Origin of the sequence: Nocardia crassostreae, assembly GCF_001613405.1 — a bacterium.
Taxonomy (GTDB): domain Bacteria; phylum Actinomycetota; class Actinomycetes; order Mycobacteriales; family Mycobacteriaceae; genus Nocardia; species Nocardia crassostreae.
Genome location: NZ_BDCH01000003.1, coordinates 112,476 through 168,434 on the forward strand (window position 1 = coordinate 112,476; position 55,959 = coordinate 168,434).

General features: G+C 68.3%; 55 protein-coding genes, 1 tRNA gene, 2 pseudogenes and 1 riboswitch (2 of these 59 running past the window's edge). Of the genes and pseudogenes, 16 read left to right on the plus strand and 42 right to left on the minus strand.

The annotated features are described in order from the left end of the window. The 19 genes and pseudogenes from NC4_RS01795 to ftsH all read right to left on the minus strand — a co-directional run. Positions 1–1,904: the 5' portion of an ATP-dependent Clp protease ATP-binding subunit gene (locus NC4_RS01795; RefSeq protein WP_067531479.1), read on the minus strand. 652 nt of this gene lie to the left of the window's left edge; the window shows 1,904 of its 2,556 coding nt (coding positions 1–1,904); the start codon lies at positions 1,902–1,904; its stop codon lies off the left edge, out of view. Positions 1,905–2,154: 250 nt separating this feature from the next. Further along, a complete protein-coding gene (locus NC4_RS01800) occupies positions 2,155–3,069 on the minus strand; it encodes an esterase/lipase family protein (RefSeq protein WP_439957468.1) in 915 nt (304 codons plus the stop codon). A gap of 152 nt (positions 3,070–3,221) precedes the next feature. Then, positions 3,222–3,827: an anthrone oxygenase family protein gene (locus tag NC4_RS01805; RefSeq protein ID WP_067531483.1), complete on the minus strand. Its 606-nt coding sequence runs from the start codon at positions 3,825–3,827 to the stop codon at positions 3,222–3,224. A 150-nt stretch (positions 3,828–3,977) separates the two neighbouring features. Then, positions 3,978–4,601, minus strand: coding sequence for an FHA domain-containing protein (locus tag NC4_RS01810; RefSeq protein ID WP_067531485.1), 624 nt, complete (start codon positions 4,599–4,601; stop codon positions 3,978–3,980). A gap of 198 nt (positions 4,602–4,799) precedes the next feature. Next, positions 4,800–5,162 carry a histone-like nucleoid-structuring protein Lsr2 gene (locus NC4_RS01815; protein ID WP_067531488.1) on the minus strand — a complete coding sequence of 121 codons (363 nt, stop codon included), beginning with the start codon at positions 5,160–5,162 and terminating at the stop codon, positions 4,800–4,802. 117 nt (positions 5,163–5,279) lie between these two features. Continuing rightward, entirely contained in the window at positions 5,280–6,746 is a 1,467-nt protein-coding gene (gene lysS, locus NC4_RS01820; RefSeq protein ID WP_067531490.1) for a lysine--tRNA ligase, read from the minus strand. Between the two features lie 157 nt (positions 6,747–6,903). Next, positions 6,904–7,326, minus strand: coding sequence for a rhodanese-like domain-containing protein (locus NC4_RS01825; RefSeq protein WP_067531688.1), 423 nt, complete (start codon positions 7,324–7,326; stop codon positions 6,904–6,906). A gap of 5 nt (positions 7,327–7,331) precedes the next feature. Continuing rightward, positions 7,332–7,934 carry a cupin domain-containing protein gene (locus NC4_RS01830; RefSeq protein ID WP_084528354.1) on the minus strand — a complete coding sequence of 201 codons (603 nt, stop codon included), beginning with the start codon at positions 7,932–7,934 and terminating at the stop codon, positions 7,332–7,334. Between the two features lie 185 nt (positions 7,935–8,119). Next, on the minus strand, positions 8,120–8,914 hold the full coding sequence (locus tag NC4_RS01835) for a type III pantothenate kinase (protein WP_067531492.1): 795 nt from the start codon (positions 8,912–8,914) through the stop codon (positions 8,120–8,122). A gap of 84 nt (positions 8,915–8,998) precedes the next feature. Beyond that, positions 8,999–9,421 (minus strand): aspartate 1-decarboxylase, encoded by a 423-nt coding sequence (gene panD / locus NC4_RS01840; RefSeq protein ID WP_067531494.1) that lies wholly within the window; start codon positions 9,419–9,421, stop codon positions 8,999–9,001. Between the two features lie 13 nt (positions 9,422–9,434). Next, a complete protein-coding gene (gene panC, locus NC4_RS01845; protein WP_067531496.1) occupies positions 9,435–10,361 on the minus strand; it encodes a pantoate--beta-alanine ligase in 927 nt (308 codons plus the stop codon). Beyond that, positions 10,361–11,364: pseudogene (locus NC4_RS01850) on the minus strand (Rossmann-like and DUF2520 domain-containing protein). The gene panC and the pseudogene NC4_RS01850 overlap by 1 nt, the downstream one beginning before the upstream one ends. 128 nt (positions 11,365–11,492) lie before the next feature. Continuing rightward, entirely contained in the window at positions 11,493–12,566 is a 1,074-nt protein-coding gene (locus tag NC4_RS01855; protein WP_157554146.1) for a DUF6779 domain-containing protein, read from the minus strand. A 69-nt stretch (positions 12,567–12,635) separates the two neighbouring features. Beyond that, on the minus strand, positions 12,636–13,115 hold the full coding sequence (locus NC4_RS01860; protein WP_067531498.1) for a DUF3180 domain-containing protein: 480 nt from the start codon (positions 13,113–13,115) through the stop codon (positions 12,636–12,638). Continuing rightward, complete coding sequence (gene folK, locus NC4_RS01865; protein ID WP_067531500.1) at positions 13,106–13,636, minus strand: 2-amino-4-hydroxy-6-hydroxymethyldihydropteridine diphosphokinase; 531 nt, start codon at positions 13,634–13,636, stop codon at positions 13,106–13,108. Before folK ends, NC4_RS01860 begins: the two co-directional genes overlap by 10 nt. A gap of 3 nt (positions 13,637–13,639) precedes the next feature. Beyond that, on the minus strand, positions 13,640–14,017 hold the full coding sequence (gene folB, locus NC4_RS01870) for a dihydroneopterin aldolase (RefSeq protein WP_067531502.1): 378 nt from the start codon (positions 14,015–14,017) through the stop codon (positions 13,640–13,642). Further along, the gene (gene folP / locus NC4_RS01875) at positions 14,014–14,865 is read right to left on the minus strand and encodes a dihydropteroate synthase (RefSeq protein ID WP_439957469.1); all 852 of its coding nucleotides are present in this window, start codon (positions 14,863–14,865) and stop codon (positions 14,014–14,016) included. Before folP ends, folB begins: the two co-directional genes overlap by 4 nt. 77 nt (positions 14,866–14,942) lie before the next feature. After that, complete coding sequence (gene folE, locus NC4_RS01880; RefSeq protein ID WP_067531507.1) at positions 14,943–15,563, minus strand: GTP cyclohydrolase I FolE; 621 nt, start codon at positions 15,561–15,563, stop codon at positions 14,943–14,945. 191 nt (positions 15,564–15,754) lie between these two features. Beyond that, on the minus strand, positions 15,755–18,112 hold the full coding sequence (gene ftsH / locus NC4_RS01885; RefSeq protein WP_067531510.1) for an ATP-dependent zinc metalloprotease FtsH: 2,358 nt from the start codon (positions 18,110–18,112) through the stop codon (positions 15,755–15,757). 279 nt (positions 18,113–18,391) lie between these two features. Between ftsH and NC4_RS01890 the strand changes: the two genes are divergently transcribed. Then, complete coding sequence (locus tag NC4_RS01890) at positions 18,392–19,348, plus strand: hypothetical protein (protein WP_245721440.1); 957 nt, start codon at positions 18,392–18,394, stop codon at positions 19,346–19,348. A 1-nt stretch (position 19,349) separates the two neighbouring features. On the opposite strand, the gene NC4_RS01895 is transcribed toward NC4_RS01890, so the two are convergent. Further along, a complete protein-coding gene (locus tag NC4_RS01895; protein WP_067531514.1) occupies positions 19,350–20,177 on the minus strand; it encodes a DUF1266 domain-containing protein in 828 nt (275 codons plus the stop codon). A gap of 148 nt (positions 20,178–20,325) precedes the next feature. Between NC4_RS01895 and NC4_RS01900 the strand changes: the two genes are divergently transcribed. Then, complete coding sequence (locus tag NC4_RS01900; protein ID WP_067531516.1) at positions 20,326–20,586, plus strand: DUF2277 family protein; 261 nt, start codon at positions 20,326–20,328, stop codon at positions 20,584–20,586. A gap of 25 nt (positions 20,587–20,611) precedes the next feature. Here NC4_RS01900 and NC4_RS01905 read toward each other — a convergent pair whose 3' ends face one another. Further along, a complete protein-coding gene (locus NC4_RS01905; RefSeq protein WP_067531518.1) occupies positions 20,612–21,856 on the minus strand; it encodes a PucR family transcriptional regulator in 1,245 nt (414 codons plus the stop codon). A 165-nt stretch (positions 21,857–22,021) separates the two neighbouring features. On the opposite strand from NC4_RS01905, the gene NC4_RS01910 reads away from it, so the two are divergent. From NC4_RS01910 to NC4_RS01920, 3 genes are read left to right on the plus strand one after another with little or no spacing between them, the layout of a single operon-like run. Further along, entirely contained in the window at positions 22,022–23,533 is a 1,512-nt protein-coding gene (locus NC4_RS01910; protein WP_067531692.1) for an aldehyde dehydrogenase family protein, read from the plus strand. Beyond that, the gene (locus tag NC4_RS01915) at positions 23,533–24,363 is read left to right on the plus strand and encodes an SDR family oxidoreductase (RefSeq protein WP_067531520.1); all 831 of its coding nucleotides are present in this window, start codon (positions 23,533–23,535) and stop codon (positions 24,361–24,363) included. The genes NC4_RS01910 and NC4_RS01915 overlap by 1 nt, the downstream gene beginning before the upstream one ends. A 40-nt stretch (positions 24,364–24,403) precedes the next feature. Then, positions 24,404–25,294, plus strand: coding sequence for a PfkB family carbohydrate kinase (locus NC4_RS01920; RefSeq protein WP_067531694.1), 891 nt, complete (start codon positions 24,404–24,406; stop codon positions 25,292–25,294). On the opposite strand, the gene NC4_RS01925 is transcribed toward NC4_RS01920, so the two are convergent. Together NC4_RS01925 and NC4_RS01930 are read right to left on the minus strand one after the other, a co-directional pair. After that, complete coding sequence (locus tag NC4_RS01925; protein ID WP_218020882.1) at positions 25,279–25,962, minus strand: nucleoside/nucleotide kinase family protein; 684 nt, start codon at positions 25,960–25,962, stop codon at positions 25,279–25,281. The genes NC4_RS01920 and NC4_RS01925 overlap by 16 nt on opposite strands. A 51-nt stretch (positions 25,963–26,013) precedes the next feature. Continuing rightward, the gene (locus NC4_RS01930; RefSeq protein WP_067531521.1) at positions 26,014–26,955 is read right to left on the minus strand and encodes a GlxA family transcriptional regulator; all 942 of its coding nucleotides are present in this window, start codon (positions 26,953–26,955) and stop codon (positions 26,014–26,016) included. 110 nt (positions 26,956–27,065) lie between these two features. On the opposite strand from NC4_RS01930, the gene NC4_RS01935 reads away from it, so the two are divergent. Then, the gene (locus NC4_RS01935) at positions 27,066–27,986 is read left to right on the plus strand and encodes an NAD-dependent epimerase/dehydratase family protein (protein WP_067531522.1); all 921 of its coding nucleotides are present in this window, start codon (positions 27,066–27,068) and stop codon (positions 27,984–27,986) included. A 6-nt stretch (positions 27,987–27,992) separates the two neighbouring features. On the opposite strand, the gene NC4_RS01940 is transcribed toward NC4_RS01935, so the two are convergent. Both NC4_RS01940 and NC4_RS01945 read right to left on the minus strand, forming a co-directional pair. Further along, positions 27,993–30,197, minus strand: a complete 2,205-nt coding sequence (locus NC4_RS01940; protein WP_067531524.1) for a protein kinase domain-containing protein — start codon at positions 30,195–30,197, stop codon at positions 27,993–27,995. Continuing rightward, entirely contained in the window at positions 30,194–32,782 is a 2,589-nt protein-coding gene (locus tag NC4_RS01945; protein WP_084528363.1) for a serine/threonine-protein kinase, read from the minus strand. Before NC4_RS01945 ends, NC4_RS01940 begins: the two co-directional genes overlap by 4 nt. 175 nt (positions 32,783–32,957) lie before the next feature. Between NC4_RS01945 and NC4_RS01950 the strand changes: the two genes are divergently transcribed. Beyond that, positions 32,958–34,451: an amidase gene (locus tag NC4_RS01950; protein ID WP_157554149.1), complete on the plus strand. Its 1,494-nt coding sequence runs from the start codon at positions 32,958–32,960 to the stop codon at positions 34,449–34,451. 195 nt (positions 34,452–34,646) lie between these two features. Here the strand turns inward: NC4_RS01950 and NC4_RS01955 are convergent, their stop codons facing one another. The 5 genes from NC4_RS01955 to dacB form a co-directional block, all read right to left on the minus strand. Then, positions 34,647–35,543 carry a LysR family transcriptional regulator gene (locus tag NC4_RS01955; RefSeq protein ID WP_067531528.1) on the minus strand — a complete coding sequence of 299 codons (897 nt, stop codon included), beginning with the start codon at positions 35,541–35,543 and terminating at the stop codon, positions 34,647–34,649. A 365-nt stretch (positions 35,544–35,908) separates the two neighbouring features. Next, entirely contained in the window at positions 35,909–36,466 is a 558-nt protein-coding gene (hpt, locus tag NC4_RS01960; RefSeq protein WP_067531701.1) for a hypoxanthine phosphoribosyltransferase, read from the minus strand. Positions 36,467–36,482: 16 nt separating this feature from the next. Continuing rightward, the gene (gene tilS, locus NC4_RS01965; protein ID WP_067531703.1) at positions 36,483–37,445 is read right to left on the minus strand and encodes a tRNA lysidine(34) synthetase TilS; all 963 of its coding nucleotides are present in this window, start codon (positions 37,443–37,445) and stop codon (positions 36,483–36,485) included. An 87-nt stretch (positions 37,446–37,532) separates the two neighbouring features. Beyond that, positions 37,533–38,666, minus strand: a complete 1,134-nt coding sequence (locus tag NC4_RS01970) for a zinc-dependent metalloprotease (RefSeq protein WP_084528355.1) — start codon at positions 38,664–38,666, stop codon at positions 37,533–37,535. Positions 38,667–38,679: 13 nt separating this feature from the next. Continuing rightward, the gene (dacB, locus tag NC4_RS01975) at positions 38,680–40,137 is read right to left on the minus strand and encodes a D-alanyl-D-alanine carboxypeptidase/D-alanyl-D-alanine endopeptidase (RefSeq protein ID WP_067531530.1); all 1,458 of its coding nucleotides are present in this window, start codon (positions 40,135–40,137) and stop codon (positions 38,680–38,682) included. Positions 40,138–40,293: 156 nt separating this feature from the next. On the opposite strand from dacB, the gene ppa reads away from it, so the two are divergent. After that, positions 40,294–40,785 (plus strand): inorganic diphosphatase, encoded by a 492-nt coding sequence (gene ppa / locus NC4_RS01980; protein ID WP_067531532.1) that lies wholly within the window; start codon positions 40,294–40,296, stop codon positions 40,783–40,785. Between the two features lie 49 nt (positions 40,786–40,834). On the opposite strand, the gene NC4_RS01985 is transcribed toward ppa, so the two are convergent. Both NC4_RS01985 and NC4_RS01990 read right to left on the minus strand, forming a co-directional pair. Then, the gene (locus NC4_RS01985; RefSeq protein WP_067531534.1) at positions 40,835–42,403 is read right to left on the minus strand and encodes an MDR family MFS transporter; all 1,569 of its coding nucleotides are present in this window, start codon (positions 42,401–42,403) and stop codon (positions 40,835–40,837) included. Positions 42,404–42,510: 107 nt separating this feature from the next. Further along, complete coding sequence (locus NC4_RS01990) at positions 42,511–43,332, minus strand: crotonase/enoyl-CoA hydratase family protein (protein ID WP_067531536.1); 822 nt, start codon at positions 43,330–43,332, stop codon at positions 42,511–42,513. Between the two features lie 146 nt (positions 43,333–43,478). Here NC4_RS01990 and NC4_RS01995 point away from each other — a divergent pair, with 146 nt between their 5' ends. The 3 genes and pseudogenes from NC4_RS01995 (at position 43,479) to NC4_RS02005 (ending at position 44,914) form a co-directional block, all read left to right on the plus strand. Continuing rightward, positions 43,479–43,799, plus strand: a complete 321-nt coding sequence (locus NC4_RS01995) for a 2-oxo-4-hydroxy-4-carboxy-5-ureidoimidazoline decarboxylase (RefSeq protein ID WP_067531708.1) — start codon at positions 43,479–43,481, stop codon at positions 43,797–43,799. A 39-nt stretch (positions 43,800–43,838) separates the two neighbouring features. Beyond that, positions 43,839–44,311, plus strand: a pseudogene (locus tag NC4_RS02000) (YbaK/EbsC family protein). 138 nt (positions 44,312–44,449) lie between these two features. Next, on the plus strand, positions 44,450–44,914 hold the full coding sequence (locus NC4_RS02005; protein ID WP_084528364.1) for a flavin reductase family protein: 465 nt from the start codon (positions 44,450–44,452) through the stop codon (positions 44,912–44,914). Position 44,915: 1 nt separating this feature from the next. Here NC4_RS02005 and NC4_RS02010 read toward each other — a convergent pair whose 3' ends face one another. Both NC4_RS02010 and NC4_RS02015 read right to left on the minus strand, forming a co-directional pair. Continuing rightward, the gene (locus NC4_RS02010; protein WP_067531710.1) at positions 44,916–45,548 is read right to left on the minus strand and encodes a LysE family translocator; all 633 of its coding nucleotides are present in this window, start codon (positions 45,546–45,548) and stop codon (positions 44,916–44,918) included. A gap of 40 nt (positions 45,549–45,588) precedes the next feature. After that, positions 45,589–46,269 (minus strand): biliverdin-producing heme oxygenase, encoded by a 681-nt coding sequence (locus NC4_RS02015; protein ID WP_067531540.1) that lies wholly within the window; start codon positions 46,267–46,269, stop codon positions 45,589–45,591. 186 nt (positions 46,270–46,455) lie between these two features. Next, positions 46,456–46,571, plus strand: a riboswitch (SAM riboswitch). Between the two features lie 47 nt (positions 46,572–46,618). Here NC4_RS02015 and NC4_RS02020 point away from each other — a divergent pair. Further along, positions 46,619–47,932, plus strand: a complete 1,314-nt coding sequence (locus tag NC4_RS02020; RefSeq protein WP_067531712.1) for an aminotransferase class V-fold PLP-dependent enzyme — start codon at positions 46,619–46,621, stop codon at positions 47,930–47,932. Between the two features lies 1 nt (position 47,933). Here the strand turns inward: NC4_RS02020 and NC4_RS02025 are convergent, their stop codons facing one another. From NC4_RS02025 to NC4_RS02035, 3 genes are read right to left on the minus strand one after another with little or no spacing between them, the layout of a single operon-like run. Further along, the gene (locus NC4_RS02025) at positions 47,934–48,122 is read right to left on the minus strand and encodes a hypothetical protein (protein ID WP_067531542.1); all 189 of its coding nucleotides are present in this window, start codon (positions 48,120–48,122) and stop codon (positions 47,934–47,936) included. A 15-nt stretch (positions 48,123–48,137) separates the two neighbouring features. Beyond that, a complete protein-coding gene (locus NC4_RS02030; protein ID WP_067531714.1) occupies positions 48,138–48,587 on the minus strand; it encodes a DUF2752 domain-containing protein in 450 nt (149 codons plus the stop codon). A 5-nt stretch (positions 48,588–48,592) separates the two neighbouring features. After that, entirely contained in the window at positions 48,593–49,234 is a 642-nt protein-coding gene (locus tag NC4_RS02035; protein WP_067531544.1) for a TetR/AcrR family transcriptional regulator, read from the minus strand. Positions 49,235–49,341: 107 nt separating this feature from the next. Here NC4_RS02035 and NC4_RS02040 point away from each other — a divergent pair, with 107 nt between their 5' ends. Together NC4_RS02040 and NC4_RS02045 are read left to right on the plus strand one after the other, a co-directional pair. After that, positions 49,342–50,130: an SDR family oxidoreductase gene (locus tag NC4_RS02040; RefSeq protein ID WP_067531546.1), complete on the plus strand. Its 789-nt coding sequence runs from the start codon at positions 49,342–49,344 to the stop codon at positions 50,128–50,130. 25 nt (positions 50,131–50,155) lie between these two features. Next, positions 50,156–51,226 (plus strand): NAD(P)H-dependent amine dehydrogenase family protein, encoded by a 1,071-nt coding sequence (locus NC4_RS02045; protein ID WP_067531548.1) that lies wholly within the window; start codon positions 50,156–50,158, stop codon positions 51,224–51,226. Here NC4_RS02045 and NC4_RS02050 read toward each other — a convergent pair. Then, positions 51,223–51,579 (minus strand): MerR family transcriptional regulator, encoded by a 357-nt coding sequence (locus NC4_RS02050; protein ID WP_067531550.1) that lies wholly within the window; start codon positions 51,577–51,579, stop codon positions 51,223–51,225. The genes NC4_RS02045 and NC4_RS02050 overlap by 4 nt on opposite strands. A 65-nt stretch (positions 51,580–51,644) precedes the next feature. Here NC4_RS02050 and NC4_RS02055 point away from each other — a divergent pair, with 65 nt between their 5' ends. Continuing rightward, positions 51,645–52,763 carry an alkene reductase gene (locus NC4_RS02055; RefSeq protein ID WP_067531552.1) on the plus strand — a complete coding sequence of 373 codons (1,119 nt, stop codon included), beginning with the start codon at positions 51,645–51,647 and terminating at the stop codon, positions 52,761–52,763. On the opposite strand, the gene NC4_RS02060 is transcribed toward NC4_RS02055, so the two are convergent. Both NC4_RS02060 and NC4_RS02065 read right to left on the minus strand, forming a co-directional pair. Beyond that, complete coding sequence (locus NC4_RS02060) at positions 52,749–54,122, minus strand: alpha/beta hydrolase family protein (RefSeq protein ID WP_218020883.1); 1,374 nt, start codon at positions 54,120–54,122, stop codon at positions 52,749–52,751. The genes NC4_RS02055 and NC4_RS02060 overlap by 15 nt on opposite strands. A 9-nt stretch (positions 54,123–54,131) precedes the next feature. After that, complete coding sequence (locus tag NC4_RS02065) at positions 54,132–54,716, minus strand: winged helix-turn-helix domain-containing protein (RefSeq protein ID WP_067531554.1); 585 nt, start codon at positions 54,714–54,716, stop codon at positions 54,132–54,134. A 192-nt stretch (positions 54,717–54,908) separates the two neighbouring features. Between NC4_RS02065 and NC4_RS02070 the strand changes: the two genes are divergently transcribed. Further along, on the plus strand, positions 54,909–55,316 hold the full coding sequence (locus NC4_RS02070) for a hypothetical protein (RefSeq protein ID WP_067531556.1): 408 nt from the start codon (positions 54,909–54,911) through the stop codon (positions 55,314–55,316). 88 nt (positions 55,317–55,404) lie between these two features. Here the strand turns inward: NC4_RS02070 and NC4_RS02075 are convergent. After that, positions 55,405–55,480, minus strand: a tRNA-Thr gene (locus NC4_RS02075). A gap of 78 nt (positions 55,481–55,558) precedes the next feature. Then, on the minus strand, positions 55,559–55,959 hold the final stretch of the coding sequence (locus NC4_RS02080; protein ID WP_067531718.1) for a DNA polymerase III subunit delta'. It continues 817 nt past the right edge of the window; the window shows 401 of its 1,218 coding nt (coding positions 818–1,218); its start codon lies beyond the right edge, outside the window; the stop codon is at positions 55,559–55,561.

The following is a 55,959-nucleotide window of genomic DNA, read 5'->3' on the forward strand; positions in this document are numbered from 1 at the left end:
GTGTTGTAGATCTCCTGGTGGGCCTTCTCGATCTCGTCGAAGAGCACGACCGAGAACGGCTTGCGGCGCACCTTCTCGGTGAGCTGGCCGCCCTCTTCGTAGCCGACGTAGCCCGGAGGGGCGCCGAAGAGCCGCGACGCGGTGAAGCGGTCGTGGAACTCGCCCATATCGATCTGGATGAGCGCGTCGTCATCGCCGAACAGGAAGTTCGCCAGCGCCTTGGACAGCTCGGTCTTACCGACACCGGAGGGACCGGCGAAGATGAACGAGCCCGAGGGACGCTTGGGATCCTTCAGACCGGCGCGGGTGCGGCGGATGGCCTTGGAGACGGCCTTGACCGCGTCCTCCTGGCCGATGATCCGCTTGTGCAGCTCGTCCTCCATACGGAGCAGACGGGTGGTCTCCTCCTCGGTGAGCTTGAACACCGGGATACCGGTCCAGTTGGCGAGGACCTCCGCGATCTGCTCGTCGTCGACCTCGGCCACGACATCCAGATCACCGGAACGCCACTGCTTTTCGCGCTCGGCCCGCTTGGCGACGAGCTGCTTCTCCTTGTCGCGGACACGAGCGGCCTTCTCGAAGTCCTGCGCGTCGATCGCGGACTCCTTCTCCCGGCGCGCATCGGCGATCTTGTCGTCGAATTCGCGCAGGTCCGGCGGCGCGGTCATCCGGCGGATGCGCATGCGCGCGCCCGCCTCGTCGATGAGGTCGATGGCCTTGTCCGGCAGGAAGCGGTCGTTGATGTAGCGATCCGCCAGGGTGGCGGCGGCCACCAGCGCGCCGTCGGTGATGGACACCCGGTGGTGCGCCTCGTAGCGGTCGCGCAGACCCTTGAGGATATTGATGGTGTGCTCGACGGTCGGCTCGCCGACCTGCACGGGCTGGAAGCGACGCTCCAGCGCGGCATCCTTCTCGATGTACTTGCGGTACTCGTCGAGGGTCGTGGCGCCGATGGTCTGCAGCTCACCGCGAGCCAGCTTGGGCTTGAGGATGGAGGCCGCGTCGATGGCGCCCTCGGCCGCGCCCGCACCCACCAGGGTGTGCAGCTCGTCGATGAACAGGATGATGTCGCCGCGGGTGTTGATCTCCTTGAGCACCTTCTTCAGGCGCTCCTCGAAATCACCGCGGTAGCGGCTGCCCGCGACCAGGGAACCCAAGTCGAGGGTGTAGAGCTGCTTGTCCTTGAGCGTCTCGGGGACCTCGCCGTTCACGATGGCCTGGGCCAGGCCCTCGACCACGGCGGTCTTACCGACACCGGGCTCGCCGATGAGGACGGGATTGTTCTTGGTGCGGCGGCTGAGCACCTGCATCACACGCTCGATCTCCTTCGAGCGCCCGATGACCGGGTCCAGCTTGCCTTCGAGGGCGGCCTGGGTCAGGTTGCGGCCGAACTGGTCGAGCACCAGCGAGGTGGACGGGGTGCCCGCCTCGCCGCGGGTACCGGACTCCACGGCCTCCTTGCCGCCCTGGTAGCCGGACAGCAGCTGGATGACCTGCTGGCGCACGCGATTGAGATCGGCGCCCAGCTTGACCAGCACCTGCGCCGCGACGCCCTCTCCCTCGCGGATCAGGCCGAGCAGAATGTGCTCGGTGCCGATGTAGTTGTGGCCGAGCTGCAGCGCCTCGCGCAGCGACAGCTCCAGCACCTTCTTGGCACGCGGGGTGAAGGGGATGTGACCGGACGGCGCCTGCTGGCCCTGCCCGATGATCTCCTCGACCTGGCTGCGCACACCCTCCAGCGAAATGCCCAGGGACTCCAGGGACTTCGCCGCGACACCTTCACCTTCGTGAATCAGACCAAGCAGGATGTGCTCGGTGCCGATGTAGTTGTGGTTGAGCATCCGGGCCTCTTCTTGGGCCAGGACAACGACCCGCCGCGCGCGGTCGGTGAACCTCTCGAACATCGCTCCCTCACTCTCCTGCTCCGCCGTCTACGGCATCCGGCGCTTCAGACCCTGTGCTGCCCTTCTGGTCGCCAGCCTGCCATGAAGCCCTGGGGTTGCATCCCCCACCTCCCACTCTAGTGGTGAGGGGTCACGCCCGTCGTCCGTCCACCCTATTGCGAACCGGCGATAGTACGACTCATTCCCTCATAACGGGGCTGTAGCCGGGAACGTTTCCGTCCCGGCTACGCCGACAGCGAACACGGGCGAACTACCCCGTGAAGGGCGGGATGAACTCGCAGACGACCGGGCGCGGATGCGCGGGATCGAGGGCATTGAGCATGAAGCCCGCGGTGCGCGGACTGCCCGCGATGGCCATGTGTTCGGAGAAGTCGCTCTCGCAGCCGTCCTGCACCACGATGTTCACCGCATTGGGCGCTTCGATCAGACCGACCGTGTACGGGAAGGCGATCTCGTCGTATCTGGTGGCGATATTGGTGTAGGTGACCTGCGGGGCGTAGATCCCGTCGGCATTGAGCGCGTTCATGAAGCTGGATCCGCCCAGCATCTGCGAGCAGACGTGGCAGACGCTGCCGACGAGCATGCTGTCCACGGCGTCGGGCTCGATGCCCAGCTGCCGCCCCATGGTGCGCACCATCTCCATCTGATCGCCCGCGCCGCCGATCCACGGCCCGGCGATGGAAACGAATCGCTCCACCTTGGCCGCGCCGCCGAGCCGCTTCACCACGTACTGGCCGACAATGCTGCCCTGCGAGTGGCTGACGAAATCCACGCGGGCGGCGCCGGTCGCGGCCAGCACCCGATCCACGAAAGCCGAGACCTGCGCGGCGCTTTCGGGAACCGGCCGCAGACCGCCCAGGGTCTTCAAGGGAAAAGGCAGATCGAGATTGCCGTAGGTCAGGGCGTAGACGCAGTAGCCCTCATTGGCCAGCAGCGGGGCGTACGCGCCCCAGTTGGTCTGCGCGCCGCCCGCGGTGCCGTGCAGCAGCACCACCGGATTCGGATGCGCGGCGGTCGGCTTGCACGACCAGTCGTTCGAACCCGGCAGTGAGCCACCGGGATTCGAGAGCTCGTACGGGATGCCCGCGAAAAAGTTGTAGTCGACCGGATATTCGGCGCGAGCGGTGCCGCTCGCCCCCACCCATAACATCGCCAGAACAGCCATGAACAGCATCGATCCCGGCGAACGGCGCGGCAGCGCACGTCGCATGAGCCCCTCCAAAAAATAGAACGCGTTCCGGTAACGTAACCGGAACGCGTTCTAGTCCGAGGGCTTACCGACGGGTAATGTATGAAACCTGTTGCCGCGGGTTGCAGTTACCAGCGCGCGGGGCCGTGGCCCGGCTGCACCGGACCGCCGTAACCGGGCTGCGCCACCCCGCCGCCCGCGACCGCCCCGGCGGGCAGGGCCTCGGACTCGGACTTGCCGTGCTGCTGGCCGGCCACGAACAGCGCGCCGCACAGCACCAGGAACGCCGCCGTGTGCAGCACGCCGCGCAGGATGTTCCAACGGATCCACGGGGATTCGAAGTCCGCGCGCACGGCCGCCAGATCGGCGATCTGCGCCGGATCCCCGGCCGCCTCCAGCGCATTGTTGAGCGGGACGTTCAGTCCGGCGGCCACCGCGAAGGCGATCACATTGATCACCAGGGCCACGGCCAGCCAGATCAGCGTGGTGCGGGCGTCCTTACCGAGGTGCAGCGCCACCGCGAGCACCGTGAATCCGACGGATCCCAGGAAGCTGAACATGAACCACGGGTTGAGGATGACCACGTTGATCTTCTGCATCACGTCGATCATGGTGCGGTCGTCGGACTGGCGAAGGGCCAGCATGACCGAGTTCGCGTAGGCGTAGAACACTCCGGCGACCAGCCCGGTCGACAGCGTTGCCGCCACCAGGGCGGCGATGCTAAGTGCGAACATGAAACTCTCCTGACTGGATCTGCCACCCGCGGAATTCCCGGGCGATCAACGACTTCCAGTCAACCGGGACCGGGAGCGGGTCTCCATGGCTCAGAAGCTCGCACACATGAGCGGGAGTCCACAACACCACGGCGCCCCCAATTCCGGGGGCTACAGATCCCGTTCGGAGATGACGCCGGATTGCAGGGCCAGGTTGGCCAGCCGGACCCGCTTGGCGTTCTGCGGCAGGTCCTCCACGCCGAACTTGGCGAACAGGGCGCGCAGATGGGTCTTGATGGCATCCACGCTGAGGAACAGCTCGGCGGCGATCTGCTGATTGGAGGCCGGTGAGGCGAAACCGTCATTGCCGCGCAGCGGGCGGCACAGGGCGATCAGGACCGCGCGCTGGGTTTCGGTGAGCGAGCGCAGAGTTGGCAGGCCGCCGGTGGAGGTCTGGGTGATATCGCCTGCGGCGCCGCTGAAATCGTGGAAGGTGACGCGCGAGGTGCCCATCCAGATGACATCGCCCGGTTGCAGGCGATGCCTACCGACCAGTCGGTCCCCATTCACGAACGTGCCATTGCGCGAGAGCCCGTCATCGACGATCGTCCAGTGCGCACCCAGGTATTCCGCGGTCGCGTGCAGCCGGGACACCTCGGCGTCCCAGAACAGCGACAGATCGGCCTGCGGTGAGCGGCCGATGGTGATGCGCGGCTGATCAGGAGTCAGCATCAGCTCGTGCTGCTGGCCCTCGTGATCCTTGACTCGCAGGAATGAACCCGGAAATGCGGTCACTGCGCCGATACCTCTTCTCTACATCCAGCCAGTGACATCGTTCGCACAGTTTCAATGGTGCCGTGCCGCCGGGGCGCGAGCAAGATCGTGGCTCGGAGTTGGGCAGGCACTACCCAGGCAAGTTATATGCAAAGCGTATGAATAAACCACTGCCGCCCGGGTTCGCACGAAACACCCGAGCGGCAGTCGCAAAGAGCACTAGTTCTTCGCCGCAGCCTTGTTGTAAGCCTCGGTGATGTCGGCGGAGATACGTCCACGCACCGAAACCTTGTGTCCATTACGGCGAGCCCATTCACGAATCGCGGCACTTTGTTCGCGATCGATCGAGACCCGGCTCTTCGGTCCCGCGGTCGCCGCAGCGGCGGCCTTGGTACGACGCCGACCGCTCACGCGACGAGCGTTGGAAACCCACACTTCCAATCCGTCCCGCAGCTTGGCCGCATTCGCCGTCGACAGGTCGATCTCGTACGAGACGCCATCGATAGCGAACTCGATGGTCTCGTCCGCGATGGACTCACCGTCGACATCGTCGATCAGGCTAACGGTGACCTTCTTCGCCATGAGATGAACGTCCTCTCGAAATCGTGCGACCCGCATAGTTAGGCCGATTACCCGACGCCAGAATACCGCTAATTCCGATAGTCCCAGAACGGGCAGCGACAATGCAATCCAGCGAACTCAACGAGCCGCTGGACGCACAATTGGAAAGAGTATCGTTTCTCGGATTCCCAAGCCAGTCAGGGCCATCAGCAAACGGTCTATCCCCATACCGGTTCCGGTCGCAGGCGGCATACCGTGCTCCATGGCGGCCAGGAAGTCCTCGTCCAGACGCATTGCCTCATCGTCGCCCGCGGCGGCCAAACGCGCCTGATCCATGAACCGTTCGCGCTGGATGACCGGATCGACGAGTTCGGAATAGCCGGTTGCGAGTTCGAAGCCGCGGACATAGAGGTCCCACTTCTCGGTAACTCCGGGCTTGCTGCGATGCTGACGCGTCAGCGGAGAGGTCTCCACGGGGAAGTCGCGAACGAAAGTCGGCGCGTACAGCTTGTCGCCGTACACGTGCTCCCACAGTTCCTCGACCAGTTTGCCGTGACCGTAGCCCTTGTCCGGCGGAATTTCCAGACCCACCCGATCGGCGAGTGCCAGCAATTCCTCGACCGACGTTTCGGGCGTGACCTCCACACCGATCTGCTCGGACAGCGAGGGGTACATCTCCACCGTCGCCCACTCGCCGGACAGATCGTATTCGGTACCGTCCGCGAGGGTGACGACCTGCGTGCCGTACACCTCCTGCGCGACTTCCTGGATCAATTCCCGCATCATCTTCGCGGAATCGTCGTAGGTGCCGTACGCCTCGTAGGCTTCCAGCATTGCGAACTCGGGCGAATGGGTGGAGTCCGCACCCTCGTTGCGGAAGTTCCGGTTGATCTCGAAGACCTTCTCCAGGCCGCCCACAACGCACCGCTTCAGGAACAACTCCGGTGCGATACGCAGGTAGAGCTCCATATCCAGGGCATTGGAGCGGGTCACGAACGGGCGCGCCGCCGCACCGCCGTGGATGGTCTGCAGCATGGGGGTCTCGACCTCGAGGAAACCCCTGCGCTCCAGCGCATTCCGCAGCGCGCGCACCGCGGCCACGCGGGTCCGGGCCATCTCCCGGGCCTCCGGGCGCACGATCAGGTCGACATAGCGCTGCCGGACCCGCGACTCCTCGTTCATCTCCTTGTGCGCCACCGGCATGGGGCGCAGCGACTTGGCCGCCATCTCCCAGGCGTCGGCCATGACGCTCAATTCGCCGGTGCGGGAAGTGATCACCTCACCGTGCACGTACACGAAGTCGCCGAGGTCCACATCGGCCTTCCAGGCCGCCAGCGATTCCGCGCCCACCCCATTGAGGCTGATCATCGCCTGCAGCTTGGTGCCGTCACCCTCTTGCAGGGTCGCGAAGCAGAGCTTGCCGGTATTGCGCACGAAAATGACGCGCCCGGCAATGCCCACCCGCAGGCCGGTTTGCACATCGGCTTCCAGATCCGGATACGCGTCCCGGATTTCGGCGAGCGTGTGCGTGCGGTTCACCACCACGGGATAGGCCTCGCGCCCCTCCTGCAGCAACCGCTCCCGCTTCTCCCGGCGAATCCGCATCTGCTCGGGGACATCGGGTTCGGCAGCGGCGGCCGCGGCACGGGTTTTCCCAGCGGGAGCCGTGGTGCCGGCGGTAGAAGGGGGGTTGGGGGTGCTCACGGGGCTCTAGCCTATCGTGCCCCCGAAATCGTTTTTTCCGCCGCCCGGGCAAACGAAATCAGACCCAGGCGAGGGTGGCGACCTCACGTTCGAAATGCGGAGCGGTGGCGGCCACCATGAGCAGTCCGGCGGCTTTCAGCGCCTGGTATCCGCCCACCAGATCGGTGGCGCGGCGCAGGCCCAGTTGCTGCAGCGACGAGGCCGCCAGGCTCGAGGTGTAGCCCTCCGAGCAGACGACGATCCATTCCACGTCATGGTCGGTGGCCAGGGCCAAACGCGCGTCGCTGGAGGGATCCAAACGCCATTCCAGGACATTTCGCTCGATGACGAGCGCGCCCGGCAGGGTGCCTTCGCGCAGGCGCTGCGCTTGCGGGCGAATATCGACCGGAATCGCGCCGCGCGCGATGGCCTGCGGCAATTCCACCGGATACATCCGGCGCAACCGCTCGCGCGCCTGGGCGAGCATGCCGTCGATGGTCATGTGGGTCATTCGAGTTCACCTTCGGGCTGGTCGGTGAGAACGGAACGGGTGCGGCGAAGCGTGCCGTGACCGGTGACCTCGTAATAGGACATGGCGGTCAAAGGCGGGGAATAGGCGTGCACGCTCAGGGTGGGGTCGAGCGGACCGGAAATTCCGGCCTCGGCATCGGGGGCGCGCACCACGTCGTGCACCCAGCCGAGCGGGAAAGAGGCCTGATCACCGGCGGTGAGCGTGCGGCGGCGCAGATCCCGGCCATTCCACCGGAATTCCGAGAGCGCGCCGGAGAGCACCGTCAGCGCGCCCAGCGAACCGGCGTGATCGTGCAGTTCGGTGTGTTTGTCCGCGACCCAGCTGATCAACCACAGGTCGATCTCTTCATCGGCGATAAGCCTTGTGGCCCAGCGCTTCTCGGTGGGCCACAGGCCGCCTTCCGGCAGCAGGTGATCGTAGCGTCCGGCCAGCACGTCCTCGGCGCCCTCATCGGTCAGGCGCAGCAGATCGGCCGGGCGCAGCCGGGTGGGCAGAGCGGAGGCGGTGGCGCGTTCGGTGACCTCGGGCAGCAGACGGGAAACACCGGCGACAGGCAGGGAGAGAACAGAGGATCGCATGAGCGAAAACTCCAGGATGTTTGTGGTTGACGAGGGCTGTACGAAGCCTCGACAACGAGCCGAGGCGGATTAGCCTCGACAACACTCCTGGATGCTCACGCGGTAAGACACGGGGCAGAGTCTAACAGTGGATCGCCGCCGGTCAATAGCTCCCGGCGGCGACGAATACATCACAATGAACCGTGTTAACGGGCGCGCCGTTGCTGGTTGCGCTCGTAGACAAGGCGCAGACCGTCCAGCGTGAGATGCGGTTCGTGGTGATCGATGGTCTCGGATTCGGGCACGATCAGCGGCGCGCTGGCCCCGGTCGCCACCACCGAGACATCGTCACCGGCGAAGGCGTCGAATTCGTCGCGAATGCGATCGATCAATCCGTCCACCAATCCGGCAAACCCGAAAATCGCACCGGACTGCATGCACTCCATGGAATTCTTGCCGACCACCGACCGCGGCCGCGCCAACTCGGCGCGGCGCAGCGCGCTGCGCTCGACGAGGGCCTCGGTGGAGATCTCCACGCCCGGGGCGATGATGCCGCCCAGGAATTCCCCCTTGGCCGACACCAGATCCACACAGATGGCGGTGCCGAAATCCACCACGATGGCCGGGGATTGGAAGCGGTGATAGGCGGCCAGGCAGTTCACGATGCGGTCCGCGCCGACTTCCTTGGGATTGTCGACCAGCAGCGGAATCCCGGTTCGCACACCGGGTTCCACCACCACGTGCGGTACATGACCCCAGTACCGGCTCAGCATTTCGCGCAGTTCGCGCAGCACCGGCGGCACCGTGGACAGCGCCGCCACGCCGATCACCTGGTCGGCGTCGGCGCCGATCAAACCGCGCACCTGCAAGGCGAATTCATCCGCGGTGAGCAGCGGATTGGTGTGCATCCGCCACTGTTTCACCAGCTTGGCGTGATCCCCGCTGCCGGAGAACAGGCCCAGCTCGATACTGGTATTGCGGACATCGATGGTCAGCAGCATGGAGGTGTCCTTTCCTCGCCCGATCGGAGCCCTACGTGGTTACGCTGCGTTCCCGCCTCCGGGCTTGACCGGTCGGGCGAGCGTTCAGCGCGCGTAGGACAGCGAGCGCGGCGAGATCAGATCCGACCCCTCCGGCGCGTGCGCCGGATCCGAGCCCAGCTCCACCTGCCGGTTGCGGTCGTCCACGAACACCACGCGCGGAGCGTATTCCCGCAGCTCCGCCTCGTCCATCATGCCGTAGGCGATGAGAATGACGAGATCGCCCGGCTGCACCAGATGCGCTGCGGCGCCGTTGATTCCGATGACGCCCGAACCGCGCTCCCCGGCGATGACATAGGTCTCGAGGCGGGCGCCGTTGGTGATGTCGACAATGCAGACCTGCTCGCCTTCCAGCAGATCGGCGGCATCCAGGAGATCCTGGTCGACGGTGACCGAGCCGACGTAGTGCAGGTCGGCGTGCGTCACCGTGGCGCGGTGGATCTTGGACTTCATCATGGTGCGCAACATCGTCGTCGCCTCCTCAGTTGGTTGCCGGAGTGGGCTGGTCGGGGGTGGTCGGATGGCCGTCGATCGGAGCGCCGACGGTGACGGGAATGTTGTCGATGAGCCGGGTGCTGCCGACCCGGGCCGCGATGAGCAGGCGGGCATTGCCGCTGTCCTGGACCGGGCCCAGATCCGAACCGCGCAGCTCGATGTATTCGAGCTCGATCTCGGGCGCGGTGGCGAGCACCTCGTGCGCGGTCTTCAGGACCGCGTCCGGGCCGAAGGCGGCGGCGTGGCGACCGGCCGCCAGCGCCGCCGACAGCGTGGTCGCCAGCTCGCGCTGGACCGGATCGAGGAAGCGATTGCGCGAGGAGAGCGCCAGGCCGTCGGCCTCGCGCACGGTCACCACCGGGACGATCCGCAGATCGAAGTTCAAGTCCCGCACCAGCTGCCGGATGAGCGTCAGCTGCTGATAGTCCTTCTCGCCGAAGAACGCCTCGTGCGGCAGGCAGATCTGGAACAGCTTGGCCACCACGGTCAGCACGCCCGCGAAATGCCCCGGGCGGTGCGCGCCCTCGAGCTCGTCGCCGAGCGGTCCGGCGTGCACGGTGGTGCGCGGGCCGTCCGGGTACATATCGGCCGGGCTGGGCGCGAACACCAGCTCCACGCCCTCGCCGCGCAGCAGTTCCACATCGGCTTCGAGGGTGCGCGGATACTTGTCCAGATCGGCGGCCTCGTTGAACTGCAAGGGGTTCACGAAGATCGACACGATGACGACCTGATTGGTCCGCTTGGCCAGCCGCACCAGCTCCAGATGACCCTCGTGCAGCGCGCCCATGGTCGGCACCAGAGCAACCTTGCGGCCGACGGCTCGCAATGCCTTGACAACCGACTGGACGACCGCCGGATCGTGCAGCACGGTGAGCTCACCGCGCTTGTACGCGCCACGCAGTTTCGGGTCCATCAGTGTCCTTTCTCCGCCTGGTCAGGGCCCTCCGTGGTTACGCTCCGCTGCCGCCTCCGGGCCTGACCGCCCAGGCGGGGTCCTTCCAGCAGATCGATCAGGGCGGGATTGCTCTTCGCACGCTCGGCCGAACGCAGCGACATGGCGCGATACCCCGCCGCCAGCCTGGGATCCAGGGCCTCGAGCGCCTCGAGATGCGCGGCCACCGCCTCGACATCGCCGCGGGCGACCGGACCGGTCAGCGCGGCCTGGCCGCGGCGCAGCGCATTGTCCAGCGCCGCCGACACCAGCGGCGCGAGCATGCGCTCGGCCAGTCCGCCGGGCTGATCGTCGACCACCTGCTGGCCGAGCAATCCGGGACCGGACAGCGCCACCCGAAGCGCCTCGACGGCATCCACGATCAACGTGACCAGGTGATTACTGCCGTGCGCGAGGGCGGCGTGATAGAGCGTGCGGTGCTCCTCGGCCACCTTGACCGGTTCGCCGCCCATCTCGATGACCAGCGACTGCGCGATGGCATAGCCGATCTCGTCGGCGGCGGTGATCCCGAAACAGGCATTGCCCAGCCGGGCGATGTCCTCGTCGTGGCCGGTGAAGGTCATGGCCGGATGAATCGCGACGGGCAGCGCGCCCAGGGCGGTGAGCGGCGCGAGAATGCCGATGCCATTGGCGCCGGAGGTTGCACCACGATGGTGCCCGGCCGCACGGCCCCCGCCGCCGCCAAACCGGAGATCAGCCCGGCCAGTTCGCTGTCCGGCACCGACAGGATGAGCAGCTCGCTGTGGGCGGCGACCTCGGCTGCGGGCAGGATTCGCGAATCCGGCAGCCTGGTCTCGGCACGCCGCAGCGACGCATCCGAAATCGCGGAGACGCCGAATACGACATGACCGGCACGCTCGAGTGCCGCACCGAGTGCGGATCCGACGCGTCCCGCCGAGACGATTCCCACCGTCAATCGTGCAGGCGCAGGATCGGTCCCGCAGACATCCTTGTCCGAGGTCACTGTGTCCTCTCGAAAAGCCGTTCCAGTCCCGCTTGGCGGGTACCGGAGGTTACTGCCCCAGAATATCGGCCCCGATTCGCCGGGGCCATCGACTGTGGGATGTCTTACAGCGGTCCCGGATCACCGGGCTACTTTCCCTCCGACCGCAGGTTGGCCATGATCTCGGCGACCGACAGGCGCGGGGCCTCGTCGGCGCCGTCCTCCTCGGCGCGGCGGCGTCTGCGGGCGCTGGCCGTGCCCATGGGTGACGGGGCGGGCTCGGGGGCGAGGCGGGGCGTCGGCGGCGCGGGCGATTCGGCGACCGGCATGTGGAGGTTCGTGTGGACGTGGCCGTTCGCCGGGACGGCGTCCGCGACGGCGGGCTCGCTCGCGGCGGAGGGATCGCTTTCGAACCAGGCCACCGTGGTCAGCGGTTCCCGCGGCACGCCCGTAATAGGCTCGGTGCGCTTGGTCGCCGGATCCGCGGCCGGTTCGGGCTCGGGCTCGGCGAATTTGGCCGCGCGCATATCGAATTCCTGATCGGTGACCACCGAGGTCTCCGCGGTCACCGGATCGTCGTACGGGCTGGCGAAGGCGGGCGGCTCCGGATGATCGGGTTCGAAGATCGGCGTCACGCGGCTGCGCGGATCCGGTTCGCCGTCGTCGATGGGCGCGGACCACGGATCCCAGTGATCGTCGGTGTCGCCCCAGTTACCGTTCGCGGCAGCATTGTTCGCCGGGCGCTGTCTGCTCGGCAGTTCGTGCACGCGATAGGCATCGGCGTGCAGGGCCGTGCGCTCGTGCGGCAGTTGACCTTCGAAGAGCCGCTGCAGGCTCTCGCGCAACACCGTGAGTTCGGCCCGCAGCGCGGCCATCTGCTCGGCGTCCGCGCCGACTTCCTGACGCACCCGCTGCTCGACGCCGAGCTCGTATTCGCGGCGCGCAGCAACCTCGCGCTCCAGCTGGAGGTGGTAGACCTTCTGCAGGTCACCGATTTTGGCCTTGTCGACCGCCGATTCCCTGCGATAACGCGTCGCGGCGAGGGCTCCGATGGCGGCCGCCCAGAGCGCCGCGACGAGTCCGACGCGCACCATTTGCACGCTGTCGCTGAAGACCAGGAAAACGCTGGCTACCAAGCCGAGAAGGATGAGTACGCCGGTGAAAAGTTTTCCCGCGTCCTCCCGCCGACGACGGGTGGCACTGGTACGGGAGGGTGAAACCATGTCAGCCAGCGTAGCTTGATCTTCGGGCCATGGCTCCCGCCTTGGTCACGATCACTGCCAATCCGTTAGCTAAGAAGTAGCTGCTTCATCGGGCGGGTCGATCGGCGCACGACAGCAATATTCCAGCCACAAAGCCGCCGCCACCAAGGCGATTCCGGCAAGCAGGCCCACCACCGCACCCGGGGTGTCCGAGGCCGCCGCCCGCAGATCCGAGCGCTCCGGCAGCAGCCAGATCAGGAAGCCCAGCCAGATACCGGCCACCAGGGAACCCACCTGCGCCGACGCCTTCGCCAGCGCCACCGCCCGCGCCGCGGTGATGGGATGCAACTGGCGCTCGTCGGTGCCGATGCCGCGATTCTCCACCCGCTGCCGAATCACGAAGGCCAGCACGACCTCCAGCACCGCCACCGGAATCAGCGAGGCGCCGGAGAACACCGAGATGGGCGGGAAGCTGGAGTACGCGATATTGGTGGCGATCCAGGCCACCACGGCGGCCAGCGCCACATTGGCGGTCAGATCCAGCACGCGCGTGGGCTTCACTACAGCCATCCGAGGGTCAGTTCGGTGCGGCGCACGCCGTCCACCTCACCGGAGTCCAAGGCCGCCAGCCATTCCCGCACCGGCCGCCGCGCACCGGCCGCCTCCAGTTCCGCGTCCGGCTCCAGCTCCAGCCAGGGGACCAGGACGAAGGCCCGATTGTGCGCCTGCGGATGCGGCAGGGTCAGCGTGGGATCGGTGCTGCGGACCGCCATCTCGCCATCGCGGCGGCGCTGCCCGGCCCACACCACGTCCACGTCCAGCGTGCGCGCGCCCCACCGGACTTCCCGCACCCGCTCGGCGGCCTGCTCCAGCTCCTGTCCGAGCCGCAGCCAATCGCTGGGCTCCAGGTCCGGATCCTGGGCCACCAGGACGGCATTGAGGTAGTCCTGTTGCGGCACCCCGCCCCAGGGCGGCGTGGAGTACACCGACGACACGGCCAGCAGTCGCGGCCGCAGGGCCGTCACCACGCTGCGCAGATGTGCGAGCCGATCGCCGAGATTCGAACCGATCGACAGGACTACCCGACTCACCCGCTACTCCTCCGCTTCGCGACGGCGGGACGTGACCACCCAGACGTCTTCGAAGGTATGCGGAATCGGCGCGGAAGGCTTGTGCAGCACCACCTCCACGGCCGCGATGCGCGGATCCCAGGCCATCACCCGATCGGCGACCTCGGAGACCACCGTCTCCACCAGATCGCGCGGTGCACCGCCCACGATGCCCACCACCAGATCGGCGAGCTCGCCGTAGTGGATGGTCTCGGCCAGATCGTCGGACTTGGCGGCGGCCGAGAAGTCCGTCCACACGGTCAGATCGACCACGAACTCCTGGCCGTCGCGCTTCTCGAAATCGAACACGCCGTGATGGGCGAAGACGCGCAGTCCGCGCAGCTCGATGCGATCGGTGCTCAAATCCGTTCTCCCGGTTCACGACGGCGCGCGGCCCGCCGCCCAGACTCTACGGCGGCCCGCCGCCAGGCGTCGGTGACGGCGATGGCGTCCAGCGAGGCGCGCACATCGTGCACGCGCACACCCCACGCGCCGTGCTCGGCGGCCAGCGCGGAAATGGTGGCCGTGGCGACCTCGCGCCCGTCGGGCGGGCGCGGCCCGTTTGCATCGGCGAGCAGCGCGCCCAGGAACCGCTTGCGCGAGGCCCCGATCAGGATCGGCAGCCCGGTGCCGACGAATTCGTCCAGCGCGCCCAGCAATTCCCAGTTGTGCTCGGCATTCTTGGCGAAGCCCAGACCCGGGTCCAGCAGCAGCCTGCCCGGATCCACGCCCGCGGCGACGGCCAGATCGATCTGCACGCGCAGTTCCTCCAGCACCTCGCCGACCACATCGCCGTAGTGATCGGCCGGACCGGTGTGCCGGTAGTCCGCCGCCGCGCGCCAGTGCATGAGGATCCACGGAACCCCCGCCGCCGCAACGACCTTGGCCATATCGGCATCGGCGCGCCCGCCGGAGACGTCGTTCACCACCGAGACGCCCGCCGCGACGGCGGCCTCGGCCACGCTCGCCCGCATGGTGTCCACACTGGTCGGCACACCCGCCGCGACCAGCCCGCGAATCACCGGAACCACCCGCGCCGCTTCGGTTTCCGAATCGATTCGCACTGCACCCGGACGAGTCGACTCACCGCCCACATCGACGATATCCGCGCCCATCTCGTACAGCTCCAGCCCGTGCGCGATCGCCAGGCCCGGATCCAGATAGCGCCCGCCGTCGGAGAACGAATCGCTGGTGACGTTCACGACGCCCATCACGACACATGAGCGGCCCCCGCGGGGAACTACCAGTTCATCCCACCGGGAACCGCTTTCGGCCATCGTCGGTGCGCTCACTTCCGGAGGATGAGGTCCAGGGCCTCGGCGCGCGAGGCGGAACTGGTCTGGAGCAGGCCGCGCACCGCCGAGGTGGTGGTGCTGGCGCCGGGCTTGCGAATACCGCGCATGGCCATGCACAGATGCTCGGCCTCGACCACCACGATGGCGCCGCGCGGATCCAGTTTGCGCATGACGGCGTCGGCGATCTGGCTGGTGAGCCGCTCCTGCACCTGCGGGCGCTTGGCGTAGAGGTCGACCAGGCGGGCCAGCTTGGACAGTCCGGTCACCCGGCCGTGCGGGCCGGGAATGTAGCCGACGTGCGCGACGCCGTGGAAGGCCACCAGATGGTGTTCACAGGTCGAGTACATGGGGATGTCACGCACCAGCACCAGTTCCTGATGCCCTTCGTCGAAGGTGGTGTTGAGCACCGCGTCCGGTTCGGTGTAGAGACCGGCGAACATTTCCCGGTAGGCCCGGGCCACCCGGGCCGGGGTCTCGGCGAGACCGGGACGATCCGGATTCTCGCCGACCGCGAGCAGCAGCTCGCGCACGGCATTCTCGGCACGCTCCTGGTCGAACGGCCGACCGGTGTCGAGCGCGATCGGGCCGGAGACGACACGGTTATTGGCCGACAATCGACACCTCCTGTGTTGAAAATGCCGCGCCTACGGAGGGCGGCGTGTTCGCGACTGTCAACGGCCCGGGTCGACCCGGGCATTCCGAGCCAACCCGAGCCGGGTCACGAACTGTGTCTCACTTCGCGCCCGGCTCGGTCCACCCTGGGCCGAGCCCGGCCACGAACATGTTGAGCGTATCGGGGCCGCGATCAGCGGCGACCGTTCGGTCCGTCCCAGTCGCCGTTGTCGTCGTCCTCACGGCTGGCGGCGGGCTGCTGGGCGTTCTGCCCGTAGTCCGGTCGCTGCCCCGGGGTGTAGCGCTGCCCACCGGCCGGAGCCCAGCCGCCGTATTCGCCGCGGGTCGGCGGTTGCGCACCGCGCGCCTGCGGATCGTCCTCCTGCGGCGGCCAGCCCGGCGCCGACCATCCGGCCGGAGCGCCGTAGTCCGGACGCGAACCGTGCGTGCCGCCGCCGTGCCGCGGGTAGGCGGGCTGCGGCGCCGGGTACCCGGCCGGGGCGGGGGCGGGATAGCCGTACGGCGGCTGCGGTTGCGGCGCACCGTAGGCGGCTTCGGGATAACCGCCATTGGCGGGCTGTCCGGCCGGAACCGGGCGCACCAGCTCCTCCCACGGCTCGCCGCGTTCGGCGGCCAGTTCGCGCGGGGTCTTCACCGGCGGGCGGTCCGACGGGGTGCGGCCGCCGAAATCATTGAAAGCCGTGATGCGCGGCCGCTTTTCGACCGTCGCGAGCACGATCTCGAGATCCTTGCGGTGCAGCGTCTCGCGTTCCAGCAGGGCGGTCGCGAGCGAATCCAGCTCATCGCGGTACTCGTTGAGCACGACCCACGCCTCGGTGTGCGCGGCCTCGATGAGATTGCGCACCTCCTCGTCGATCTCGCGGGCCACCTCGTGCGAGTAGTCCGAGCTCATGCCCATGGACCGGCCCAGGAACGGATCGCCCTGCTCCTGTCCGTAGCGCACCGCGCCCAGGCGCGCGCTCATGCCGTATTCGGTGACCATGGCGCGGGCGATCTTGGTGGCCTGGTCGATATCGGAGGAGGCGCCGGTGGTCGGCTCGTGGAACACCAGTTCCTCGGCCGCGCGCCCGCCCATGGCCATAACCAGCCGGGCGATCATCTCCGAGCGGGTCATCAGACCCTTGTCGTCCTCGGGCACCGTCATGGCGTGACCGCCGGTGCGGCCGCGGGCCAGAATGGTGACCTTGTAGACCGGCTCGATATCCGGCATGGCCCACGCGGCGAGGGTGTGGCCCGCCTCGTGGTAGGCGGTGATCTTCTTTTCTTCCTCGCTGATGATGCGGGACTTGCGCCGCGGGCCGCCGATGACGCGGTCGACCGATTCCTCCAGCGACGGACCGGTGATCACGGTGCCGTTCTCGCGCACGGTGAGCAGCGCGGCCTCATTGATGACATTGGCCAGATCCGCGCCGGACATGCCGACGGTGCGCTTGGCCAGACCGTCCAGATCGGCATCGGGCGCGATCGGCTTGCCCTGCGAGTGCACCCGCAGGATGGCGCGCCGGCCCGCGAGATCCGGGTTGCTGACCGGGATCTGGCGATCGAAGCGGCCCGGGCGCAGCAGCGCCGGATCCAGGATGTCGGGCCGGTTGGTGGCCGCGATGATGATGACGCCGGTGCGTTCGCCGAAGCCGTCCATCTCGACCAGCAGCTGGTTCAGCGTCTGCTCGCGCTCGTCGTGACCGCCGCCCAGACCGGCGCCGCGCTGGCGGCCGACCGCGTCGATCTCGTCCACGAAGATGATGCAGGGGCTGTTCTGCTTGGCCTGATCGAACAGGTCGCGCACGCGGGAAGCGCCGACGCCCACGAACATTTCGACGAAGTCCGAACCGGAGATGGTGAAGAACGGGACGCCCGCCTCGCCCGCGACGGCGCGCGCCAGCAGCGTCTTACCGGTGCCGGGCGGACCGTAGAGCAGTACGCCCTTGGGGATCTTCGCGCCCAGCGCCTGATAGCGCGCCGGGTTCTGCAGGAAGTCCTTGATCTCGTAGAGCTCTTCGATGGCCTCGTCCGCGCCCGCCACATCGGCGAAGGTGGTCTTGGGCATGTCCTTGGACAGCATCTTGGCCTTGGACTTGCCGAAGCCCATCATGCCGCCGCGGCCGCCGCCCTGCATGCGGGCCATCACGAAGATGAACAGGCCCAGCAGAATGATCATGGGCAGCATGAAGAGCAGGATCTGGCTCAGCCAGCTGTCCTGTTTGACCGAGGTGTTGTACTTCGCGCCGGACTCCTGCACGTCCTTCAGGATCTCGGCGGAAATATCGCTGCCGCCCGGATATTTCGCGATGATCTTGGTCTGGCCGTCGGTCGCATCATTGCCGTTCTTCAGCGTGATGCGCAGCTGCTGTTCTTTGTCGTCGATCTGAACGGAGTCGACATTCCCCTTGTCCTGGAGCTGGGTGAGCGCCACGGACGTGTCGACGCTCTTCCAGCCGCGCGTGTCGTTGCTGAAGTAGCTGACCAGGTAGATCACGAGCAGGAAGCCCGCGACTTTGGCCAGGTTGCGGAACACAGTCTTGCGGTTCATAGAGCGTCGGCCGACGGCCAGTCCTTTCCGGGGGGTGTATCCGGTCATGCCCGAGATGCCTCGTGGCGTGTCCGGTTCCGGTGAACGGATGCGGACATGCCACGTTACCGCGTACGGTCTAGTCGATACATCGCGCAGTTCGGCAGCTAGTGCAGTTCAACAGGTAAACGGCTGAAGAACGCGGGTGGTTCCCCAACCATCTGCGGCAACACGACGGGGCGACATCATCGAGGTGTCGTACCGAGTGGTCACAATCATGGCATGGTCGTCCTATCGTGAGTGACGACACAACAGAGCGCAGGGGGTATGGACATAGTCGAGCTACGGACACCCACAGCGATCGTGCGTCACGGCAACGGGCGGTTGACGGTGCTGCGACCCGGAACGGACGGCGAACGCGTGCTCGACGTACCTGTTTCCGACCTTCTGAAGGTCCGGCTCAACCGGCGCGCTGATGACGCCGTCGTCATCGAGATCTATCTGCGGTACCCCACGCCGGTGCTCACCGGTGTCCCGGCCGACCGGACTCCCCTCCCGGTGCTCATTGCCGAACACGACGTGCCCGCCGCGACCGTCATCGTCGAGCGGATCAACTCCCAGATCCTGGCCACCCAGCGCCTGGATGTGGCGGCCCCCGATCTGACCCCGCCCACCCCGTCCTGGGGCCGTAACGGCCCGGCCCGCGCCGATGTGGATCGCGCGGTGCGGCGGATGGCGCCCAAACGCGATGCCAAACCGGCCATTTCGGCGCTGCACCGCTATGTCACGCCGGACGAGTACGTCCTCGAGGCCGCCATTGCCACCGCACAGCCGCCGCACGCCAAGGGCATCGGACTGCTGGCGGTCACCACCACGCGGCTGATCTTCGTCTCCATCGGCGCGTCCAAGCGTTTCGCGCACGAGCTACCCATTGCCGCCCTGCTGTGGGCGCGGACCACCGATGATGCCCAGACCTCCGGAGCCGCCCCCGGCGAGTACGGCGTCGAGGTCAATGACGGCAATCTGACCTGGTATTTCACCGGCGCCGACCGGGCCGATACCGAACGCGTCACCGGCGCTTTGAATTTCGCCATTCAGCGCGAATCCGCCGACGGGGCCGCCGGTCCCGCCGATCCGGGCGTGCAGAAGCTCTATTCGGAGTGGGAACTGCTGGTGGAACGGCATTCCCTGGGCATGGTCGACGATGCGCAGTTCCAACGCTACGGGCGCGGGATTCTGCGGTCGCTACCGGACTGACTCACTCCTCGCCGGGTTGCAGGTCGATGCGGCGCCACGGGCTCGTGGGCCGCATCCACAGGCGCAGCAGCTCCATGTGCCGGTCCACACCGCCGGACTTGAGCTCGGCCAGGTCCTCACAGGCCTGCCAGTAGGTCCAGCCCGCCAGGTAGGCATCGCCGAATTGCCGCCAATTGCGATATTTCCGCTGCGCCAAAGGCAATGCGCGCATGAGGTAATCCCATGCGGTGTCGGCTTCCATGTAACCGGCCGTGTAGGCCATCCGGGCGACCGCCACCACGCGCGCCAGATCCCACGCCTGAATATCGGCGGGCAGCGGGCGGACCAGATGATCGGTGAGGCCGAGTTTGATGGCCTGCGACCAAATGTCGTAATCGCGCACCAGCGCCTCCGGATTCTCCATCCCGCGGAAGGAACCCACCTGCCGCAGGAAAGCCCGGTGCCGGTCGGCGCGTTCGCCGAAACGGTCGCGTTCGGGGGAATTGATGGCGGCCTGGACGAGCGGATGCACCAGCGCGTACAGCGGTGCGTGCATGCCGTCCAGGAGTTGCTCCATGGATGCCATGGCCTCGGTGCCGTCGGTGATCCCCCACGCCCCGGTCAGGGTGTCGATGGCGAGTTCGCGGCGGTCGCCGAGCGGATGCTCGCGTTCGGGGCCGAGCAGCAGCGCATCGTGGAAGGCGTCCCAGCGCGCCGAATAGAAACCGCCCAGGGACAGGGCGCGCAATTCGTCGTCGGAGACCTGCGCACCGGACCAGTGGTCGTCCTCGCGCTGGTCGAGCTCCGGGTAGGGGAAGGTCATCAGCGTGGGCACATCGCGGGCTGGCATACCTCGATTCTGTCTCATCGATCTTGGAGTGGCCGAGTATTCGCCGATCGCGTGTGGCGGCGCCCATCCGGGACGGGGAATTGCGGGGAAAGTTAAGACCTGATTCTTGGCCTGTCACACAATGAAATCGAACGCTAGTCTCTGGGCCATGGTTAGGAACATCACCCTGTTGCGCGGGCTGGAGCCGCCGGCCACGGAGCAGGAAATCTACGCGGCCGCACAGGAATACGTGCGCCCGATCGGCGGCGTATCGGGGTTGACCACGGATACCAAACCGGCTGTGGACAAAGCGGTCGCGGCCATTGCGGCGGCCACCACCGCGCTGCTGGCGGAATTGCCCGAACGCCGGGGTGTCGCGCCCGCCGAATCGGCGTTGCGCGGGGCCGCGCCCGCCAAGGACGCCAGCTGAGCGCCGCAGCCCTCCGTACCGCGCCTCACACGCCGTAGACGGCCACGCAGTCGAGCGCGATATCCAATCGCGGACCGCGCTGGTCGATGGGGTGCCCGAGTAGCTCCTCTATGCGCTGAATTCGATAACGCACGGTGTTCTTGTGTACGCCGAGCATTTTCGCGGCGGCGTCCGGGCTGCGCCGGGCGCGCACATAGGCGTGCAGGGTTTCGCGCAGCCGCGCGGTGTGCGCGTCGGGGGCCGTCAACGCGCCCAGTTCCCGGTCGATGAGCGCCCGCATGGCGATCTCGTCGGCTCCGGCCAGATAGGCCACTTCGACCTCCGGATAGTGCAGCAGCCGGGCCGTCCCCGGCCGCGCCCGCTCGGCCACGTGCCGCGCCGCCACCGCCTCGCGATGACCGCCGCGGAACCCGGCCGCGTGCGCCGCGGGAACTCCGGCCGCCACCCGCACCGGCGCCTCCACCGGCCACGGCGCCGAGGCGGGATCGACGCCGTCGTCCACGCCGATCCAGGCCCACAGGGCCGTGGCTCCGGACGGCACGGTGAGCACGCTGCCATTGCCGACCGCGGCCGCGCAGCGCGCCGCCACCCGGTCCAGCAGGGCCGCCGCCTCGTCCACGCCGTCGGGTCCCGCCGGTACGGCGTCCTCGTCGGTCCACAACACCAGCGCGAGGTGCCGTTGCGCGAGCCGGTAGCCCAGCCGCGCGGAGGCCTGCTCGATATCGAGTTCGGCGCCGTCCAGGAGCGCCCGCACGATCTCGGCGCGCTGGTTCAGCGCGGCGCGCAGGCCGCGTTCGCGCTCGGCCATATAGGTGTCGGTGAGCGTTTCCACCGACGCGCTGACCCAGCGCGTGGTGCGCTCGAAAAGCCGCAGCAGGACGGCCCTTTCGATGTCCTGCGGCAACTGCCGCTGGTCGATGACCTCGCTCATGTAGTCGACGACCGCGTCCTGTCCGATGTGATAGACGCGCAGCAGCAGGCGGACATCGTGGCCGCGGCGGGCAATGGTGCGGGCGAAGGCGTGCGCCTGTTCGGGTACCGGATAGTCGAAGCGGTCCTGGGTGAGTCCGCTGAGCACTTCCAGGGCGTGGGCGCGGGTGCTGGCGGCCAGATCGCGGCGCATATCCCGATCGCGCAGTTCCGGGACACGGGCGATGATCGCATTGTCGAGCCGCGTCACCACCTGCTCCAGGGTTTCGGTGTGCAGGGTTTCGGCGACGAAGTCGGCGATCCACTGCCGGATCACCGGGCTGGTGGCCGTGACCGCCATGGGGACCTCCGAATTTGTATCTCAGGTACAAAACCGGCCGGAATACTTGAGCGGATGAGCCAAGAATGTGCCGTCGGAATTGTGTCACTATCATAGTTCAGTGAGCTGACGCACAGCTCGCGCAGCAGTCCGGTTCGCAACGAAGCGCACGTGGGAGAGCACATCGTGACCAATACCGAACCCGCCGCGGGCACCCCCCGCAAAACCACGGCCCGCAAGGCCGCCGGGACCACCCGCACGAAGGCCGCCGCGACACCGGCCGTGCCCACCGAGCTCGAGATCCGCAATCCCGCGACCGGCGCGCTCGCGGGCACGGTGCCCATCGATTCCGCCGAGACCGTCGCCGCCAAGGTGCGCGACCTGCGCGTGCATCAGGCCGAATGGGAGGCCATCGGCCCCGACGGCCGCAAGGAATGGCTGCTGAAACTGCAGGACTGGCTGGTCGACAACACCGACCGGCTGGCCGACGTGCTGCAATCGGAGACCGGTAAGGCGCGTGTCGACTCGCTCATCGATCCGGCCTTCTCCATCGACCTCACCGGCTACTACGCCCGCCGCGCCGCCAAATTCCTTGCCGACGAACATCCTTCACCGCACAGCCCGCTGGCCCGGGTGAAGACGCTCACCACGGTATTCCGGCCCTATCCGGTGGTCGGGGTCGTCACGCCCTGGAACTTCCCCCTCGCCATGCCGGTCTTCGAGGTCGTCACCGGCGCGGGCGAGACCGGCGCGGCCGTGGTCGCCCATGCCGACTACGTACAGTTCACCGGTTCCACCGCCACCGGCCGCAAGATCGCGGCCGCCTGTACCGAGCGCATGGTGCCGTTCTCCCTCGAACTGGGCGGTAAGGATCCCGCCATCGTACTGGCCGACGCCGATCTGGACCGCGCCGCGCACGGTATCGCCTTCGGCGGCATGTTCAATGCCGGGCAGGTGTGCATCTCCATCGAGCGCGTGTACGTGGAAGCGCCCGTCTACGAGGAGTTCCTGACCAAGCTCACCGCCGCCGTCAAGGGGGTCCGCCAGGGCGTGGACGGCCGGGTCCCCGAATTCGATATGGGCGCGCTGGCCAACGAGAACCAGGCGCAGATCGTGCAGAAGCATGTCGAGCAGGCCGTCGAAGCGGGCGCGCGAGTGCTCACCGGCGGTAAGCGCACCGGCGTCGGCACCCTCTTCGAGCCGACCGTGCTGGCCGATGTGGACCACACCATGACCTGTATGACCGAGGAGACCTTCGGGCCCACCCTGCCGGTCATGAAGGTGGCCGATGAGGCGGAAGCCGTTCGGCTGGCCAATGATTCGATCTACGGGCTGTCCGCCTCGGTGTGGAGCGGCGACAAGGATCGCGCCGAACGCATTGCGCGCCAAATGAATGCGGGCGCGGTCAATATCAACGACGTGTTCAGCAATATGTTCAGTTTCGCGCTGCCCATGGGCGGCTGGGGGCTGTCCGGGGTGGGCGCCCGCTGGGGCGGCCAGAACGGCGTGCGCAAGTACTGCCGCCAGCAGGCCATCACCAAACCCCTGCTGCCCACCCAGACCAAGGAACTGCTCTGGTTCCCGTACAACACCAACAAGCTGTCCTTCGCGCTGGCGGCCATGCGCGCCGCGGGTGCGCGCGGGCTGCGGCGGCTGTCGGTGCAGTCGGTGTTCGAGACCGTGAAGGGGACCAAATAATGACCGACTTCGGTTCGATCGCAGGCAAAGTCGTCGTCATCACCGGCGGCGCGCGCGGTATCGGCCTGGCCACCGGCACGGCGCTGCAGGCGCTCGGCGCCCGGGTCGCCCTCGGCGATATCGACGAGGCCACCGTCAAGGAGTCCGGCGCCGCACGGGGATTCGAGGTGTACGGCCGCCTGGACGTCACCGATCACCAGTCGTTCGAGGATTTCCTGAACGAGGTGGAGCAGCGCCTGGGCCCCATCGACGTGCTGATCAACAATGCCGGGATCATGCCGACGGGCCGCCTGGTGGACGAGCCCGATCAGATCACCCGCCGCATTCTCGACATCAATGTGTACGGCGTGATCCTGGGCTCCAAACTCGCGCTGGCGCGCATGCTCCCGCGCGGTAAGGGCCACGTCATCAATATCGCCTCCCTCGCCGGGGAGAGCCATATTCCGGGCCTGGCCACCTACAACGCCAGCAAGCACGCGGTGCTCGGCTTCACCGACACCCTGCGCGAGGAGTACCGCGGCACCGGCCTGCACTTCTCCTCGGTGCTGCCCACGCTGACGAAGACCGAACTGGGATCGGGCGTCACGCCGCCCAAACTGCTCCGCCCGGCCGAACCGGAGGAGATCGCGGACGCCGTCGCCAAACTCATCGTGGAACCGAAGTCCAAGGTGCGCGTCACCGCGGTGGCGGGCGCGATCGCCCAGGTCTTCGGCCTGTTGCCGGAATCCGTCGCCGACGCCCTCGGCCGCGCCCTCGGTTCGGGCACCGCCTTCCTGGACGACGTCGACGGCGACGCCCGCAAGGCCTACGAACACCGCGTGCGCGACTAGTTCGCGCCCCGGACCCCCGCCATTGCCTATGGTCGGCACCATGAACGACACCGGTGCGGTCTTCGTCGACCTGTCGACCCTCGACCTCGCCTACGCCGTAGGCCGATATCCACAGGAGGACACCAAGACCCGAGCCGCCGGAATGTGGCTCGGCGCAGGCGGACCGGCTGCGAATGCGGCGATCACCCACGCCTTCCTGGCGGGCCCGGCCAGCCGCCGCACCATACTGGTGACGGCCCTCGGGCAGCATTCGCTCGCGCTGACCATCCGCGATGATCTGCGCGAGCACGGCGTCGAGATCTGGGATCGGGCCGAGGACGCGGTGCGGCGTCCGCCGGTGTCCTCGATCGTGGTCACGGCCGACACCGGCTCCAGAACCATTGTGTCGATGGACGGTTCGGAATCGGATCCGGTTCCCACCGATGCGGTGGACTTACCGGACCACACGGGCATCCTCCTCGTGGACGGCCACTACCCCGCCCTCGCCCTCGATGCCGCCCGGCGGGCGACCGGTCGGATACCCGTCGTGCTGGACGGCGGGCGCTGGCGCGACGACGTGCACCGGGACCTGTTGCCGCTCACCGATATCGCCATCTGCTCGACGGATTTCCGTCCGCCCGGCGTACCGGCCGGGGATATGGACGCGCTGTTCGACTTCGTGCACGCGGCCGGTCCGCAGCTGGTCGCCGTCACGCGCGGCGGCCGGTCCATCCGGTATTCGGCACCCGGCGAGCGGGGCGAAATCCCGGCCCCCGCGGTCGAAGTCGTCGATACCCTCGGCGCAGGCGATATCCTGCACGGCGCGTTCTGCCACTTCCACGCGAAAGGTGAAGCGTTCCCCGCAGCCCTGCGCCACGCCGCCGAGGTCGCCACCGCTTCCTGCCGCTATGTCGGCACCAGGGAGTGGATGGGGCGTCAGCAGATGCGGTAGTGGCGGCCGGATTTGCGCAGGACCAGGTCGGCGGTGGTGCGGGTGCGTTCGACCAGGCTGGCGTTGGGGAGATCGCTCTGGGCGACTTTGGTTTTGGCGGCTTCCATGGTGCGGCCGCCGCGCATGTGGCGGCGGACCAGGCGCTGTTCGATGATCGGGCGGGGGACGTCGAGGTACCAGGTCTCGTCGAGCAGGGGGCGGACGGCGGACCAGCCGGGGGCGTTGTCGTCGTCGACGAGCAGGTAGTTGCCCTCGGTGACGACGATCTCCTGGTGGTCGAAAACGACGCCGCCGGGGACGGGTTCGTGGATGTCGCGGTCGTAGGTGGGCCAGGGCACGGGCTGTCCGGGGGGTGTGTCACGCAGGGCGCGCAGCAGCCGGACATAGCCGCTCGCGTCGAAGGTGTCGGGTTCGCCCTTGCGGGCGAGATTCCCGGCCGCGCGCAGCTGGGCATTGGTGAGATGGAAGCCATCCATCGGCGCGACTTCGGCAATGCCGGTTCCGGCGGCCAGATTCAGCTCGTCGCGCACGCCGCGCGCGAGGGTGGACTTCCCGGCCCCGGGCGGTCCGGCAATGCCGAGGATGAACCGCCCGGTATGTGCTGCGGCCCGTTTCCGGACGCGCGCCGCCAATTCCGCCAGGGATATTTCGACGCTGCCGCGGGTCACGGCCCTACCCTACGGAATTCACCGCCTGTTTCGGTGCGGGCGCGGCCGATGTCATCGGCGATCGAAGGCGGTGCGGTAGGCGCTGGGCGTCAAACCGACGCGGCGGGTCAGATGCTGGCGCAGTGATTCCGAGGTGCCCAACCCGGAGCGCCGCGCGACCTCGTCCATGGGCAGGGCTGTGGTCTCGAGCAGTTCCCGGGCCCGGTCGACGCGCTGATGCAGCAGCCATTGCAGTGGGCTGGAACCGGTTTCGTCGCGGAAGCGGCGAGTGAGGGTGCGCGTGCTGACATGCGCGTGCGCGGCCAGCTCCCGCAGCGTGAGCGGCTGGTCGAGGCGCGCGGCGGCCCAGGCGCGCGTACCCGCCAGCGACGTCCCGGTCTCCGGCGGCAGCGGCGTCTCGATGAACTGCGCCTGCCCGCCCGGCCGGATGGGCGCGACCACCGCCAGCCGGGCGACCGCATTCGCCACGGCCGCACCGTGATCGCGACGCACCAGGTGCACGCACAGGTCCAGGCCCGCGGCCAGCCCGGCCGCGGTGAGCACCTGCCCGTCGTCGACGAACAGCACATCCGGTTGCAGATCCACCCGGGGGAAGCGCTGCCGCATTTCCGCGGAGAACAGCCAATACGTGGTCGCGGGCCGCCCGTCGAGCAGTCCGGCCTGCGCCAGCACGAAGGCGCCCGTGCAGATGGAGGCGATGCGCTTGCCCGCGGCGGCGGCCGCGCGCAGCTCCCCCAGCACCCGCGGATCGCCCTCCACGCGCGCGCCGGTGCCGGTCACCATGACGGTGTCGGCCGTGGCCACCTCGTCCAGGCCCAGGTCCACGACGACCGAACGCCCGTTGTAGCCGGGGACGATCCCGGGATCGGGCGTGCACACCACGACCTCGTAGACCGGCTGCCCGTCCACCCGCGCCGCGGGGAACACCAATTCCGGTATCGCGAGATCGAAGGTGGTGACCGGCGGTACCGCGAGGACGACGATTCTATGCATGGCCCGAACCTTTGGATATCTGGCATTCCGGCCACTACTGTAGCGCGATCCCCAGGGGCACAGTGGTTTCCGGACCGTCACCGAGACGCTCCGAACCGAGGAGGATTTCGATGTCTCTGCACGTCATCACGGGTGCGGGCAGTACCGGCGGGCGCACCGCACTACTCCTGGCCGCGGCGGGCGACCGGGTCCGGCTGATCAGCCGTCGCGGCCTGGGTCCGCGGCATCCGCGCATCGAACGGGTCGCCGCCGCCGACGCCGACCCCGACCGGCTCACCGAACTGACCGCGGGCGCACAGACTCTGATCAATTGCGGCGCACCGCCCTACGACCGCTGGCGCACCGAGTTCCTCCCCCTGGCCGCGAGCCTGCTCGCCGCCGCGGAGCGCACCGGCGCGAATTACGTATCGCTGTCCAATGTCTACGGCTACGGCTTGGTGGACGGGCCCATGACCGAGGATCTGCCCATGACCCCGCGCGCCATGAAAGGGGCTGTGCGGGCGCGCATGTGGCTGGACGCGCTGGCCGCCCACGAGGCGGGCCGGGCCCGCGTCACCGAGGTCCGGGCCGCGGATTTCCTCGGCCGCGACGCCTTCTCGCTCTACAACCTGCTGGTGACGCCGAAGATCGTCGCCGGGGAACCGGCGGCCTACCCCGGCGATCCGGAGGTGATCAAGAGCTGGTCGTTCCTCGACGATGTGGCGCTGACCCTGGCCACCGTGGCCCGCGACGACCGCTCCCGGGGCCGGGCCTGGCATGTGCCGTCGACGCACATGTCCCTGCGGGATCTCACCGACCGCCTGGCCAAGGTGGCCGATGCCCCCGCACCGCGGCTCGCGGCCATGTCACCGGTGGAGCTGGCCTGGGCGGGTGCCGGTGATTCCATCGCGGCCGAGGTCATCGAGATGTACTACTCCCTCGAGCACCCCGCCGTCCTCGATTCCACGCTCACCGCAAGCACTTTCGGCCTGTCCGCCACCCCGATCGATACCGTGCTCGCCGATACGGCGCGGTTCACCCCGCCCGCCTGATCCGCCTCAGATCGGCGTGCTCTGTGGAATGGCCCGCGCCAGCGCGCGCAGATCGTCCTCCAGCAGCCGGAACAGCCGGTAGGTGAGAACGAAGGCGATCAGACCGCCCACGCTCAGCCAGCGCACCGTGCCGATCACCAACTCGAGGTCGTCCGGGGCGACGAAGGTCGCGGTGGCCACCCCCAGCAGCGGCACCGAGGCCGAGGCCGCCAGATAGAAATTGCTGCGGCGCGCCAGGGCCAGCAGTTGCCGCCGATCATCGGGCCCGACCGCGCCGCGCGCCAGCAACTGCGGATACAACGAGCGCACCGCGTACACCGAGACCAGGAAGAACGGATAGGCCAGCGCAATGGCCGCGCACACCACCTGGGCGGTGAAGAAATACGCGAAAGCATTGGGCGGCAAGGCCGCTCCGGACCGCGACAGCGCCACCGGCCACGCCATCCCCGCGAGCAGCCACATGGCGAAGGGAATCCACACCGCCCGTTCCCCCATCAACAGCGTGTCGGCGCGTGCGCGGGCGAGCTCGGCGGGGGTGTAGTGGCGGCCGTGGGCCAGCCGATAGGAGACGGTGAGCGGCCGCCGCGCCAACCAGAGCAGCAGCAGCGCCGCCAGCGGAAAGGCAATGGCATTGTTCACCAGCGCGACGGTCTCGAACCGCTCCTGATCGGCCACCGCGAGCCGGTTCACGATGAGGCTCTGGTTCAGCCGGATGTTGTACACGCTGGCCAGCGCATTGGGCAGTCCGACGCACAGCACCGCGATGGGCACCGGCCAGCCGCGCATCCGGGCGCGCAGGCTGGTGCGCGGCGGATCGACCAGATCGCGGGCGCGCGGGTCCAGGCACAGCTCCAGCTGCCCGGCCAGTTCCGCGCCGTGCTGCCAGCGCCGTTCCGGATCCGGATGCAGGCATTCCAGCAGCACCCGGCGCAGGGCGGCCGGGGTCTCGGGGGGCAGGGCGGCCAGCGCGGCGGCGGGCACCCCGGCGCGGCGCCGGGTCAGCAGGTCGGCCACCGCCCCGCCGCCGGGCGCGGCGTCCTCGAACGGCACAGCGCCGGTGAGCATTTCCCACAGCAGCACACCGAGGGAGTAGATATCGCCGCGCGCGCCGGGCAGCGGCGCGGTGGGATCGAGCAGCACCGCCAGCGCCTCGGGCGAGCGATAGCGCAGCGCCGCCGTATCCGCGGCCGCCGCGGGCGGCGGTGCACCCGCCCAATACAGCGGCCCCAGTGCGAAATCCGCCAGTTTCGGTACGCCCTCGGCCGTGAAAACCACGTTCCCCGGCCGGATATCGTGATGCAGTACGCCGTGCCGCTCGGCATGGTCGAGCGCCTCGGCCAGCCGCCGCCCCACCCACGCCACGGTTTCCGGCCAGCTCAGTTCCGCGATTTCGGCGCGTATCCGGGAATCCGCGGGCCGGATCTCACCGCGGGCCGCGATGGCCGCGTCCACCGCGCGCAGCAGCAGATCGCCGCCGAGCGCGGCGACGGAGGCCGGACCGGGTTGCGCGCGCCGCTGCGCGAGCACATCCGCGACGGTGCCGCCCGGCAGGTACTGCATGTACAGCAGCCGCAAGGGTTTTCCGGTCGTGCCGTCGGCGATCAGGCGCTGGTCGAAGACCCGGACGATGTACTGATGGTCCAGCTGTGCGACGGTCGGGGTGTCGCTGTCCGCCCCGGCCTCCACGCGCACCGCGACCAAACGCTGCATGGAACGCTGCCGGGCCAGGAACATGCGGCGGTGCGCGCTCCCGCCGAGATCGGTGAGCAGATCGAAATCGTCGAGGCGGCGGCCGATTCCGATGCCTTCGGGCAGGCTCGGCGGCGGGGCCGGGCGCGCGCCGCCGGACTCCGCGAAGCGGGCGCGGATCTCCCCCGCCACCTCCGGATACTCGACCGCGAAGGTGTCCACGTCGATGGCCCGGTAGCGGCTGCGCACCAGGTACTCCTCGCACACCAGATCCACGAAGTCCGGGCTGGCCGCGACCTCGGGAAATTCGGTGCGGTACTCGGTGATCCGCTTCTCCATCCCGGCGCGCCGCCAGCGCTGGCGCATATCCACGCGCACCAGATCGGTGAGCACGGCCAGGCGGGCGTCCACCCCGTCCGGCACATAGCGATCCAGGAGCGGCGGATCGAGGCGATCGCCGCGCAGCGTGGACTCCCAATCGGCGGCGAAACGGGCGACCGCGTGCACCGGGTTGCCGCTCACGGCCGGGTACCCGGCCGTTCACCGGTCTGTCCGGGCGCGACCACGCGCTCCAGCGCCGCCAGATCCGCCTCGAGCGCCCGGAACATGATGTAGACCGCCACGAAGGCCACGATGCCGCCGACGCTGAGCACCCGCACCGCGACGATCACCAGCGGTATGTCGTCGGGCGGCAGGAAGGTCACGCCCGCCACCGCGAGCAGCGGCACCGAGGCCACGATGGCCAGATAGCCGTTGCAGCGATTGCCCAACCGGTGTAGCCAGGCGGCGTCCTCGGCGCTGATATCGCCGTGCCGCAGGAACATCGGATAGATGCAGCGCACCAGATAGAAGGTGACCAGGAAGAACGGATACGCGGTGGCGATGGCGCCGCACACCCACAGCGAGACCAGGAAGTGCACCATGCCGCGCGGTGCGATATCGCCGGTGGCCAGGTGCAGCGAGAGCGGAAAGGTAATGCCCGCCAGCACCCATGCCGAGATCACCACGAACGAAATGCGTTCCCCGCACAGCAGCACATCGGCGCGGGCGCGGGCCAGGGTTCGCGGATCGTATTCGCGGCCCTTGCGCAGGCCGCGCGGCACCGTGATCACGTACCGGCACAGGTAGATGATCACCGCCAGTCCGATCGGATAGAACAGCCCGTTCACGGTGGCCGTGGTGAGGGTGAAGGTCCGCATGGCCGCCTCGGAGAGGCGGCTCACGATCAAGGTGTCGTTGTGCACGATGTTGTAGATGGAGGCGATCACGTTCGGCACCGCGACGAACAGCGTGACCAGTGGAATCATCCACCGCCGCAATCGCATTCGGGGGCTGTGCGGCGGCGGGTCGACCAGATCGCGGGCCCGCTCGTCCAGGCACAGCTCGAACTGCTTGGCCAGTACGGAGCCGCTGCGCCAGCGCTCGTCCCGATCGGGGGCCAGGCAGGTGAGCAGGACCCGGCGCAGCGCGGCCGGGCAGTCGGCGGGCACCCGCTCCAGGGCGGCGGCGTCCACGCCGCTGCGGCGGCGGTGCAGCATGGCCTCCAGCGTGGTGCGGTCGCCGTGCCCGCCCGGACCGGCCGTGGTGTCGTCGAACGGCTTTGCGCCGGTCAGCAATTCCCACAGCACCACGCCGAGGGAGAAGATGTCGGCGCGGGTGTCGAGATCGGCGGCGGTGGTGTCGCTGCCCGGATGGCAGGCCTCCAGCTGTTCCGGCGACATGTACGACAGCGAGCCGCCGAAGTAGGAGACGGGGCTGGCGCCGTCCAGATTGCGGCTGAAGCTGATATTGAAATCCGCCAGCTTCGGCACGGCCTCCGCGGTGAGCAGCACATTGGCCGGTTTCACATCGCGGTGCAGCACCCCGTGGCCGTCCGCGTAGTCCAGCGCCTCGGCCAGCCGACGCCCCAGCCACGCAACGATTTCCGGCCAGCTCAGTCCGGCCAGCTCGGCGCGCACACTGGAGTCGGTGGGCCGGATCTCGCCCTTCTCCTCCATGGCCGCGTCCACGGCGTCCAGCAGCAGCTGCCCGCTGCGTTCGGCGGACGGGGTGGCGCGCACCCAGCGCAGCACGCCCAGCAGCGTGCCGCCGGGGAGGAACTGCATGTAGAGCAGGCGCAGCCGCCGCCCGGTCTCGGTGCGCACGCCCGACATGAGCCGCTGATCGAAGACCCGCACGATGTAGTCGTGGTCCAGCTGGGCCAGGGTCTGCGGTTCGGTGCCGTGGTCGGCGGAGATCTTCACGGCCACCAGGCGTTGCAGCGAGCGCTGCCGGGCCAGGAACACGCGTGCGAAGGCGCCGCTGCCCAGGCTGGTGAGCAGATCGAAATCATCGATGCGCTGGCCGATTTCGATGCGATCGAGGAGTTCGGTGGTTTCCGGGGCGCTGATCCCGCTGGTGGCGCGGGCCGCCTCCAGGGCGGCGCCGTTGCGGGAGCTCGGATCGGCCTGGGTGAGTTCGCCGGGCTCGGGGACGAGGGTGCTGTCGAGATCGGTCCCGGCCCGGGTGGACTCCTCGGGCGGTGCGCCGGTGCGGGTGGAATCATCGAGTGTGAAAGCCGATTGGGTCAGATCCTCGGGCGCGAAGGCCATCTGCGTGGACTCGTCCAGCGGCGGCTGCGCACGCGTGGACTCCTCGAATCCGGGCCGCGTGGTCTCCTCCGGAGTCGACCGCCGGGTGCTCTGATCCTCGTCATCGGCATTGAGCAGTTCCCGCAGCTCGGCGGCCTGATGCGGGAATTCGCGGACATAACCCCGCGGATCCACCCGCTCCCCGCTGTGCCTGCGGATGACGAACTCCTCGTAGACCAGCCCGGCGGGCAGATCGCCGACACCGAGTTCGGGGAATTCGGAACAGTATTCAGTCAGACGTTTGGGCGGCCGCGTCCGGTCGGGAGGCACCCCGGAGCGCCGCAGCCAGCGGTGCCGCATATCGACGCGAATGAGCTCCAGCAGCGCACCCCGGCGCAGGGCGGCGGCATCGGGCAGGAAATCGGCGATCAGCGGCGGCGCGGAGCCGGTGTCCCAGGCCGCCGTGAACGCGGCGACCACATTGAATTCCGTTCCCGCCGAATATCGGCCGGAGCGGTGGTCGGCACCAGAAGCCATGTCCGCACCCATCGTGGCTCGGCACGGATACCGTCGAATCCGCACTGTCGATGGATGTCGCGGATAAAATCCGCCACACCCGACACCATCATGCCCGAGCAATCGGGGGAATGATAACTTGCGGCTCAACAGCGGATCACCCGATTTCGACACGAGGCGACGGGGGAACACCAGTATGTACGACGAGGGCACCGCACTGGCGGACGGCACCGCGGCGGTGAACGAGGTAGTGGTGAGCACAGAGGACACGGCGGGCGAGTCCACCGAGACGACGAGCGGGACCGCACCCGAGACGACGAGCCCCGGGCAACCGGCCGAATCCGGCCCCCGGGTGGACGACAGCACCGCGGCCGGTATCGCCGCGGCCGTGCGCGAGGGCCTGCGCACGCCCGGCGACCTGGTGGAGGCCGCCATCGAGCGGATCCGGTCGCGGGACCGGAAAGTCAACGCCTTCAGCCTGCTTCGCGTCGACGCCGCCCGCGCCGAGGCGCGCGCGCTGGCCGAGCGCGCCGATCTGGACCTGCTGCCGCTGGCGGGCGTGCCCATCGCGGTGAAGAACAATATCGACGTGACCGGCGAGGTCACCCGCGGCGGCTCGCTGGCGGGCCCGAACTCCCCCGCCGAGACCGACCATCCGGTGGTGCGCCGACTACGCTCGGCCGGCGCGATCGTCGTCGGCCTCTCCACCACCCCCGAATTCGGCCTGTGGGGCGCCACCGATTCCCCGGAGCGCATTACCCGCAGCCCCTGGAATCCCCGCTTCGGCTCCGGCGGCTCCTCCGGCGGGTCCGGCGCCGCCGTCGGCGCGGGGCTGGTCCCCGTGGCGCACGGCAACGACGGCCTGGGCTCGGTCCGCATTCCGGCCGCCTGCTGCGGCGTGGTCGGCATCAAGCCCGGCCGGGGCCTGGTTCCCGCCGAGGTGGGCATCGACTCCTGGGGCGGTATGACCGAAAACGGCGTGCTGGCAACGACTGTCGCCGACGCCGCCCTGGTGCTGTCCGTCATGGCCGACCGGCCCGCCCTGGCCGAACTCGAAACCCCGCCCACCCTGCGCATCGGCTTGGCCACCGCCGCACCGGTCCCCTTCACCCACGTCGACCGCGCCTGGACCGCCGCCGCCCGCAAGGCCGCCTCCCTGGCCGCGGGCGCGGGTCACGCCGTGGCCGTGGCCGAACTCCCTTATCAGGGCGCGACTTTCGCCCTCGCCCTGCGCTGGGTGGCCAATGCCGCCCGCGAGGCCGCGACGGTCCCCTACCCGGAACGCCTGCAACCCCGCACCCGCACCCACGCCGCCCTCGGCAGGCTGGTCCTGAAAACCGGTCTGGTTCGCTCCGGCCAGGTCGACCGCATCGAGGCCCGCCTGCTCGACTACTTCGAGCGCTACGACGTGGTCATCACCCCCACCCTGGCCACCGCCCCACCCCGCGCCCGCAACTGGCACACCCGCCCCTGGCTCGCCAATGTCCTTGCGAACGTGCGCTTCTCCCCCTTCACCCCCCTCTGGAACCTGGTCGGCTGGCCCGCCATCTCGGTCCCCATGGGCACCCACCCCCGCACCGGCATGCCGGTAGCCGCCCAACTCGCCGGTCCCCCCGGCAGCGAATCCACCCTCCTGCACCTGGCCGCCCAGATGGAGACAGCGCAACCCTGGAAACGAACCTCGGCCTGACGCACAAAGACTGGGCCGTCACTGACGTGACGGCCCAGTCTCATGCCGAAAGGTGAGCGACGCCGCCTCCGACCCGCCGCCGCCCGTTGCCCGAGGTGACAACTGATGTCGTTCCGGTCGGGGTAACTCACCGGGTACCCCCGAAATCGGGTTCGCGCCTGACCGCAGGCACGCGAATGGGACCCGGCGCGGCTCCTAAGCCGGGCGCAAAAGTTCCGGGGAGGCGGCTACAGCGAAGCCGCCTTCCAGGACGCGCGCCGCGAACTCGACGATGGTCGGCCGATCGTCATCGGCCCGCCACGCCACCGCGAGCTCGCACGGCGGCAGGCCGGAGACCGGTCGCGCGGTCAGTCCGGGCCAGCGGTACATCGGCACATTGTTCTCGGCCAGCAGGCATACGCCCAGCCCGAGGCTGACGGCTTCGAGCCGCTCCTCGGCCGTGGCCGCCTCCGCGCCGATTCGCGCCTGCCGCCCGCCGCGGGCGTCCGCCCCGATCCAGAAGTCGCGCGCCGCACCGGCTTCGGCGGGCATGGCGATGAACGGCTCATCGGTGAGATCGGCGAAGTCGATGGTCTCCTGCCCGGCGAGCGCGTGGTTCTCCGGCAGCAGCACCCAGCGCGGCTCGGTGCGCAGCACCTGCCAGCGGTAGCGGCTGGTGTCGGGCACCGGCAGCCACATGAGGGCGAGATCGGCCTGGCGACCGGCGAGGCCGCTGGAGGGATCGGTCCAGGATGCGGAGTGCAGTGCGAGCCGATGCCCGCTGGCGCTCTCCAGATCGGTGATCAGGCCGCGCCCGATGGAGGACTGGATGCCGACGCGCAGCACCTCGCCCGCCTCCTGCAGGGCGACATTGGTCACCTCCCACAGCTCCAGGATCTTGCGGGCGCCTTCGAGCAGCTCCTTACCGGCGACGGTGAGGGCGACGCTGCGCTGGTTACGGTCGAACAGGACCACGTCGAGCTGGCGTTCCAGCTGACGAATCTGCCGCGACAGGGTGGGTTGTGCGATGTGCAGCCGCTGGGCGGCGTTGGTGAAGTGCAGTTCCTCAGCGACGGCGACGAAATACCGCAGGTCGCGCAAATGCGGGTCCATAGCCCCTTGCTATCAGAATCGGTCTTGATTTTCCAGCCGTATCCGACCCAAAAGTTTGCGTTCAGATCAGAAAACAGCCGTCAGGTTTGTTACAGACAGCATAATCCGCCCGCGAAACATGCTGTTAACCGGACCCGCGAATTCCTGGCCATTCGGCCGAGATCACCGACGGGCCACCCATGCAGTCGGGTGACCAGCAGTTACCCACGCCACGTCGCCGCGTGCGAAAAAGTCATCCGACGGCGCGCGGCCGGATAGCAACAACCGGTCCGCGCTCACGACGTCGCCCTCGAGACCGTGAGGTGAGTTTCGTCACATGAGGCTTAAAACCGCTCCCGAATGGGTCCGCGAGGCGGCGGGGCGGGTCACTTGCCGCCGTAGACCTTCGGGTCGAGCGTGCCGATATAGGGCAGATCGCGGTAGCGCTCCGCGTAGTCCAGCCCGTAGCCGACCACGAACTCGTTCGGAATGTCGAAGCCCACGTGCATGACGTCCACATGGGTGCGCAGCGCATCGGGCTTGCGCAGCAGCGTCACGACCTCCAGCGAGGCGGGATTGCGGCTCTTCAGATTGCGCAGCAACCAGGACAGCGTGAGCCCCGAGTCGATGATGTCCTCGACGATCAGCACATTGCGCCCGGCAATGTCCTTGTCCAGGTCCTTCATGATGCGCACCACGCCCGAGGACGAGGTGGAGGAGCCGTACGACGAGACGGCCATGAACTCCATCTGCGTCGGAATGGTCAGCCGCTTGGCCAGGTCCGTCATGAAGAAGATGGCGCCCTTGAGCACGCCCACCAGCAGCAGATCGCCTTCGGGGGCGTCAGCGGGATACCGCTTGGCGACGAGGTCCGCGATCTCGTCGATCTTTTCCGCGATGTCGTCCTCGCTGATCAGCACCGACGCGATGTCGTCCCCGTACACGTCCACTGGTTTCCCTTCAGTGATGATGTCGATCCGAATCGGATTCGCTCTGGTCCGAGCCCAGTATGAGCCTGCCACGTTCGCGCGTGGCAACCAACCTGGTCCCATCGGGCAAACCACCGACGGCCACCCCGCCCTGACCCCGCCAATTCGTGATCAGCGCGTCGACGGCGCGTAAATTGCTGTCCGTCAATGATTTTGCGCCATGTTCCAGCAACCAGGCGCGAACGACGCGGCGGCGCAGTGCGGGCGGGGCAGTGGTGAGCGTCTCGAGGGACAGGGTTTCGCCGTCCAGCGCCGCCGCCAGCAACTCCGCGGCGAGCGTGTCCAGCACCGCGCCGTCCTCTTGCAGATGGGTCGCCGTACGCGCCAGAGCAGCGGCGACGCCACCGCCGAGGACTTCCTCCAGCAGGGGCAGCGCCTCGGTGCGCAGCCGCACCCGGGTGAACTCCGGCGCGCTGTTGTGCGGATCCTCGTGCGGCGTCAGGCCGAGATCCGCGCACAGCGCCCGCGTGACCGGGCGCCGCACGCCCAGCAGCGGGCGACCCCACGGCGCGGCGTATTCGGGCATCCCCTGAATCGAGCGCCCACCGGACCCGCGCGCCAATCCCAGCAGCACGGTCTCGGCCTGATCGTCGAGGGTGTGGCCGAGCAGCACGGGCAGGCCGTCGCGGGCCGCGTCCAGGGCCGCGTACCGGGCCCGCCGCGCCGCGGCCTCCAGCCCGCCGTCCCGGCTCACCTCGACCGGCAGCACCCGGGCCGACCGGCAGCCCAATCGAATCGCGGCCGCGGCCGCCTCCGCCGCCACCGCGGCCGAGCCCGCCTGCAGCCCGTGATCCACCACCAGCGCGTCCACCGCCCCGGCCTCGACCACCGCGGCCGCCGTCAGGGCCAGTGAATCCGCGCCGCCGGACAGCGCCACCGCGACCTCGTCACCGGGCGCGTGGGCGGCCAGCCATTCGCGCACCGCATGGCGCATCTCCAGGGCGGCGCGCGTCTCGGGCAACCGGGGCCGATCGTTCACGTCCCCGATCGTTGCACGCCGCCCCTGGCCGCCGGATAGGGCTCAGCCCAGGACGCGGGTCACCCAGCGCTGCGGATCGCTGATCTCGTCTGTGCGGGGCAGGGTTTCGGGATTGGTCCACACCGCGTTGAAGCGTTCCATGCCGACGGTGTTCACCACCTCGTCCACGAAGGCCTTGCCGCGCACGTACTGCTGGACCTTGGCGTCCATGCCCAGCAGCGCGCGTAGGAGCCGTTGCAGCGGATTGCCGGGCCGCCTGCGCCGCTGATCGAAGGCCGAGCGAATGCGCGCGACCGTGGGCACCACGGCCGGGCCGACGGCATCCATCACATGATCGGCGTGACCCTCCAGCAGGGTGCCGAGCATGAGCAGATTGTCCAGGGCCTGCCGCTGCGGTTCGGCCTGGGTGGCGCGCAGCAGCCCGATGACCCCGCCCGCCGGATCCTCCACCCCGCGACGGCGCTCGCGCACGGCCTCCAGCAGGCGGTTGAGCATATCGGCCATGGGTTCGTCCCCGGCCTCGCCGAGCAGCTCGACATTGTCGCGCATATAGTCGGCCAGCCAGGGCGCGGAGGAGAACTGCACCCGGTGGGTCACCTCGTGCAGGCACACCCAGAGCCGGAAATCGCTGGGCGCCACGCCCAGTGCGCGTTCCACCGCCATGATGTTGGGCGCGACCAGCAGCAGCGTGCCGTCGGGCATGCTGAACGGGTCGTACTGCCCGAGGATGGCGGTGGACAGGAAGGCCAGCATGGCGCCGACCTGCACACCGGCGGGCTTGCCGACGAACTTGCCCTTCTCGCCGGGATCGACGCCGGTGCCGGTGAGCTGCGCCATGGAGTCCGCGGCGGCCTGAATCCAGCCGGGCCGATCCACGATGCGGGCGTCGGGCACGACGGAGCCGTCGATCAGCCCGCTCACCTCCCGCACCGGTCCCTCGGCGCGCACCGAGGCGGCCGCCAGTTCCACCACGGCCTGTTCGGCGGCCTGCCTGGTGGTGCGCGGCCCGGCGGGCACCAGGGCGGCGCCGGTGCGCGCGGCAATGGCCCAGTCCACGGAACCGGCCAGCCCGGAGCGGAGTTTGCGCGCGGGTTCGCCGGTCACCAGCACCTCACCGGCGGGCACGGCGGCTTCCGCGCGCTCGGCGTCGGCCGAATTGTGTTCGGGTCCGGTCATAGTCATCCACCCGTCAGGAGCATGCGCAATTGCGCAGTGTGGCGGCGATGGCGTCCAAGGCCGGGCGGCTCAGGCCGGGCAGGCGTTCGTTCGACATCAACGCGAAAGTGAGTACGCGCCCATCGCGATCCAGCACATACCCCACCAACGAGCTTGCCACGTCCAGAGTTCCGGTCTTGGCGCGTACCCAGCCCGCGGCGGCGCGATCGCGCACGGTGTAGCGATCCGACAGTGAGCCGGTGGCCCCGGCGACCGGCAGATAGTCGAGCAATGCCGCCAGCGGCGCGGGTGCGGCGTTCCCGGCCCCGTTTCCGGTCGGGTCGCTCTGATTGAAGGGCGAGGTCGGCAGCGCGGCGACGGTGACGACCCGGTCCAGCAGCGCGGGCGTGATCTTGTCATCCACGGAGAGCCCGCCCGCGTCGTGCAGGGTCGTTCCGGTCAGATCGAACCCGGCCGCCTGCAAGGTCGTGGTCATGCCGGTGACCGTCCCGGCGAAGGACTGCTCGGCGCCCGCGGCGGCGGCGATCTCCCGGCCGATGGTCTCGGCCAGCACATCGTCGGAGTGGACCATCATGTCCCGCAACCGGTCTCGCAAGGGCGCGGATTGCACCGACGCGACCCGAGTGGCCCCGGCGGGGGCATTGCCCATCCGCACCCGGTTCGGATCCAGTCCCAGGGCGACGGCCAGCGCCTTACCGGCGTCCAGGGCGGGGGTCGGGGTGCGCGGCGAGTACTCCACCAGCGGATCCAACCGGCCGCCGTCGATCATGACCGGTTCGATGGGCGCGATGGAGCCCCCGGCGATGTCCTCGGTCAGCCAGCCCTGCGCCATGGTCGGCCCGGTGTAGGCGGAGACGTCCACCACGATGGTGTCCGCACTGCGCCCCGACGCCTTGATCTGCGCCACCAGATCCGACAGCTTCGGCCCGTCCGGGTAATAGCCCTTGCCGTCGGGCTGCGCGGTCAGCGTGGGATCGCCGCCGCCGACCAGCACGAGCTCGTTGGGCGCGGCCCCGGTCACCACCTCGGTGGTCACCCGGTGATCGCCGGGCAGCGCCAGCAGCGCGGCGGCGGTGGTGAGGATCTTGGCGGTCGAGGCCGGGATCATGGCCTTGTCCGCGTCGTGACCCCACAGCACCGCACCGGTATCGGCATCGGACACCTGCGCGGCGAACACGCCCAGATCCGGATTCGCGACCACCGCCGCGAGCGCCGCGGTCAGACCCGCCGCGGTGGGCGCCGGGCCGTTCGTCGGCGCGGGCGCGACCTGCGGCAATACCTTCACCGGCGAGGGCGGGGCGGCAATGGTCAAGCCCCCGTGCCGGAATTCCTCCGTCCACGGTTTCACCGTCAGCACCACGGCCGCGGCCGCCACCAACACCACGACCAGCGCCGATGACACCACGATCCACGTCCTGCGACGGCGCTTGGCCTCCAACCCACCGATGTTCTGTTTGTTCCGACCTGCCACCTGCCGCTACTCCCTGATACCCGTGGTCCGGTCTTGCCCTGAGAAGTCCCTGCCGCACCCACACGACCCCCGACCACACTATCCTCGTTGCGCAGTCGTTCCCCCGAACGAGCTGGCGAGTCGGCAGCCATACCGCCCACCGAAGAAGGAGATGACGTGGAGTTCGACGTCACCATCGAGATCCCCCGGGGTCAGCGCAACAAGTACGAGGTAGATCACGAGACCGGGCGCGTGCGGCTGGACCGCTACCTGTACACGCCGATGATGTACCCGGCCGACTACGGCTACATCGAGAACACCCTGGGCGGCGACGGCGATCCGCTGGACTGCATGGTGCTGCTGCCCGAGCCCGTGTTCCCGGGTGTGCTGGTCGAGGCCCGTCCGGTCGGCGTGCTCATCATGAGCGATGAGGCCGGCACCGACGAGAAGCTCGTCGCCGTGCCCAACAAGGACAAGCGCTGGGATCACATCCAGGACGTCGAGGACATCCCGGAGTTCCAGCGCAAGGAGATCGCGCACTTCTTCGAGCGGTACAAGGATCTGGAGCCCGGCAAGTGGGTCAAGGTCGAGGGCTGGGAGGGCCGCGAGAAGGCCGAGAGCCTGGTCACCGAGGCCTACGCCCGGCTGAAGGAGCAGGGCGGCCACTGATTTTCCGGCCGTGAGTGAAGCGGGGCGGCGGATTACCGCGCCCCGCTTTTCATTCGGCGTCGGTTATTCCGGCGGTGGTGCGCAGCGGCACTTCCCGCCAGAACAGCACCAGCACCAATGCGATCAGGGTGACCCCCGACGTCGTCAGGAACACCGTGGACAGCGATTCCGCGAACCCCACCTGGAACGGTCGCGCCAGCTCCGGATCGAGTTGTTGCACAACCGAACTGTCGCTGAGCACCCGCTCGACCCCGGCGGCCTCCCGCCCCGCCGCGGCCAGTTCCGCCCGGATATCGGGCACCAGCCGCGCGAACAGGATGGACAGGAACACCGCCGCCCCCAGCGTCCCGCCGATCTCCCGGAAGAAGGTCGCGGCGGCCGTGGAAACCCCCATGTCCTTGGGCGGCAGGGCATTCTGCAACGCCAAGATGAGCGGCTGCATGAGATTGCCCAGCCCGAATCCGACGCACGCCATGAACAGCGCCACGATCCAGTATTCGGTATCGAACCGCAGATAGTGCAGCAGGAACAGCCCCAGCGTCACCAGGGCCGCGCCCAGTACGGTGAAAATCCGGTAATGCCCGGTGCGCGAAATCAATTGGCCCGAGAACACCGAGCCGATCATGATGCCGAGCACCATGGGGATCATCTGCAATCCGCCCAGCATGGGACTGGAACCCCGCACCACCTGCAAGTACTGCGGCAGCAAGAGAATTCCGCCGAACATGCCCGCGCCCACCACGAACGAAATGACCACGCCCAGGGCGAAGGTGCGGTTCCCGAAGATGCGCAGGGGAATGAGCGCGGCATCGCCGAGCGCCTTCTCCACCGCGACGAACCCGATCAGCCCGACCGCGCCGATGACGAAGCACGCGACCGATCTCGCACTGCCCCAGCCCCATTCGCGGCCCTGCTCGGCCACGATGAGCAGCGGCGTGAGCACGGTGATCAGCACCAGCGCACCCCAGTAGTCCACCCGATCGCGCGATTTCTCCCGCGGCGGCAGCCGCAGCACCCGGGTCACCACCACCAGCGTGAACAACCCGATCGGCACATTGACCAGGAATACCCATCGCCATCCGGCAATGCCGAGAATGCTCTGCTGTCCCGCGAACAAACCGCCCAGCACCGGCCCGACCACGCTGGAGGTTCCGAATACGGCGAGGAAATAGGCTTGATAGCGCGCTCGTTCCCGCGGGCTGACGATATCCCCGATAATCGTGAGCGCCAGGGACATCAGCCCGCCCGCGCCCATCCCCTGCACCGCGCGGAATGCCGCCAACTCGTACATGGACTGCGCGAAGGTGCACAGCAGCGATCCGGCCAGGAATATCGAGATGGCCGCCAGATAGAAGGGCTTGCGCCCGTACATATCCGAGAGCTTCCCGTACAGCGGCGTGGCCAGCGTCGCCGTGATCAGGTACGCGGTCGTGGCCCACGCCTGCAGCGCATAGCCGTCGAGATCATCGGCAATGGTGCGAATGGCCGTCGACACGATGGTCTGATCCAGTGCCGCGAGCAGGATCCCGAGCAGCAGCCCGCTCAGGATCACCAGAATCTGCTGATGCGTGAAACCGCCCTCGCCCGAAGCGGACTCACGTGTTTCGGATGTAGCCATGGCCGCACCTCCTACCCCAGCCTCACGATAGGCCGGGGGTCGGAGATGCGTGACCTTTTACGCCCCGGGGGTTTCAGGGGCGAAGCCCCTGAGAGCCACGAGAGTTGCTATTTCCCCTTGAAGTCGGGCTTGCGCTTCTCGAACACCGCCTGGATGGCCTCGGTGATGTCCTCCGAGGGCAGGAACGCCGCATTCCAGGCCGAGACGTACCGCAGCCCGTCGGCGACCTTGCCCGCCTTGGGCTGATCCAGCACGTCCTTGATGCCCTGCACCACCAGCGGCGGGTTCTCGGCGATCTCGCGGGCCAGCGCGTGCGCCGCGTCCAGCACCGCCTCCTGATCGGCGTACACGTCGTTGATCAACCCGATCTTCTCCGCGCGCGCCGCGTCGATGTCCTTGCCGGTGTAGGCGAGCTCGCGCAGATGACCCTCACCGATAATCCCCGGCAACCGGTGCAGCGAACCGATATCCGCGACAATGGCGACCTTCGCCTCGCGCAGGCTGAACCGGGCGTCGGCACTGGCCAACCGGATATCGGCGGCGGCAATGAGATCCAGCCCGCCGCCGATGCACCAGCCGGAGACGGCCGCGATCACCGGTTTGCGGCAGTCCGCCACGGCGGTGACCGAGTCCTGCATCTCCCGCACGTGCCGCAGGAAGTCGGTGCGCGGCCCGGCGAGCGCGGGCCCGCCCAGCAGCGGCCCGAACATGGGGCTCATGGCGGGCAGGTCCAGGCCGTAGGAGAAATGCTTGCCCGCGCCGGTGAGCACGATGGCCCGGACCTCCGGATCGGCGTCGAGCGCACGGAAGATGAGCGGCAGCTCACGCCAGAAGTCCGGGCCCATGGCATTGCCTTTGCCGGGACCGGTCAGCGTCACCTGCGCGATGTGGTCCTTGCTTTCGACCTCGAAAGCCTTCCATTCGGTCATCGGTCCAGCGTATCGGGGGTGCGGGCGGTCCGGGCGGGCGGTGTAAATCCTGTGCTAAATAAGGTGTGCCGCACTGGTTTCCGGCTACCGCGCGGACGCACCATGAGAACCGTCCGCATAGTGCACTCCCCCGTGTGGAGGTCCCGATGTTGATGCATCACGGAATCGGCCTCGACCGCTTCAATTCCCTGCCCCGCCGGCGCGCCATCCACGCGCTCTACGAATGCTGCTGCAGCGTCACCTGGGCGGCGAAGGTCGCCGACGGCCGCCCCTACCCCGGCTACGCCGCACTCCAGACCGCCGCGGCCGCCGAACTGGACGCCCTCTCCGCCACCGATCTGGATCGCGCCTTCGATTCCTGTGCGCGCGAGATCATTTCGGAGCACACGGTCGCCGAGCTGAAACGCATTACCCGCGCGCGCCTCGCGAGCATGCTCGGCCCGGAGGAGGGCTATCCCGAATACTGATACCCCGCACATCCACCGCAATCGCTCTACCCTGGTGCCATGCGCAGGTCTCTGCCACCCGTCGCCGCCAAGGTTTCGGACACGCTCATCGCGCGCGGTCATCACGGGGTGATCATCACCCAGCGCAACCCACCCACACCGCGGCCGACGCTGCCCAGGCGTTGAACGTGTCCGTCGGCGCGATCACCAAATCCCTCGTCTTCCTGCTCGACGACGATCCGGTGCTGCTGCTCGTCTCCGGGGAGCACCAGGTGCACCTGGAGCGCACCGGGCAGCGCCTCGAAGGCAAGCTCACCCGCGCCAGCGCCGCCATGGTCCGGGAGCTGACCGGCCAGCCCATCGGCGGCGTCGCCCCGGTCGGGCATCCGGTCAACCTGCCCACCTATATCGACACCGCACTCTCCCGGCACACCGAATTGTGGGCGGCGGGCGGACATCCGAACACGCTCTTCCGCACCACTTTCGGGGAGTTGGTCCGCATTACGGCGGGCCTGGCCATCGATATGGACTGAGCAATTTCGCACAGCGGGGAATAAACCGGGCATCCGGACACGTAGGTTCGAAGCGTGAGCGATTCTCCTACGCCAGGGGCCGAGCTACAGGTGCCCGACGATCTGAGCGGTATCACCGCGCAGCAGTATCGGGCCGCCATGCGGCACTATCCGGCCGGAGTCACCATTGTCACGCTGAACTCCGCGGACGGACCGGTCGGCTTCACCGCCACCTCGTTCGCCTCGCTCTCGGCGGAACCGCCGTTCATCTCGTTCAATATCGCCGAGACCTCGTCCAGCATCGACGCCATGCTGGCCGCCGAATCACTGGTCGTGCACTTCCTGGGCGAGCATCAACAGCATCTGGCCCAGCGGTTCAGCCGGGCGGCCGAGGAGCGGTTCAGCGACCGGTCGCTGTGGACCACCCTGGAGACCGGCGAACCGGTCCTGCACGGCACCCCGATCTGGGTCCGCGCCACGGTCCATCGGCTCATTCCCATCGGTGACCACACCCTGGTGGTCGGTCTGGTCACCCGCGTCCACGACAACACCGAGGACGCGCCCTCGGCCGGACCGCTGGTGTACTACAACGGCGCCTACCACCGCACCGAGATCTCCGACTGACTCACGCCGCCGAGGACGCGGTCCCGATACCCAGCGCCGCCAGGATTCCGGCACTGAGCTGTTCGAGCCGATCCCGCACCCGCGCACTGCGCAGCAGCGTCACCGCCCGCGAGGCCGCCATGGCCAGCAGCACCATTTCGGCCGCCGCGATGGCGGATTCGATGGCCCCGAGCGCGAGCGTGTTCGCGAAGGTCACCTCGGCCAGGAACTGCGGCAGCACCGCGAGGTAGAACAAGCCAACCTTCGGGTTGAAAATGCAGGACAGCAATCCCGCAGCGAATGCCGAGCGAACGGTGACATCGGCCCGCGGAGCGTCGACCTCGAGCTCCGCCGCCCGGGCGGCCCGATTCCGGCGGTACTCCACGAAGGCGCGAATCCCCAAGTAGATGAGGTAGATTCCGCCGACCACCTTCAATACCCGGTAGGCCGTGGCCGACTGCTCGAGCAGCGCCGCCACCCCGGCGGCCACCACCACCGCCCAGACGATCCCGCCCAGCGCCAAGCCGAGGGCCGCCGCCACCGCCGGTCGTCGCCCGATGATCGAAAACCGCAGCACCAGAAATGAATCCGGCCCGGGCGTCAGCGACAGCACCAGGCACAGCCCGATAAAGCTCAGCAGCAGCGGAAGGCTCACCACTCCATGGCAGCGCACCGCCACGGCGAAGGCAAGGGAATTACGCGGCGAACTCCGCACCCAGTTCGCGGAACAGCTCGGTGTTCAGCGTGAACGCCAGCCGCACCTCGTCGAGCACCTGCTCGACCTCCGGACCGCCGACCGGCAGCTGATCGAGCTGCTCGCGGTATTCGCGTTTGAACGCAGCGGGATTCGAGATGCCGTCGAAGACGTAGAACCGCACGCCGTCGCCCTTCTTCGGCAGATCCCACAACTTCTCGGCGGTGCCGCGAATGACCTGGCCGCCGGAGAGATCGCCCAGGTAGCGGGTGTAGTGGTGGGCCACGTATCCGGCCGGGAAGCTGCGCGCGCACTCCTCGATGCGGGCGGCATAGGCGGCGGTGGACGGCAGCGCGGTCAGTTCGTCGCGCCAGTTCGCCCCGCCCAGGTGGGCCAGATCGGCTTCCAGGGACTGCAATCGGGCCAGCTCGGGCCGGATGAAGGGGCCCGCGACGGGATTGTCGGCGAGCTCGGCGGAATGCTTCTCCAGCGCGGCGTAGACGAACCACAGCTGCGCGGTGTAGCGGTAGAAGGCCTCGACTCCCAGTGCGCCGCCGAGCATGTCGCGCATGAAGGTAGAGTGTTCGGCCTCTTCGTGCTGCCGTTCGGTGGCGGTGCGGATGAGGGTCGAGAACGGCGTGCCGGTGTCGGTGGTGTCGGTGGTGTTGGCCTGCGCAGACATGGACTGACAACCTCTCGTGGATCAACTCCGGAGCGCCGAAGTATGGCTACCCTAACTTCTCCTACGACTGTACGCGTCAGCAACGATCTCGCGATTCGAACTTTGCGGTCCCGGCCATCCAACTTTCGGATGATTTTCCGGCCGGGGTTGACAAGGCTCGGCGGCATCTGCCAACCTCTCAAACCAGGTCATGAGTACCAGCGCAAAGCCCCGGCTAGCTGGTCGGCAACCCTCCTCCGCGGTGGGGTGCTCCGGGTGACGACCAGGCCGCAGCCCAAATCCGGGCGCGGCAAGCGCGGACTCTCGATCATTTTTCGATCGCGTGTCCCTGGCCCGATGGGATTTCGTGATGACTGCTTTCGCCGACCAGACCTGTGCCGCTCTCGCCACCGTCTCCGGCTGTGACCTCCAGGTGCCCCTGGTCCAGGGCGGCACCGTCCGCTACGCCAACTTCGACTACGCCGCGAGCGCTCCCGCATTGCAGCAGGTCACCGAGCGAATCGCCGATCTGCTGCCGACCTACGCCAGCGTGCACCGCGGCGCGGGCTACGCCTCGCACATCTCCACCGACTGCTACGAGGCCGCGCGCGGTTCGGTCGCCCGCTTCCTCAATGCCGCCGACGATCAGGTCGTGGTCTTCACCCGCAACACCACCGATTCGCTGAATCTGCTCGCCGCCTGCGTGCCCGGCGACACCGTGGTCCTGGATGTGGAGCACCACGCCAACTTCCTGCCGTGGACCCGCCACGGCCGCCGCGTGGTGCCCATCGCCGACACCATCGAGGAGACCATCCAGCGCATCGTCGCCGAGCTGTGCACCAAACCGGCCGCGCTGCTGGCGATTACGGGCGCCTCGAACGTCACCGGCGAACTGCTCCCGCTGGAGCGCCTGGCCTGGATCGCGCACCAGTGCGGCACCCGCATCCTGGTCGACGCCGCCCAGCTGGCCCCGCACCGCCGCATCGATCTGCGCACCACCGGCATCGACTACCTGGCCTTCTCCGGCCACAAGGCCTACGCCCCCTTCGGCGCGGGCGTGCTGGTCGGCCGCCGCGACTGGCTCGATGCCGCCGAGCCGTACCTGGCGGGCGGCGGCGCGGTGCGCTCGGTGACTGCCGACGGCGCGGACTGGGCCCTCGCCCCGCAGCGCCACGAGGCCGGATCCCCCAATGTGCTGGGCGTGGCCGCCCTGGCCAAGGCCTGCGACGTCCTCGCTGAACTGGACGAGGCCACCGTGCTCGAGCACGAGCAGTACCTCACCCACCGCCTGCGCTACGGCCTGAAAACCGTTCCGGGCGTGAACTTCCTGCGCATCTTCCGGGACAGCACCGACGCCGTCGGCATTGTCGCCTTCACCATCGACGGTTTCGAACCCGGCCGGGTCGCCGCCTACCTCTCGGCCGAGCACGGCATCGGCGTGCGCGACGGCCGCTTCTGCGCCCACCCGCTGCTGTCCCGCCTCGGCGTGGACGCGGCCTTGCGCGCCAGCATCGGCCTGGGCACCACCGCCGCCGATGTGGACCGCCTTGTCGATGCCGTCGCCACCCTGGTGGAGCACGGCCCCAACTGGGATTACGCCAATACCGAGGGCCATTGGAACCCGGTTCCGGAAACCCGCCCTTTCGCCGATACCGATTCGGGCGCGGCGCCCTGCGGGTTCTGAGTTACGGCACCAGATAGCGGGCGGCGAGTTCCTCGACGAAGGGATCGTCGTCCGCTACCGCATTCAGAATGTCCAGATCGTCGCGCACCGAAATCTGGCGCGGATCATCCTGTTCGGGATCGGTCGGCCCGTCCTCTTCCAGCTGCCGGATCAACTTCGCGCGCACTCGCTCTTTCAAAGTGTCACCCATGACCCGAGCATGCCACTACACGGGTGCGAGCCAGCTTCCCCACGGCGTGTTTCGGACGACCGTATATATAAGGAGAAACGCCAGTGTGATCCACAGGGCCTTTCTCGGCAGCACCCGAGGTAGTCGCGGAATCGTCTCCCCGCGCCAGCCGCGCACCAGCCACGCGCCCCACCACACGGCGAATCCCAGAATCAGCGGCACGATCAGGATATTGCTGTGGACGGCATCCAGAATCCGTCCGTCGGTGAGATTGTGCAGCCCGCGCAGGCCACCGCAGCCCGGGCACCAGAATCCGGTCAGCTCGTAGAACGGGCAGAACCCGTAGGACCCTTCCGAATGCGGGTCCCGGAAATGCAGCAGCGCCAATCCACCGGCCACCGCGCCGCCCGCGAGCAACGGCATACCCAGGCCGACCCAGCGGGACCGGGCGGGGGTTTCGTTCACGGGCGCTGACGTGGTGTCCACGAGCATCAACGGTAGCCGGGCGCGCGGCGCGCTGCCAGGTCACCGACCGGCGCCAGCAGTACGCCCGCGAGCATATCGATGATCTCCATGCGCGCTCGCATATCCGACGCCTCGACCCGGCCGTCCTCCACCGCGCGTTCATGATCGGCGAGCAGGGCGAAAAGCACTGTGGGCAGCGTGCGCAACCGCCGGACCCGCAGGCCCGGCCGCAGTTCGGTGAGCTCGTCCCCGAGCCGCTGCATGATGACCCGGACCGAGGTGCGCGCCGCGCTGGCCAGATTGGCCGCGTCCGTCACCGCGGGATGGGTGTGGATCTGCTCCAGGAATCGCGCGTAGTGATTGATGCCGTATCGCTCGTGCAGCTCGAACATCGGCAGCACCAGAGCCTCCAGCAGCCCGTGCACCGTGGCCGCCGAACCCGTCTGTTCCGCAAGCAATTCCAGCCGCCGCACCTCCAGGGTGGCCAGCCGGTGCGCCACCACGGCTTCGATCAATCCATCCCGCGAACCGAAGTGGTATTGGATCGCCGAATTGTTCCGCTGCCCGGCCGCCGCCGCGATATCCCGCAGGGGTACGGCCTGCCCCCGTTCGGCGATCAGCCGTTCGGCGGCTTCGATGATCCGCTCGCGCGCTTCGGTGACTGCCATGCGTGCAGACTAACCTGCTCGACGGCCGATAAAGAACTCCTTCTTGACAGTTAAGAACTAATTCTTAAAGCTACGTGTGACCCCCGCCATACCGGAAGGACCGCACGATGATCCTGGACAAATTCCGCCTGGACGGCCGCGTGGCCGTCATCACCGGCGGTGGCCGCGGCATCGGCGCGGCCACCGCACTGGCCCTCGCCGAGGCGGGCGCCGATATCGCCATCGCCGCCCGCACCGGATCCGAACTCGACGAGGTGGCCGGTAAGGTTCGCGCACTGGGCCGCCGCGCCTTCACCTTTCCCGGCAATCTCGCGCACACCGAGACCCTCGAGGCCTTCGCCGCCACCGCGGCAGCGGATCTGGGCCGCATCGATATCGTCGTCAACAATGTGGGCGGCACCATGCCCAATACCTTCCTGACCACCACGAGCGAAGAACTCGACCAGGCCTTCCACTTCAATGTCACCACCGCGCACGCCCTGACCCGCGCGGCCACCCCGCACCTGCTGGCCCAGGGCGGCGGTGCGGTCGTCAACATCACCTCGACCCTCGGCCGGGTGCCCGGACGCGGCTACCTCGCCTACGGCACGGCCAAGGCGGCGCTGGCGCACTGGACCCGCATGGCCGCCACCGATCTGTCCCCGCGCATCCGGGTCAATGCCATCGCCGTCGGCTCGACCCTCACCTCGGCGCTGGATGTCGTTGCCCAGCAACCGGAATTGAAGAAGCAGATGGAGGATGCGACGCCCCTGCGGCGATTGGGCGAGCCGTGGGAGATCGCCGCCGCCATCGTCTACCTCTGCTCCCCCGCCGGGGGCTATCTCACCGGCAAGGTCCTCGAAGTGGACGGCGGACTCATCAGCCCCAACCTGGACCTGCCGATTCCCGATCTGTGATCCCTTGCCCGCCAGGAGTTCTGCCATGAAATACCGCGTAGTCCAGTGGAGCACCGGCAATGTCGGCCGCCGCACCCTGCGTTCCATCCTCGCCCGCCCCGAACTCGAACTGGTCGGCGTCTGGGTCTCCAGCGAGGCCAAAGCCGGGAAGGACGCCGGGGAACTGGCCGGTCTCGACCGCGAAACGGGAGTCCTCGCCACCACGGACGCCCAGGCCCTGATCGATCTGAAGCCGGACTGCATAGTCCACACCGCCATGGCCGATGATCGCCTGCAGGAATCGGTGGAGGACCTGAAATCCTTCCTGCGGGCGGGCATGAATGTGGTGTCCAGCAGTCCCGTCTTCCTGCAATTCCCCTACGGCACACTGCCCGACGAGGCCATCAGCCCGATCGTCGACGCCGCCACCGAGGGCGGAGTGTCGCTGTGGGTCAACGGGATCGATCCCGGCTGGGCCAACGACTGGCTGCCGCTGCTGCTGTCCAGCGGTTCCGAACGCATCGACGCCATCGTCTGCTCGGAGATCATGGACTACTCCACCTACGACAATCCCAAGGTGCTGTTCGACATCATGGGCTTCGGCCGCACGCTGGACGACGAGCTGCCGCTACTGCTGCAACCCGGCGTCCTCACCCTCGCCTGGGGCAGTGTGATCCGCCAGCTCGCCGCCGCCCTCGATGTCGAACTCGATTCCGTCACACAGTATTTCGAACGGCTTCCGGCGACCGAGGAACTGCGTGTCGGCGCGCACACCATTGCGCCCGGCACCGCGGCCGCACTGCGGTTCCAGATTCACGGCCTGCGCAACGGCCGCGATGTGCTGACCCTGGAACATGTCACGCGCCTGCACCCCGAGCTGGCTCCGGACTGGCCGCAACCGGCCGGAAAGGGTTGCTACCGTGTGGAAATCAAGGGCGAGCCGGATTATCGGCTCGATCTGCAGCTCTACAGCGACGGCGACCACGCCGAAGCCGGGGTGGTCGGTACCGTCGCCCGCCTGGTGAGCGCCGTTCCCGCGGTGGTCCAGGCGCGGCCCGGTCTGCTCACCGCGACCGATCTCCCGCTCACCACCGGCCGCGGGCTGGTCGCGCCCTAGACGGCGGCGCGGCCGATCACATCGTCGAGCACATCGCGGGAGCGCAGCAGATCGCGGATCTTGCGATCGATGCGCTCCCGTTCGCCCTTCAGCTCGCCGACCAGTTCCGGCGTGGCGAATTCATTGGCGCGGCCGTCGGCATCGCGCATGCACGGCAGGATCTGCGCGATCTTCTTGCTGGGCAGGCCCGCCGCATACAGCTCCTGAATGTGGATGACCCGATCCACCGCCAGCTCCGGATAGTCGCGATGACCGCCGGAGGTGCGGGTGGACACCAGCAGCCCCTGCTCCTCGTAGTAGCGCAGCGACCGTTCGCTGACTCCGGTGCGCGCCGCCAGCTCCCCGATTCGCATACGCCACCTGGCCTTTCGTCTCTGGGCTTGATTCTCACATCAATGTCAGATTTTACCGTACCCGCATGACGAACACCGCAGTGCGCACCAGCCTCTTCGACACCACCGCCCTCGGCGCCCTCGACCTGCCGAACCGTCTGGTCATGGCGCCCATGTCCCGCAATCGCGCCGCCGCCGACGGCACCCCGACCGAGCTCATGGCCGCCTACTACGCACAGCGCGCGGGGGCCGGGCTCATCGTCGCCGAGGCCGCCACCCCGAACCTGGTCGGTAAGACCTTCGCCGGGATTCGGGCCATTCACACCAATGCCCATATCGCGGGCTGGCGGCGGGTCACCGATGCCGTGCACGCCGAGGGCGGGCGGATGTTCCTGCAAATCCAGCACGGCGGGCGCATCGGGCATCCGGACAACACCGGGCTGACCCCCATCGCGCCCTCGCCGATCCCGCTGCCCGACACCATCCACACCGCCGCCGGATCCCGGCCCGCTCCGGTCCCGCTGGAAATGACCCTCGACGATATCCACGCCACCATCGCCGATTTTGCCGCCGCGGCCCGCAATGCCGTCGCCGCCGGGTTCGACGGGGTGGAGGTGCACAGCGCCAATGGCTTCCTGCTGCACCAGTTCCTGTCCGACAACACCAATCGGCGCACCGACTCCTACGGGGGCTCGATTCGCAATCGGATCCGGTTCACCGTCGAGGTGGTCGAGGCCGTCGCCGCCGCCATCGGTCCCGAGCGCGTCGGCGTGCGCATCGCCCCCGGCGTCACGGCCAATGCCATTGCCGAGAGCGATACCGCCGAGCTCTACCCCGCGCTGATCGACGCCCTGGACGGCAAGGGACTGGCCTACCTGCACGTGGTGTTCGCCGATCCGGATTCGCCGGTCTTCCAGGATATTCGGCGGAACTGGCGCGGCGCCCTCATCGCCTATCCCTACCTGGGCTGGGGTGAGCCGCTGCCCGCCGACGGGGGTCGGCAGCAGGCCGAACGGCTGCTCGCGGCGGGCGCCGACCTCATCTCCCTGGGCCGCCCGTTCCTGGCCAATCCGGATCTGGTCGAACGCCTGCGGCGGGAGGCGCCGATCAACCCGTTCCGCGACGCCTACTTCTACGGCGGCGATGCCACCGGCTACACCGACTACCCGGTGCTCGCCGATGCCGTCGCCTCAGGGCAGCAGTAGACCCCAGTAGAGCGCCCAGAGGGTGAAAGCCGTTCCGCCGCAGACCAGGAGCGTCCATCTGGTGCGAGCGCCCGCGCTCGCACCGGACAGCGCGTCCCGCCCACGCACGAGAACGACACCGAGGGCGACCACCGCGCCCACCGCGATCAGCTGCAAGGCCAGCCACGGCAGGGTGCGGCCGAAGATCAACGGGCCGAACGAGGTCGTGCGCGACAGCATCAAGAAGCTCAGTTGGACGATCACTCCGATGGTGGCGATCGAGGCCGCGGCCACCAGAATTCGCCCGGGACGGGCCTTCGGCAACCGCCAGGAGCGGATCAGACCGGTCAGCGCGTAACCGCCGAAGGCGAATACGATGCCGCCCAGCAGGACCAGTTGTACGGCGGTGGACTCCCACCAGGCCAGCGGCGTCAATGGCTCAGCCGAATGCCCTTGTGCGGCAGGTTGATCCGCCTGCCGAGCGGCAGAGCCCGGGAGCCCTTTCACCCAATCGGCCATGACCTGGATGTATCCGGGAGCGAACTCCGGAAGCTTGTCGAATCCATCCGTTGTGGCGAACCCGCCGTGCTGGGCATTCGGCAAGGTGCGCAGCGTGTAGTTCGTCTTACCCACCCGATCGAACGCCGCCTGGAAGCCCCGCAGACTGTCCCCCGGCGGGGTGAGCCGATCCAGTTCACCCCAGATGGCCAGCACCGGCTGCGGAATCCGCTCCAGCACCGGCACCGCGTCGTACTCCGCCTGCGCGAACTGCCCCGCTCCGACCAATTGCCGGATCGCATTGCGCGCCAGCGCATCGACCATCGACCCGTGCACTCCGCCCGCCGCGAGCCGGGTCTCGTTCGCCCAGTTCTGTTGCGTGGCCGGTGCCAGCGAGTTGGCGCCGATGGTAATGAGGAACGCAGCGTCACTGGAACGCGAAACCTCCAGCGGGGCAACCCATCCGCCCTCCGACAACCCCCACACGCCGACCCGCGCCGGATCGACCTCCGGCCGATTCCGCAGCGCCGCGAGCCCCGCCAGCGCATCATCGGCGAGCAGTGGGTAGTCCCGATGCGCGGGCGTGTAATCCTCGGTGCGCTTGTCGTACCGCAGCGCCACGATGCCGGACCGGGCGAGCGCATCGGCCACATCGGCGTACTGCCGACCGCGCCCATCACCCGATCCGTGCACGAGCACCACTCCCGGCAGCCCCGTGGCCCCCGCGGGCGCGTGCACGGTCCCGGCGGTCGTCGTCCCATCCAACCGGGTGAAGGTGATGTCGCTGGCGACGATCTCGTTCGCCCGCGCCACCGGGGCGCCCAGTACGGCGGCGGCAATCATGGTGACCAACAGGATGATTCGTTGCGCGATCGGCAACATGGCGGATCCTTACTCGCTGTAATTCATTCCGGGCGCCGGAAACGCGACGAACCGTGTCAGCACCCGGCGCGCCCCCGGCCGCCCCTCGGCGTGCGTGGCCTGAAACCGCTTGAGCAGCGCGAGATAGTCCTCGAAGAACCCCTCCAGCTCCTCCCGCGTCGCATATATCGCCCCCCGCGAAAACGGCAACATATCGGCCCACTCCCCCAACTCGGGCCGTTCGGCCTGAAACCGCTGAAAACTATCGACATCGTCCGCGATGTGCATCGCGAACAGCCCCTCCATCACCTCCCGCAACTCCGGCGATGGATTCCGATCCATCCGAAACCGCAGATCCTGCGGCCGCGACCGCCACCTCCGCTCCTTCCCCTTGGCCAGCTCGGTCGCCTCCTCGATGAACCCGAACTCCGCCAACTGCCGCAGGTGATAACTCGTAGCCCCACTGTTCTCCCCCAACACCGCCCCCAACCCCGTAGCCGTAGCGGGCCCTCGCTCCGCCAACGTCCGCAGAATCCGCTGCCGCAACGGATGCGCCAACGCCCGCAACGCAGCCGGATCCGTGATCTCCCTGGGCGCCGGAACCTCATCAGCCATACATCCAAACTACCCTTTGCAAAGCAACCTATGCAAAGACTTCTTTGCACCCCTCCGAAGCGACCGCCCCCGCTGTCAGCGGCCGTGTCAGCACCGTGGCAGCCCGCTGTCAGGACGCCGGGCGAAAGTTACGTCATCAAGTCCCCGACCGGCGAGAACGCCAACCGGAAACCAACTTCGAAGGAGCCCCCCATGAACGCCACCATCACCCTCACCGACCAGGACAAGTCCACCCTCCGCACCGCCGCCTACGGCGCCATCGCCCTCATCTCCGCCACCGGCGCCCCCCACAAGGCCTCCTCCGAAGGCAGCATCGCCCTCACCACCGCCACCGGCCTCACCGGCCACATCCTCGCCACCGCGAAGGCCCGCGAAATCACCCTGAAAGGCAAGACCGTGGCCGACCTCGCCGACCAGGTCTTCCCCGCCCTCACCGCCGCCATGACCCTCCTCCAGGCCCAAAACCCCGACGAGGCCGAAAACTTCCGCACCACCGTCCTGGTAGCCGTCGAAGCCGCCACCCGCACCGTCAAGAACGGCCCCGGCCCCGCCCTAGTCGCCATGACCAGCAAGATCACTGGAGCCCTCTACTCCGCCTGACAACCACCCGATCCCGTTGACCCACAACCGGATTCACCCCACAAAAAACAGCAGGTGGAGAGCGAAATCGCTCTCCACCTGCTGCTGTTGGAGCCGCCTGGGGGAATCGAACCCCCGACCTTTTCATTACGAGTGAAGAACTCTACCGACTGAGCTAAGGCGGCGTGCCTTTCGGCGGTCGCAGTCTATCGTCTTGCTGCCCGGATCGCGAAAACGCGTGGTCGGGGTCACGAGGGGGTGGGTCAGGCGGAGCGGGCGGACATGAGGGTGGCGACCATGGCGGCTACGGCGAAGCGGGGTTTTACGTTGGTTTCGAGGGCTTCGCGGCAGTCCAGGACGGCTTGGATGGAACGGAGGAGGCCCTCGGGGCGGAGGTCGGTGGCGAGTTCGCGGATCTGGTCGGACATATCGGGGTGGGTGAGGGTGACGCCGGAGCGGGAATCGGGGGTGGCGGCGCCGAAGCGGGCGGCCAAGGCGTCGCGGTAGAGGCCCGCCACGTCGATGAGGGCTCGGTCCAAGGCATCTCGGCCGGTGCGGGTGGCGCGGGATTTCTGGCGCTTTTCCAATTCCTTCAGCGCGCCCGCGGAGCCGCGGGTCGCGGAGGCGGCGCCCTTGCCAGTGCCGCCCGCGCCCAGGGCGGTCG

Excerpts from the sequence above, each read along its gene's own strand:
- NC4_RS01800 (WP_439957468.1), bottom strand. The coding sequence starts at position 3,069 with ATGGCTGTTCTGGCGATGTTATGGGTGGGGGCGAGCGGCACCGCTCGC.
- NC4_RS01805 (WP_067531483.1), bottom strand. The coding sequence starts at position 3,827 with ATGTTCGCACTTAGCATCGCCGCCCTGGTGGCGGCAACGCTGTCGACC.
- NC4_RS01815 (WP_067531488.1), bottom strand. The coding sequence starts at position 5,162 with ATGGCGAAGAAGGTCACCGTTAGCCTGATCGACGATGTCGACGGTGAG.
- lysS (WP_067531490.1), bottom strand. The coding sequence starts at position 6,746 with ATGCGGATTCGCCGGGAGAAGCGGGAGCGGTTGCTGCAGGAGGGGCGC.
- NC4_RS01825 (WP_067531688.1), bottom strand. The coding sequence starts at position 7,326 with ATGACCATCGACGGCATGCTCGCCCAGGCGCGCGAGCGGTTGCGCCGG.
- NC4_RS01830 (WP_084528354.1), bottom strand. The coding sequence starts at position 7,934 with ATGCGATCCTCTGTTCTCTCCCTGCCTGTCGCCGGTGTTTCCCGTCTG.
- NC4_RS01835 (WP_067531492.1), bottom strand. The coding sequence starts at position 8,914 with ATGCTGCTGACCATCGATGTCCGCAATACCAGTATCGAGCTGGGCCTG.
- panD (WP_067531494.1), bottom strand. The coding sequence starts at position 9,421 with ATGTTGCGCACCATGATGAAGTCCAAGATCCACCGCGCCACGGTGACG.
- panC (WP_067531496.1), bottom strand. The coding sequence starts at position 10,361 with ATGGACCCGAAACTGCGTGGCGCGTACAAGCGCGGTGAGCTCACCGTG.
- NC4_RS01855 (WP_157554146.1), bottom strand. The coding sequence starts at position 12,566 with ATGGTTTCACCCTCCCGTACCAGTGCCACCCGTCGTCGGCGGGAGGAC.
- NC4_RS01860 (WP_067531498.1), bottom strand. The coding sequence starts at position 13,115 with ATGGCTGTAGTGAAGCCCACGCGCGTGCTGGATCTGACCGCCAATGTG.
- folP (WP_439957469.1), bottom strand. The coding sequence starts at position 14,865 with ATGGGCGTCGTGAACGTCACCAGCGATTCGTTCTCCGACGGCGGGCGC.
- ftsH (WP_067531510.1), bottom strand. The coding sequence starts at position 18,112 with ATGAACCGCAAGACTGTGTTCCGCAACCTGGCCAAAGTCGCGGGCTTC.
- NC4_RS01895 (WP_067531514.1), bottom strand. The coding sequence starts at position 20,177 with ATGCCAGCCCGCGATGTGCCCACGCTGATGACCTTCCCCTACCCGGAG.
- NC4_RS01900 (WP_067531516.1), top strand. The coding sequence starts at position 20,326 with ATGGTTAGGAACATCACCCTGTTGCGCGGGCTGGAGCCGCCGGCCACG.
- NC4_RS01905 (WP_067531518.1), bottom strand. The coding sequence starts at position 21,856 with ATGGCGGTCACGGCCACCAGCCCGGTGATCCGGCAGTGGATCGCCGAC.
- NC4_RS01915 (WP_067531520.1), top strand. The coding sequence starts at position 23,533 with ATGACCGACTTCGGTTCGATCGCAGGCAAAGTCGTCGTCATCACCGGC.
- NC4_RS01920 (WP_067531694.1), top strand. The coding sequence starts at position 24,404 with ATGAACGACACCGGTGCGGTCTTCGTCGACCTGTCGACCCTCGACCTC.
- NC4_RS01930 (WP_067531521.1), bottom strand. The coding sequence starts at position 26,955 with ATGCATAGAATCGTCGTCCTCGCGGTACCGCCGGTCACCACCTTCGAT.
- NC4_RS01935 (WP_067531522.1), top strand. The coding sequence starts at position 27,066 with ATGTCTCTGCACGTCATCACGGGTGCGGGCAGTACCGGCGGGCGCACC.
- NC4_RS01945 (WP_084528363.1), bottom strand. The coding sequence starts at position 32,782 with ATGGCTTCTGGTGCCGACCACCGCTCCGGCCGATATTCGGCGGGAACG.
- NC4_RS01950 (WP_157554149.1), top strand. The coding sequence starts at position 32,958 with ATGTACGACGAGGGCACCGCACTGGCGGACGGCACCGCGGCGGTGAAC.
- NC4_RS01955 (WP_067531528.1), bottom strand. The coding sequence starts at position 35,543 with ATGGACCCGCATTTGCGCGACCTGCGGTATTTCGTCGCCGTCGCTGAG.
- tilS (WP_067531703.1), bottom strand. The coding sequence starts at position 37,445 with ATGCGCCATGCGGTGCGCGAATGGCTGGCCGCCCACGCGCCCGGTGAC.
- NC4_RS01970 (WP_084528355.1), bottom strand. The coding sequence starts at position 38,666 with ATGACCGGACCCGAACACAATTCGGCCGACGCCGAGCGCGCGGAAGCC.
- NC4_RS01985 (WP_067531534.1), bottom strand. The coding sequence starts at position 42,403 with ATGGCTACATCCGAAACACGTGAGTCCGCTTCGGGCGAGGGCGGTTTC.
- NC4_RS01990 (WP_067531536.1), bottom strand. The coding sequence starts at position 43,332 with ATGACCGAATGGAAGGCTTTCGAGGTCGAAAGCAAGGACCACATCGCG.
- NC4_RS01995 (WP_067531708.1), top strand. The coding sequence starts at position 43,479 with ATGTTGATGCATCACGGAATCGGCCTCGACCGCTTCAATTCCCTGCCC.
- NC4_RS02005 (WP_084528364.1), top strand. The coding sequence starts at position 44,450 with ATGCGGCACTATCCGGCCGGAGTCACCATTGTCACGCTGAACTCCGCG.
- NC4_RS02015 (WP_067531540.1), bottom strand. The coding sequence starts at position 46,269 with ATGTCTGCGCAGGCCAACACCACCGACACCACCGACACCGGCACGCCG.
- NC4_RS02020 (WP_067531712.1), top strand. The coding sequence starts at position 46,619 with ATGACTGCTTTCGCCGACCAGACCTGTGCCGCTCTCGCCACCGTCTCC.
- NC4_RS02025 (WP_067531542.1), bottom strand. The coding sequence starts at position 48,122 with ATGGGTGACACTTTGAAAGAGCGAGTGCGCGCGAAGTTGATCCGGCAG.
- NC4_RS02035 (WP_067531544.1), bottom strand. The coding sequence starts at position 49,234 with ATGGCAGTCACCGAAGCGCGCGAGCGGATCATCGAAGCCGCCGAACGG.
- NC4_RS02040 (WP_067531546.1), top strand. The coding sequence starts at position 49,342 with ATGATCCTGGACAAATTCCGCCTGGACGGCCGCGTGGCCGTCATCACC.
- NC4_RS02045 (WP_067531548.1), top strand. The coding sequence starts at position 50,156 with ATGAAATACCGCGTAGTCCAGTGGAGCACCGGCAATGTCGGCCGCCGC.
- NC4_RS02050 (WP_067531550.1), bottom strand. The coding sequence starts at position 51,579 with ATGCGAATCGGGGAGCTGGCGGCGCGCACCGGAGTCAGCGAACGGTCG.
- NC4_RS02055 (WP_067531552.1), top strand. The coding sequence starts at position 51,645 with ATGACGAACACCGCAGTGCGCACCAGCCTCTTCGACACCACCGCCCTC.
- NC4_RS02060 (WP_218020883.1), bottom strand. The coding sequence starts at position 54,122 with ATGTTGCCGATCGCGCAACGAATCATCCTGTTGGTCACCATGATTGCC.
- NC4_RS02065 (WP_067531554.1), bottom strand. The coding sequence starts at position 54,716 with ATGGCTGATGAGGTTCCGGCGCCCAGGGAGATCACGGATCCGGCTGCG.
- NC4_RS02070 (WP_067531556.1), top strand. The coding sequence starts at position 54,909 with ATGAACGCCACCATCACCCTCACCGACCAGGACAAGTCCACCCTCCGC.